This is a genomic window from Massilia aurea, from assembly GCF_040790145.1.
Lineage (GTDB): Bacteria > Pseudomonadota > Gammaproteobacteria > Burkholderiales > Burkholderiaceae_D > Telluria > Telluria aurea_C.
This window is the reverse complement of the sequence record NZ_JBFMMP010000006.1, coordinates 1-56431: the sequence shown is the minus strand read 5'-3', so window position 1 is coordinate 56431 and position 56431 is coordinate 1. Positions and strand designations below refer to the sequence as shown.

Below are 56431 nucleotides of genomic sequence, written 5' to 3'. Positions count from 1 at the left end.
GCTGGCGAGCGGTAACCTGCGCCTGATGGAATTTTCGGGCGACGCGCGCGCGGTGGAGGCGCGCCTGGCGCATGAACTCGAGCGCATCGCACCGGCCGAGATCCTGCGCGCCGATTGCGGCGACATGTTCGATGACGGCGCCGCCACCGTCCACACCCAGCGCGTACCCGAGTGGCACTTCGACGTCGTCAAGGGCCACGGCGCCCTGCTCGAACAATTGAAGGTCGCCACCCTCACCGGCTTTGGCGCCGATGGCCTGGGCGCCGCGTTCGGCGCGGCCGGCGCGCTGCTGCGCTATGCCCAGTCCACGCAGGGTCGCGGCTTGCAGCACGTGCGCGGCCTGGCGTGCGAAAACGAAAACGAATACATCGGCCTGGACGCCGCCACCCGCCGCAACCTGGAACTGACCGAGACCATTCGCGGGCAAGAGTCGCCGACGCTGTTCTCGCTGCTCGACGGCTGCCGCACGGCGATGGGTTCGCGCCTGCTGCGCCACTGGCTGCACCACGCGCGCCGCGACCAGTCGATCGCGCGCAGCCGGCACCAGTCGATCGCGGCGTTGCTGCAGGCCGATGCCATCGACAACCTGTCGCCAGCGCTGGCGCTGGTGCCGGACATCGAACGCATCACCACGCGCGTGGCCTTGCTCAGCGCGCGTCCGCGCGACCTGGCCAGCCTGCGTGACGGGCTCAAAGCGCTGCCGGTGCTGCGCGAGCTGGTGGCGCGCTGTTTCGTCCCCGGCGACACGTGCCTGCTGCGCGAGCTGCACGATGACCTGGGCACGCCCGTCGATTGCCTCGACCTCCTGGTGCGCGCCGTGCTGGAAGAGCCGAGCGCGATGATCCGCGATGGCGGCGTGTTCGCGCGCGGCTACGATGCCGAACTCGATGAACTGCAGGCGCTGTCCGAGAACGCCGGCCAGTTCCTGGTCGACCTCGAAACACGCGAGCGCGCCCGCACCGGCATTGCCAATCTGCGCGTCGAATACAACCGCGTGCACGGCTTCTATATCGAAGTGACCAACGGCCAGGCAACCAAGGTGCCGGACGACTACCGCCGCCGCCAGACACTGAAGAACTGCGAACGCTACATCACGCCAGAACTGAAGGCGTACGAAGACAAGGCGCTGTCGGCGCAAGACCGCGCGCTGGCGCGCGAGAAAATCCTGTACGAGGATTTGCTGGCCCAGCTCGCGCCGCACATCGGCATCCTGCAGACGATCGCGCGCGCCATCGCGCAGACCGACGTGCTGGTGGCGCTGGCCAGCCACGCGCTGCGGCACGGCTGGTGCGCACCGCGACTGGTCGATGCGCCGTGCCTGAACATCGTCGAAGGCCGCCATCCGGTGGTCGAGAACCAGATCGAGCGCTTCATCGCCAACGATTGCCGCTTCTCGAACGAGCGGCGCCTGCTGCTGATCACCGGCCCGAACATGGGCGGTAAATCCACTTTCATGCGCCAGGTGGCGCTCATCACGCTGCTGGCCTATGTCGGCAGCTATGTGCCGGCGACGCAAGCCACGCTTGGCCCGATCGACCGCATCTTCACCCGCATCGGCGCCAGCGACGACCTGGCCAACGGCCGCTCGACCTTCATGGTCGAGATGACCGAATCGGCGGCGATTCTCAACGGCGCGACCGAGCATTCGCTGGTCCTGATGGATGAAGTCGGGCGCGGCACGTCGACCTTCGACGGCCTGGCGCTGGCGTGGGCAATCGCGCGCCACCTGATCGACACGAGCCGCAGCTTCACGCTGTTCGCGACCCACTATTTCGAGCTGACCCAGTTGCCGGAGTCGTACCCGAGCGCGTACAACGTGCACCTGTCGGCGGTCGAGCACAAGGACAGCATCGTGTTTTTGCATGCGGTGCAGGATGGCCCGGCGTCGCAGAGCTACGGCTTGCAGGTGGCGCAGCTGGCCGGCGTGCCGCAGCCGGTGATCAAGGCCGCGCGCAAGCACCTGGCGCGCCTCGAGGCCCAGGCGCTGGACGCCACGCCGCAGCGCGACCTGTTCGCCGCGCCCGTGCTGGATGACGAGATCGGCGAGGCACCGGTGCCGGCTGCGCCACAGGTGGAAGATGACAAGGACGACGAATTGCGCGATGCGCTCGACGCCATCGATCCGGACGCGCTCACGCCACGCGAAGCACTCGAACGGCTCTACGAGCTGAAACGGCTGGCCGCCTGATGCCGATGGCGCGCCTGCCCGCTTCCTGCGCTGCGTTGTCAGCCACACTATTGGCCGCGCTGTTCCTTGGCGCGCCAGTTGCGGCGAAGGACAAGCAGCCGACGCACCGCTTTGCGGTGGTGGGCAATAACGCAGGCGCCGACGGTGATGCGCGCCTGAAGCAGGCGCTGGCCGATTCGTCCGAAAAATCGGTGGCGTTCGTGGTCCTCACCGGCATCAAGGGCGAGAACGAAAGCTGCGGCGACAAGCTGTATCAGCAGCGGCGCGACCTGTTCGAGCATGCGAAGCGGCCCGTGATCGTGTCATTGGCCGGCAGCGACTGGACCGGTTGCCGCAATTCGGCCAAGCGCACCAATGCGATCGAGCGCCTCAATCGCCTGCGCGAACTGCTCTACGGCGAACCGGACTCGCTGGGCGCGTCCAAGATCCACCTGACGCAACTGTCGGCCAGCCCGCGTTTTCGCAGCTATGCCGAGAACGCGCACTGGCGAGTCGGAAAGGTGCTGTACGCCACGATCAATCTGCCGGCCGGGAACAACCACTTCTTGCCGGCCGCGGGCCGCAACAGCGAATATGAAGACCGGGCCGTGGCCAATCGCTTCTGGCTCAATCGCCTGTTCGCGATCGCGCGCAGCGACAAGGCGCAGGCGCTGGTGCTGTTCTCGGAAGGCGCGGTGCGTCCGTTGTATCTGGATCAGCCGGCGGGACTGCGCGGACTGCTGCGACGCACGCCGGCCGAGCGCGATGGGTTCGAGGCGGCGCGGCGCCAGATCCAGGCGCAGGCAGTCAAGTTCGATGGCAAGGTGCTGCTGGTCGACAGTGGCGCACCGGGTGGGAGCAAACCGCAGATCGAATGGAAGGACAATCTGGGACAGCTGTCCGTGGGGACGAAAGCGGTCGAGGTGAATGTGACGCTGGGGAAGGATGCGGCGTTCACGGTGGTGGACGCGAAGCAGTGATGGGTGGTGCGAACGTACTTGGATTCCCGCCTGCGCGGGAATGACGGTCTTCAGGCTAGCAGCTACCTGATGCAGTTATACCTGTACACGTAAAGCCGTCGTACCCGCCACTGGCGGCCATGACTTCCCGCGAAGGCGGGAACCCAAGTGTCTCAGCACAGCCGAAAACTTACTGCAGCGGCTGGCTACGGAAGTGATCGCCTTCGTCGCTGTCATCGATCTCGTGATGATGACCGCCAGCGCCATGCACGTGGCCGTGCTGGATTTCTTCATCGGTTGCAGCGCGTACGTCGACCACGGACAGCTCGAAGCGCAGTGCCATGCCGGCCAGTGGATGGTTGCCATCCAGGACGACCTTGTCATCGGCGATCTCGGTGACGGTGAAAATCACCGGCTCGTCGTCGCCGTTTTCGGCCACGCCTTCGAACTGCATGCCGATTTCGATCGGTTCCGGCAGGCGCGAACGCTCTTCGACCTTCACCAGCTCTGGCTCGTAGTCGCCGAACGCGTCGTCCGGTTCCACCTGGATCGTCGAGGCGTAGCCGGCTTCCTTGCCGTCCAGCTCTTCTTCGATCTTCGGCAGGGTGTTCTCGTAGCCGCCGTGCAGGTACACCATCGGCTGGGAGCCCTCCTCGATCAGATTGTTCTGGGCATCCGACAGTTTGTAATTAACCGTCACGACCGTGTCTTTAGCAATCTTCATCGTCCATCCTTTCATTGTGAGCTGCGGATTATACTCTTGATGGGATCAGCCCCCGCTTCGGCTGGTTATAATGGCGCATGAAAAAATTACCGCTTTTGGGGAACATTACCCCCGCTGAATTCCTGCGCGATTACTGGCACAAGAAGCCCCTGCTCATCCGTGGCGCGATCCCCGGCTTCAAGCCGCTGCTCAAATTCGACAAGCTCGCCGAACTCGCCGCGCTGAACCACGTCGAATCACGCCTGGTGACCCAGAATGACGGCGAATGGGCCATGCAGCACGGCCCCCTCACTGAACTGCCATCGCGCAGCGAACCAAACTGGACGATGCTGGTCCAGGGCGTGAACCTGCATGACGAGCGCGCCGACGACCTGCTGCGCCAGTTCCGCTTCGTGCCGGACGCGCGCCTGGACGACCTGATGGTGAGTTTTGCCACTGATGGCGCCGGCGTCGGCCCGCACTATGATTCGTACGACGTGTTCCTGCTGCAGGCGCACGGCAAGCGCCGCTGGCGCATCGGCGCGCAGCAAGACCTGACGATCGTCGACGGCTTGCCGCTCAAGATCCTGGCCAACTTCGAGCCTGAAGAAGAATTTGTGCTCGAGCCGGGCGACATGCTGTACCTGCCGCCGCAGTACGCGCACGACGGGATCGCCGAAGGCGAATGCATGACATACTCGATTGGATTCCGTTCGCCCTCGTTCCAGGAACTGGGCGAAGCGTTCCTGCAATTCATGGCCGATTCGATCGACCTGCCGGGCCGCTACGCCGATCCGGAGTTGCAAGAGGCAAAGAACCCGGCCGAGATTCCGAAGCACATGCTGGCAACCGTCACCGAAGAGCTCAACAAGGTGCGCTGGGATGAAGAAGATGTCACGATCTTCCTCGGCGAGCACATGTCCGAGCCGAAGCACAATGTGTTCTTCACGCCACCGGCAAAGCCACTGACGTTCGGGCGCTTCATGGAAACGGCGGCCAAGCGCGGCATTAAACTGTCGAGCAAGACCCTCATGCTGTACCGTGGCAAGAACGTGTTCATCAACGGCGAATCGCTGGCCGCAGGCCGCGCTGACAAGGTGGTGCTCGACGTGCTGGCCAACGAGCGCCGCATCGATGGCGCCACGCTCGGCAAAGCCACCGACGACGTCACCGAATCCCTGTACGCCTGGTACCAGGACGGCTGGGTCGAACTGGGATAAGCATGGAACCGCGCGCCATCCCGTTCGATACCCGGCGCGACTGCGAGGCGCAGTTCCTCGCCGTGGTGGCGACGGCGCAGCACAGCCTGTGCCTGTTCGATCCGGATGGCGCCGTGTTCGCGCTTGGCGCCACGCACGTCGATGCGGCGTTGCGTGCATTCCTGCAGCGCGGCGGCACACTGCGCCTCGCGTTGCACTCCCCTGCGCACATCGAGCGTCATTTCCCGCGCTTCCTGCGCCTGCTGCGCGATTACGGACACGCTTTCGAATGCCGCCAGACGCCAAAGAATCTGCGCCAGCTGACCGATTCGTTCTGCATCGCCGACGAACGGCATGTCGTGCGCCGCTTCCACAGTGACCATATGCGAGGGGAAGCGAATATCGACGATCCGCGTGCCGTCGATGTCCCACGGCACCGCTTCGATGCCATCTGGGAAGAATCGCGAACGACGCTACATCCCACGACGACCGGCCTGTAACGCCTGCATGATGGCACTTGTGGTTGCCTGAGAGTTACTTAACGGGCGGATTCGGCGCTACGTAGCATCTTGTAACAAGATGAAGCTTATCAAGGCGTAAAATTCTTTCACTACAGCATGTGTTAGCTATTGCGAAACTATAAAATTGTCTATAATATCAATCAGGAAGGTTCCGTTGCGTCTATGGCAGTCTTGCTATTTGTGAAGGCACGAGAATTCCATCGAGAAATAATTACCGGTAATTATTATTCGCATCAAGTAGTTCTACTTTTGTAAATACTAAGGAAAAAACCATGAAAAAATCCCTGCTGATCGCTTCCCTGTTCGCTGTTACCCTGGCTGCTTGCGCTAAGAAAGAAGAAGCTCCAGTCGCTCCAGTGACCGAAACCCCAGCTGCTGTCGTCGCTCCTGCTGACGCAACCGTCCCAGCTGCTGACGCAACCGCTCCAGCTGCTGCTGCTGCTGACGCTGCTGCAACCGACGCTGCTGCTGCTGCAACCACCGCAACCGACGCTGCTGCCGCTGCTCAGACCTCGGCTACCCAAGCTGCTGACGCTGCTGCTACCACCAAGTAATTCGTTACTCGGTATGAAGAACCGGCCCTCGGGCCGGTTTTTTTACGTCTGGTGGTTTGTGCATTGGGCACGTCGTTCCCCGCGGAGGCGGGAACCCAAGTACGTTGAGTCATCGTGTATCCCGAACTTGATCGATCAGCGTGCAGACTTGGGTTCCAGCCTTCGCTGGAACGACGGTCTGCAGGTCAGCGATCCTCCATAAAAAAACCGGCCATCAGGCCGGTTTTTTGTTGCCGCAACGAGGATTACTTCAGCTCGTTGTTCAGCAGCGTCAGGATCTTGGTCGTCGTCGGCGACGTTTCCGCCTTGCCGTCGTTGGTCTGTACCGACACTTCGCTCACGCTCGCACCCTGCGCGGCCTTGACCAGCACGCGGTAGCGCTGCGCCTGGTTGGCTTCGTCGTCCGACTTGCCGAACGTGAACAGGCGCTTGAAGAAGCCATCCTTGGTGTCGCCCGCGTCCGGATCGACGTAGCGCACGAAGTAGATGCCCTGCACGCGGTCGCGGTCTTCGACGGTGAAGCCGACGCGATCGAGCGCCAGGCCGACACGGCGCCAGGCGCGGTCGAAGCCTTCATCGACTTCGACCTTGTCGCCCACCAGCTTGGCGTGCTCTGGCGTCACTGCGGCATTGGCCACCATCTGTTCTGCCGGCGCGACTTCTTTCGCACCGGTGAGCAGCGCGACGATGCGGCTCAGGTATTGCGATTCCAGGCCCGGGTCGTTAGGACGCACGGTCCAGGTGGTGGTTTCGCTTTGCGGGCCGGTCAGGACTTCTTCGGCGCCGCGGTGGCTGACCCAGATCTCGGTCGAGCCATCCGGCAGGCGCTCCAGGCGCGTGCGGTACTTGTCGCGCTCGCCGGTCGAGTAGGCGCTGTCGAACACACGGCCGATGGCGCGGCGCACGAAGTCTTGCGGGATCTTCGAGCGGTTCTCGACCCAGGCGGTTTCCATGGTGCCGGTGGTGGCCGACTCGGTCTCGAGCGCGAAGCCCTGCTCTTCCCAGAACGTGCGCAGTTGCGGCCACAGTTGTTCCGGCGTTTGCTTGACCACCAGCCAGCGCTGGTCGCCGTTGCGTTGCACGCTCACGGCGTCGGTCGAGATCGGGCCGATCGGCTGGCCGGACGCCGACATACCGGCAACCGCAGGCACGCCGCCGGCGGCCGCTGCCGCCTGGCCTTGCTGGAATTCGGACGCAGTGGCAACGCCACGGCCATCCGGGATCGCGTAGCGGTTGTCGCGCTGCAGCTTGGTCAGGTCGGGCGGCACATCCAGCGGGGCGGCCTTCTTGGCGCCCTTGTAGTCCACTGAGTTGCCACCGAAAATGGTGGTGCAGGCCGCCAGGCTGAACGCGATGACCGTGAGCGAGAGCACACGGGCGGCGGCAGGCGCGTTGATCAGGGTTGCGCCGTTAGAATTCTTAGTCTTGCGAATAGTCATGTCGTTCGATATCAGGTCAGTAATCCGAGCCCTTGCGGGTTCAGGATGGGGAATGAACGCCGGCGTCCACCAGGGCGGCACGTACGATCTCGTGGTATTGGGAGGACAGCGGCGCGAGCGGCAGGCGCAGGCCCGCCGGCATCTTGCCCATCTCGGCCAGTGCCCATTTCACGGGCACCGGATTCGGTTCGACGAACAGCTTGGCATGCAGGCCGAGCACGCGGTTGTTAATCTCGAGCGCGCGGGCGATATCGCCCTTCATCGCGGCCACGCACAGTTCGTGCATCGCGCGCGGGGCCACGTTGGCGGTGACCGAAATATTGCCGGCCGCGCCGCAGAACATCAGCGCCATCGCGGTCGGATCGTCGCCCGAGTACACGGCGAACGATTTGTCGACCATGCTCAGGAGTTCGATGCCGCGCCCGATATTGCCGGTGGCGTCCTTGATGCCGACGATGTTCTCGATCGGCGCCAGGCGCGCAACCGTCTCGTTGGCCATGTCGGCCACGGTACGGCCCGGCACGTTGTACAGGATGATCGGCAGGTCGACGGCTTCGGCGATCGTGCGGAAGTGGCGGTACATGCCCTCTTGCGTCGGCCGGTTGTAGTACGGCACGACCTGAAGCGACGCGTCGGCGCCGACGGCTTTCGCATGACGGGTGAGCGCGATCGCTTCCACGGTCGAATTGCCGCCGGTGCCGGCGATGACAGGGATGCGGCCGGCGACGTGGTCGACGGCCAGCTTGACGAGTTCGCAATGCTCTTCCGGCGACAGCGTGGCCGATTCGCCGGTCGTGCCCACGATGACGATCGCGTCGGTTCCTTCGGCGATATGCCAGTCGATCAGCGAACGCAGGCAGTCGCGGTCGACGGTGCCATCTTCGAACATCGGGGTGACGATTGCTACGATACTGCCCTTAATCATAATCTTTGGACCGTGCCATTCATTTAAAAATCTGATTGTAGCGGATACCCCGCCCCTATGGTTCATTCCTGACCACAATATGGTCGAGCCAGGCCTCGGTTTTACGGTATGCGGGACCGGCGGCGCACAGGCGCTGCACCTGTGCCGGATGGGGCCGCTCCACGTGACCGTCTTCGTAGGCCAGCACCTGCAGCCCGCCATCGCCAGCCAGCGCCAGCAATTCGCCGGGCGCCAGCAGGAAGGCCGGATTACTCGGCTTGCCAAACACCTCGTTACCCTGCGCGAAGGTTTCGTAGATCAGGATGCCGTCTGGCCGCAAGCTCGCGGCGATCTGCGCGAACAGCGGCCGATGCAGGTAATTGGTGACGACGATAGCGGCAAAGCGCCCCGCCTCGAATGGCCACGGCGCGCCATCGGCTTCGAGATCGTAGGCCATCGTGGTGACGTTATCGCCCGCGCTCGCCGCCAGCGCTGCCGGATTACGATCCAGTGCCAGTACCTGCAAACCCTGCGCCGCCAGCAGGCGTGTGTGGCGCCCGTTGCCGCAAGCCAGGTCGAGCGCCTCGCCCGGCCTTGCCAGGGGCGCGAAGCGCGCCACCCAGTTCGACGCCGGCTGCGCCGCCATGTTCACGACGGTGGCCATCGGCTCAGAGGAGGAAGAACGTGAACGGCGTCGCCGCCAGCTGCACCAGGTAGCCGCCCAGCGCCATCACCGGCGTGAGCCAGTAGCCGACCACCTTGAGCAGCACCAGCGCCAGCACGATGAAGAAGCCGTACGGCTCGATGCGCGCGAAGGCGTATGCAGCGCGGTGCGGCAGCATCGCAGTGACCACCCGGCCACCGTCGAGCGGCGGGATCGGCAGCAGGTTGAAGGCCATGATCAGCAGATTGGTGACGATACCGGCCTGCGCCACCTTGTGCGGGAATTCCTCGCCGACCTGGAAGAACACGAGGAACACGCCCAGGATCAGCCACAGCACGGCCATGATGAAGTTGGCCAACGGCCCCGCCAGCGACACCCACGCCATATCGCGCTTGGGATTGCGCAGGCGCCCGAATTCCACCGGCACCGGCTTGGCATAACCGAACACGAAACCGCTGAACAGGAACATCACGATCGGGATCACGATCGTGCCCCAGATATCGACGTGCACCAGCGGGTTGAGGCTCATGCGCCCCTGCGAGTAGGCGGTATTGTCGCCGAAATACTTGGCGGCGTAGGCGTGGGCGGCTTCGTGCAGGGTAATCGCAAAAAGGACCGGCAGCGCGTACACCGCGATGGTGCGAATCGTTTCTTCCATGGGGGCAGATTCTATCAGAGCCCGGCGCGCACTTGACCGGTGGAATTCTTAAGACGGTATTCCAGGCCGCATTCCTGCAGGTTACAAGCCGAAGGCGGCGGGGTCGCCCCTGCCCGCGCGGATCAGCACCGGCTCGGGACCGGTCAGGTCGATCACGGTGGTCGCTTCCAGCATGCCGGCGCCGCCGTCGATGATCAGCTCGATCTGCTTTTCGAGACGCTCGCGCACTTCATCGGGATCGGACAGCATGTGCTCGTCCCCGGGCAATTGCAGCGTGGTGCCGATCAGTGGCTCGCCCAACTCTTCGAGCAGCGCCAGCGTGATGGCGTTTTCGGGCACGCGCAGGCCGATCGTCTTGCGCGACGGGTGCGACAGGCGGCGCGGCAATTCGCGCGTGGCTTCCAGGATCACCGTGTAGGGGCCCGGCATCGTCGCCTTGAGCAGGCGGTATTGCGTATTGTCCACGCGCGCATATTGCGCGACCTCGGACAGGTCGCGCACCAGCAGCGTCAGGTGGTGCTTGTCGTCGACGCCACGGATGCGGCGCAGTTTCTCGACAGCGGCTTTATCGTCCAGGCGGCACACGAGCGCGTAGGCCGAATCGGTCGGCAGCGCGACGATGCCGCCGGCGCTGACGATCTGCGCGGCCTGCTTGATCAGGCGCGCCTGCGGGTTTTCAGGGTGAATCTGGAAAAACTGGCCCATGGATAGTGTCCCTTTATTGTTATTGACGCAGCGACTGGAGCGCGGCGATCCGCTGCTCCATCGGCGGGTGGGTCGAGAACAGCGCGCCCCAGCCGCCGCCGCTGCCGGAAATGCCCGATGCCGACATCGTCTTGGGCAACGCGCCCGGCGCGAAGCCGCCCAGGCGGGCCAGCGCATGCTGCATCGGCAGCGGGCTGCCCATCAAGCTGGCGGCGCCGGCGTCGGCGCGGAATTCGCGCTGGCGCGAGAACCAGGCCACGATGATCGAGGCCAGCAGGCCGAACAGGATTTCGCACACCATCACGGTGGCGTAGTAGCCGATGCCGGGCGCGTCGCCCTCTTTACGGAACAGCATCTTGTCGACGAAGAAGCCGACCACGCGCGCGAAGAACACGACGAAGGTATTGACCACGCCCTGGATCAGCGTGAGCGTGACCATGTCGCCGTTGGCGATGTGGGCGACTTCATGGCCGAGTACCGCCTCGACCTCTTCCTGGTTCATGCTTTGCAGCAGGCCAGTAGAGACGGCAACCAGCGCCGAATTTTTAAAGGCGCCGGTGGCGAACGCATTCGGCTCGCCATCGTAGACCGCGACCTCGGGCATGCCGATGCCGGCGCGCTCCGACAGACGGCGCACGGTGTCCACCAGCCACTGCTCAGTGGAATTGGATGGTTGCTCGATGACGCGCGCGCCGGTGGACCACTTGGCCATCGGCTTGCTGATCAGCAGCGAAATGAACGAGCCGGTGAAGCCGATCACGAGCGACATCACGGCCAGCGACGCGAAGTCGATGCCTTGCGCCGAGACAGCGCGGCCCAGCCCGAGCACATTCATGACCAGCGACAGCACCAGTACAACGGCAAGATTGGTGGCGAGGAAAAGAACAATGCGCTTCATGGCGGACAACTCCTGAGTTAATGACAGGATGCCAATATTGGGCTGGTTGTCGGGAAATTCAAGTGCGGCCGACAACTCATGCACGTCGTTCCCGCGGAGGCGGGAACCCAAGTCCGCAGCGGGCCGATAACATTATTGTGGCAATGCACGCTGAACTTGGGTTCCCGCCAAGGTGGCCGACGAGGCCGGGAACGACGATGCTAACGCTGCAGGTACTATTAACGTTCGAGGAAAAACCGCAGCATCTCCTTCGACGCGCACGGCCCCGCCGCATCCGTGTGCGACCCCGCGGTATTGCCACCGGCCCACGCATGCCCCGCCCCCTGCACCACCCAGTGCTCCGCCATCGCCCGGCCCGCGTCATCGCGCCAGACGCTGCGGCGGCAACGCCGGCCGCCATGCGCCGTGTCGTCGTGGCGCACCGTCAATGGCGTCGCGCGCATGCCAGCGTGAGCGCCCACATACTGCTGCAGCACCGCTTCACCGTTGGCCGGCGCCACTACGTGGTCCGTGCTGCCATGGAACACGATGACCGACACCGCCTCGCGCAAGGCGCGGCCCTTGGCTGGCTTCTTCATTGCCTGCAGCCCCGTGATCATGTCGCGCCCGCTGCCGGCCGGCAGACCGGAGTGCACGCCCACACCCGTGAACAGGTCAGGATACTCGGCGCCCAGCACGGCCGCCATCGCGCCGCCGGCCGACATGCCGGCCACGAACACCTGCCCCGGATCGGCGCCATGCTCCCCCACGATCTGGCGCGTCATGCCAGCGATGATGGCGGGCTCGCCGGCATCGCGCGCCTGATGGCCCGACTCGAACCAGTTCCAGCAGCGGTTGTGGTTCGAGGCGCTGTCCTGCTCGGGATACAGCACGAGGCAATTGGCTTCTTCGGCCAGGCGGTTCATGCCGGTGCCGACCGCGAAATCGTCGGGATTCTGGGTGCAACCGTGCAGCATGACGATCAGCGCGCGCGGCGTGGTCGACGGTTGCGACGGGATGTACAGCTTGTAGCGACGGCGGCCGGCGGCGTTTGAAAACACGCCTGACACGAAGGTGCCGGGGGCATCGTCTTCCATCACCGTCACATCGTCATCGGCAACTGAATCGAGGCTGAAACCGCCGGCGCGCATGGCCGCCTGCCCCTTGCGCAGGTGCGCTCGCCAATCGGGCGCCGGGTTGATGTCGACAAAGGCCGCAGCATCGTCCTTCGTGAAACGGGCGACGTGGCCGGGTTGCCCGGGCTGCCCTGGCACCAGGCCGGCCTGCGCCAATGCGTTCTGGATCATGGCCGTGGCCGACGACACATCCTTGTTTTGCACGAGGCGAGCCGACTCCACCATCTTGTTGATAAATTGATCGAGCGATTTCATGGCATATCCAGTCTAGGTAAGTGTGCGATCTGCCAGCGCGGCGCGCACGGCAGGCGATGCAACAAATGCGCCCAGGACCTGGATCGAAGCGATCGCATTCCGGGCGAGTTCAGGCAATACGTCGTCTTCGATGACAGCCAGGCCAAGTACATGGATTTCAAGTTGCTGCCCCTGCGCCACCACTTGCTCGAGCTCTTGCACCGAGTAGCGGTACAAACCCATCACATAGCGCTTGCGCACGACGGTCTGGCGAATCACGTCCGCATGCTGCGTCAGCAGGTTGCGGATCGCCGTACGCACGAGGTCAGTTCGATTGGAATAGAACCCTTCCTCAACCAGCAAGTCGACCTGGGCCAGGTCGACCAGGCCCACATTGACCGTGACCTTGTCGCTGTCGGGAAGTTTCTGCTGCGGCAAAACGGCTTTCATGATCACCTCCATACGCTTTATATACTCCAATTGGAGTATAAATCACGTATTACAAGGGTCAGCGATGAAATTTTCTGTAAATACAGTAATGCAACCGACGTAGCGCGGCCAGCCGCCAAGGCGGCGGCCAGCACATCAGCTGAAAAGGGAACTTAGAACCAGTCGTGCCAGATTGGCGTCACGCCGGACGGTAATGGCGGCAGCTCGGCGAACTCCACCCGCGATTCGCCCGGCGCATGGAAGTCCGTCCCGCGCGATGCGAGAAAGCCATAGCGCCGCGCCACTTCGGCATAGGTGCCGTACTGGTCCGGCGTATGGCTGCCGGTGACCACTTCGATGGCGGTACCGCCCAGTTGGCGGAACTCGTCAAACAGCGCGCCCTGCGCGGTATCGCTGAATTTGTAGCGCCCCGGATGCGCGATGACGGCGGTGCCGCCCGCCCCCTGGATCCAGCCCATCGCTTCGCCCAGCGTGGCCCAGCGGTGCGGCACGTAGCCCGGCTTGCCTTCGGTCAGGAAGCGGCGGAACACTTCGGACGTGGTGGCGCACACGCCGATCTCGCACAAGTAGCGCGCGAAGTGGGTGCGCGACATCAGGTCGGGATTGGCGACATAGCGCAGTGCGCCTTCATACGGCTCGGGAATACCCGCCTGCTCGAGCTGCGCCGCCATTTCGCGCGCCCGTTTCTCGCGTCCGTTGCGGGTGGCCGCCAGGCCGGCGATCAGCGCCGGATTGTTTTCGTCGATCTGCAGGCCGACCACGTGCACCGTCTCGTTGGCCCACGTGACCGAAATCTCGACACCGGCCACGAAGCGCATGCCCAGCGCCGTGGCGGCCTGGCGCGCCGTCTTCACACCGCTGACTTCATCGTGATCGGTCAACGCCCACACGTTCACGCCGCTCTTGCCGGCGTAAGCGGCCACGTCCGATGGCGCGAGAACGCCGTCGGAGACATTGGAATGGCAGTGCAGATCGACTTTCAGCATGGGATATTCAATAGCGCGGTGGACGTCCCATTGTACGCGCAATCAAACCGCTGGCGCAGCGAGGAAGTCTTCGATCATCCGCGCCAGCATTTCCGGCTGGTCGTGATGCAACATGTGCCCCGCCTGCGGCACCATGCGCGCGGTGACCTGTTTCAGATACCCCATGCGGCGGTCGACCTCGGCGCGCGCCTGCTCCTTGGCGCCCATCCAGCGCCACATATCGGTGTCCTCGGCCTCGACCCACAGCACCGGCGCCGTGATCGCCGACCACGCCGCCATGATCTCGTCGACGTGGTACAGCAGCGGACCCGTCATCTTGTGCGCCGGGTCGCCCAGGATGCGCCACTGGCCGTCCCGGTCCTGTTCGGCCCAGTGCGCCGCCAGGAAGGTCGAACGCTCGTAGGCCAGGCGCGGATTGGTCTTGCGCAGGCGCGCCGCCACGGCGTCCAGATTGGCGTAGCCGCGCATTTCGGGCGGCGCGCGCAGTTCGTCGAGCCAGTTGGCCATCCGCTTCGGATACTGGGCCGCATGCGTAGCGGGCAGGCCAAAGCCTTCCAGGTTGATCAGCTTGCCCACGCGGTGTGGCCGCACGCCGGCGTACAGGCTGGCAATATTGCCGCCCATGCTATGGCCAAGCAGGTTCACGGGCTCGCCCGGGGAGAAATGGTCGAGCAAAGCGTCGAGGTCGGCCACGTAATCCGGGAACCAATAGGTATCCGCGCCAGAGCGGTCGCTGTGCCCGAAGCCGCGCCAGTCCGGCGCAATCACGTGCCACTCGCCGGCCAGGGCATCGACGACGAACTGGAACGAGGCCGCCACATCCATCCAGCCATGCAGCATGAACAGCTTGGGCGCGCCCTCGTCGCCCCAATGGCGCACATGCAGCCGCAGGCCGCGCACGGTGACAAATTCGGAACGTGAAAGTTTCATGAGACCTCGAAAAAAGAACGATCGTTCAGACGATTATATCTTCGCCCCGTTGAATTCGCGCACCACGGCCCCATCTGCCGGACTTCGGGCGCTGGCGAAGCCGGCACTGCGCAAGGCGTAGGGCGGTAAAATAGCGCCATTCCAACCTTCTGCGAGCGCATCCATGGCGATATACCAGCTGGGCGAGCATGCTCCCGAGATCGATCCGTCGGCATTTGTCGCCGATTCGGCCACGGTCATCGGCAAGGTCACGCTCGCCGCGAATACCTCGGTGTGGTTCGGCGTGACGCTGCGGGGCGACAACGAACGCATCACCGTCGGCGCCAACAGCAATGTGCAGGAAGGCACCGTGATGCACACCGACATGGGCTATCCGCTCGACATCGGCCAGGGTGTGACGATCGGCCACCAGGCCATGCTGCACGGCTGCACGATCGGCGACGACACCTTGATCGGCATCGGCGCGGTGATCCTCAACGGCGCCCGCATCGGCAAGGGTTGCCTGGTCGGCGCCGGCGCGCTGGTCACCGAGAACAAGACATTTCCCGATCACTCACTGATCCTGGGTTCGCCCGCGAAGGTGGTGCGGACACTGACACAAGAAGACCTGCTGCGCCTGCAGGGTAATGCCGCGAGCTATGTCGCGCGGGGCCAGCTATTCAATACACAGCTTAAGAGAATCGGATAAAGAATGACGACGCCAGACATCACACGCAATACCTCGCTTACGACGCAGGACACGCTGCAAAAGTTCATCTTCGACAACGCCGCCGTGCGCGGCGAGCTGGTCGAGATTTCCGACACCTGGCGCGAGATCCAGGCGCGCCACGGCTACCCGAAAGCGGTGCGCTCGGTGCTGGGCGAGATGGTCGCGGCCTGCGCCCTGCTCTCGGCCAACCTCAAGTTCAACGGTTCGATCGTGATGCAGATCCACGGCGACGGGCCGGTGCGCCTGCTGGTCGTGGAATGCGACGCCGACCTGCGCATGCGCGCGACGGCCAAGCTGGCACCGGACGTCGAGGTCGCCGACGAAGCGACGCTGCGTGAACTGGTCAATGTGCAGGGCACGGGCCGCTTCGTGATCACGCTCGACCCGCTCGAGAAGATGCCGGGCCAGCAACCCTACCAGGGTATCGTGCCGCTCGATGGCGACGACGTGGCCACCGTCATCGAAAACTACATGCTGCGCTCGGAGCAGCTCGACACGCGCCTGTGGGTCGCGGCCGACGACAAGGTCGCACGCGGCCTGCTGCTGCAAAAACTGCCGCGTCACAGCGGCGGCGAAGATCAGACCAAGCAGGCATCCGAAGCGGAAGACCTGGAAACCTGGAACCGCGCTGCGGCGCTGGGCGGCACCCTGAAGCACGAAGAGCTGCTCTCGACCGACATTTCGACGCTGCTGCACCGCCTGTTCTGGGAAGAGACCATCCGCGTGTTCGACCCGCTGCACCCGCAGTTCCACTGCAGCTGCAACCGCGAAAAAGTCGGCAATATGCTCAAGATGCTGGGCCAGCCGGAAGTCGAAACTGCGCTGGCCGAGCTCGGTGAGTTGGGTATCAACTGCGATTTCTGCGGCAAGCACTACTCGTTCGACAAGGTCGATTGCGCGCAGCTGTTCGCCGTCGACACCGCTGCCGAAGCGCTGATCCCGCCGAGCGGCAGCACGCATTAAGACAAGCATGCGCCGGGCCTGTGCCCGTGCCGCTTGACCGGATCAGGGCGCTGCGGCGCCCTGTGTCGTTTGCGGCGTCTCTGTTGGCGCGGCGTCTGGTTCAGGTGCGAATTCGTAGACGATCAGGCTCTCGTTATCCCACTCCTTGGCGCGCACCGGTACGATATAACTGTGGCGATCTGCGCTCAGGGTCAGGAATCTGCTGCGCTCACCAGATGTCAGCCGCACTGCGGCAAGCTGCCCTGGTGCGCGATAATACAGCGCACTCATCGGCGCATGGCACATGCCGCCCACTGCCGCCATGGCAGTACGCATCACGAACCCGATCTCGTCCCGCATCACGGCCCAGGCCACTTCGCATTCGAGCCGCAAGTCGCCCAGCCGGCGAGTGCTCTCCGGTACGCCTGGACTGCGGACATACGGGCGCCAGCGAATTACATCATTTTTACGGTTCACAACCAGGTCAGCATTGTCGTCGAACGCCTCCTGGCTGCGTGGCAGCACGAACGTGGCATTGCCATCCACTGGCAATGCGAGGTCGACCTTATCCCCTGACAGGCGCAGGCTCACACCAGCCGCCGGCAGCTGCGTGCCGTCTTTGTTCTTGAGCTCGAAACGCAAACTGGCGCCTGGCGCGAGCGCATGGTGTTTTTCGAAAGCATCGAGACCGCGCGACATGATGCGGTAGGGGCGCAGCGCTGGATCCTTCACGCCGCTGACTTCGACCTTGGTCTCGTGAACGACGGCCGGCGTTGCCTCTTGTGCCCAAGAGGGGCTGGCACACGCCAGGACCAGGACCAGTGTTGCGCGCTGCAGCGTCATGCGAATCCCTTCGTGATCGGAATCGAACCAGTCTACAGGACCGGTACGACGTCAATCCTCACACATCGTCACGCCGGCAACCATGCCCGCCCTATCGTCCTGCGGCGTTTCGGGCGAGATGGTAAGCTGATGTTTGTTTGATACTGTTGTATTTTCAGACAGTGGCACCATCTGGAATTCACTGACTAATGGAGAAACACCCATGAATATCGATATTGGCATCAACACCGAAGACCGCGCAAAAATCGTCGAATCGCTCTCGACCGTCCTGGCCGACAGCTACATGCTGTACCTGAAGACCCACAACTTCCACTGGAACGTGACGGGGCCGATGTTCCAGACCCTGCACGTGATGTTCCAGGAGCAGTACACCGAACTGTGGACGGCGCTGGACGATATCGCCGAGCGCATCCGCGCACTGGGCCACTTCGCACCGGGCACCTACAAGCGTTATGTCGAACTGTCGACGATCACCGAAGAAACCGACGTGCCGTCGGCGAAAGAGATGATCCGTCAACTGGTCGAAGGCCAGGAAGCCGTGATCCGCACCGCGCGCGCCGCCGTGCGCATCGCTGACGAAATCGACGATTTCCCGACCGCCGACATGCTGTCGACCCGCATGGAAGTGCACGAGAAAAATGCGTGGATGCTGCGCGCGTTCCTGGAACAGGGCGCCGGCCATGAGCAGGGCGACGCGTCGTCGAAGTCGAGCGATTAAGACCTGATGCGGCCTTTGGGGCCGCTGCATGGCTGGATCAGTTAGCCTTGAAACGTCGTTCCCGCCTCCGCGGGAACGACGTTTTTACGTAGGTGGCGACAGGACGCCGGGCGAGGCGTCAGCAGCTTACTTCCCGCCACCCATATGCAAGTCCACCACCTTCATGATCTCGAGCGTGAGATCCATATCGAACTCCCCCGCCGTCATCGCCGCCTGCAATTGTTCGCGCGGCATGCCCACGCTCGCCGCCAGCGCGCCCAGGCCAGGCGCTTGCGCCACTGCCTGCAGGGCGGCGGCAATGACGGCGCCATCGCCATCTTCGAATGCTTCGGCCAGGCAGTCTGCGATCGCATCGAGCGAGTCCAGGCTGGCGGGGTCGATCGGGGTATGTTCTTGGGTCATGAGGCTCCAGGTTGTCAGTGCATGGCCGCAGGCGGCATGGCAGCCGCTTTCGCGCCTGGTTTCGGCGGCGGCGGAGGTGGCGGCACGGTCATCGATTCGACCGGCATTTCATTCTTGCGCAGCACCTGCACGAAGATCTCGTTCTGCTTGATCATGCCCATGTCGTAGCGCGCACGCTCTTCGACCGCGCCCGTGCCTTCGGTGAGGTCATCGACTTCCGAATCGAGCTTGCTGTTGCGCGCCGTGAGCTGCTCGGTCTTGATGCGCGTGGTTTCGACCTGGTTCTGCATGTCCGCGACAGACAGCCAGCCGCCTTTGCCGAGCCAGAGTGGATACTGGATCAGCACCAGCAGAACGGCCAGGGCAATCGTGATCAGGCGCATGGAGAGAAACCGGGAAAGTGAAAAAGCCGGCGCGCGGGTGGGTTCGCCCCATCCCGCGCGCCGGCCAACAGAATTACTTCAGGTTGTAGAACGCGTCACGGCCAGGGTAGCTGGCGATGTCGCCCAGGTCTTCCTCGATGCGCAGCAACTGGTTGTACTTGGCCATACGGTCCGAACGCGACAGCGAACCGGTCTTGATCTGCAGCGCGTTCAGGCCCACGGCGATGTCGGCGATGGTCGAGTCTTCGGTTTCGCCCGAACGGTGCGAGATCACGGCGGTGTAACCGGCGCGCTTGGCCATCTCGATGGCGGCGAAGGTCTCGGTCAGGGTGCCGATCTGGTTGATCTTGATGAGGATCGAGTTGGCGATGCCCTTCTGGATGCCCTCTTTCAGGATCTTGGTGTTGGTGACGAACAGGTCGTCGCCCACCAGTTGCACCTTCTTGCCCAGTGCCGCCGTCAGGGTGGCCCAGCCTTCCCAGTCGCCTTCGTGCATCGCGTCCTCGATCGAGATGATCGGGTATTTGTCGCACCAGGTCGCAAGCATATTGGTGAAGTCGGCAGCCGACAGCGACAGGCCGCCTTCGCCTTCGAGCACGTAGCGGCCATCCTTGTAGAATTCGCTGGCGGCGCAATCGAGGCCCAGCGCGATGTCCTGGCCGGCGACGTAGCCGGCCTGCTCGATCGCTTCCATGATCAGCTTGATGGCTTCTTCGTGGTTGGCCACCGATGGCGCGAAACCGCCTTCATCGCCGACCGCCGTGTTCAGGCCGCGCGCGTGCAGGATTTTCTTCAGGGTGTGGAACACCTCGGCGCCGTAGCGGATGGCTTCCTTGAACGACGGGGCGCCCACCGGGATGATCATGAATTCCTGGATGTCCAGGTTGTTGTCGGCGTGCGCGCCACCGTTGATGACGTTCATCATCGGCACCGGCATCTGCATCGCGCCCGAACCGCCGAAGTAGCGGTACAGCGGCAGGCCCGCTTCTTCGGCGGCGGCCTTGGCCACAGCCATCGACACGGCCAGCATGGCGTTGGCGCCCAGGCGGCTCTTGTTTTCGGTGCCATCGAGATCGATCAGGGTGCGGTCGAGGAACGCTTGTTCGTTCGCGTCCAGGCCCATGATCGCTTCGGAGATCTCGGTGTTGATATTCTCGCAGGCTTGCAGCACGCCCTTGCCGAAGTAACGCTTCGGATCGCCATCACGCAGTTCGATCGCTTCGCGCGAACCGGTCGACGCGCCCGACGGCACCGCCGCGCGGCCCATCACGCCCGACTCGAGCAGCACGTCGCATTCGACGGTTGGATTACCGCGCGAATCCAGGATTTCGCGGCCGATGATATCAACGATAGCACTCATGTTTCTCAGTCTCCAGAAGGTAGGTAATCTTGATGGGGCGCCCGGCTCCAGGGCAGCCACCAGGGACACCCGAACCGACGCGCCCACACTGAAACTTTACTTGAAGTCGAACTCCAGGAACGGCGACTTCTTGACGACACGGTCGATCTCGACGAGCGTGGTCAAGAGCTCTTTCATGCGCGCCAGCGGCACCGCATTCGGGCCGTCCGACATTGCATTGGCCGGATCAGGGTGCGTTTCCATGAACAGGCCGGCGATGCCCGACGCCACGGCGGCGCGCGACAGCACCGGGATGTGCTCGCGCTGGCCGCCCGACGACGTGCCCTGCCCGCCCGGCAGCTGCACCGAGTGGGTCGCATCGAACACCACCGGGCAGTTCGATTCGCGCATGATGGCCAGGCCACGCATGTCCGACACCAGGTTGTTGTAGCCGAACGAGGCGCCGCGCTCGCACGCCATGAAGTTGTCTTCTTCGAGGCCGGCCTCGCGCGCAGCGGCGCGTGCCTTGTCGATCACGTTCTTCATGTCGCCCGGGGCCAGGAACTGGCCCTTCTTGATGTTGACCGGTTTGCCCGAACGCGCGCAGGCGTTGATGAAATCGGTCTGGCGGCACAGGAAGGCCGGCGTCTGCAGCACGTCGACGATGCTCGCGACATGCGGGATCATCTCGGCGTCATGCACGTCGGTCAGCACCGGCACGCCGATTTCGCGGCGCACGTCGGCCAGGATCTCGAGGCCCTTGTCGATGCCAGGACCGCGGAACGATGTGCCCGACGAGCGGTTGGCCTTGTCGAACGACGATTTATAGATGAACGGGATGCCCAGCGCCGCGGTGATTTCTTTCAGCGTGCCGGCGGTGTCCATCGCCATCTGGCGCGATTCGATCACGCAGGTGCCTGCAATCAGGAAGATCGGGTGCTCGAGGCCGACGTCGAATCCGGCGAGTTTCATGCTGCGTCTCCTTGGAGTGCTGGTGCAGCCTGTTCAACGCTGGCTGCGGTATTGGTGTTCGATGCCTGGTGCGCCAGGGCGGCCTTGATGAACGACGTGAACAGCGGATGGCCGTTGCGCGGCGTCGACTTGAACTCGGGGTGGAACTGCACGCCCATATACCAGGGGTGTGCGTTCGCGCCGGTGCGTGGCAGCTCCATGATTTCGCACAGGTCTTCGTTCGGCGTACGCGCCGACACGGTCAGGCCGGCAGCCTCGACCTTTGGCAGGTAGTGGTTGTTGCCTTCGTAGCGGTGGCGGTGACGCTCGGTCACGACGTTGCCGTAGATTTCAGCGGCCAGCGTGCCCGGGTTGACGGCGCAGGTCTGCGCGCCCAGGCGCATGGTGCCGCCCAGGTTCGAGTTGGTGTCGCGCTTTTCGACCTTGCCGTCGTGGTTTTGCCATTCGGTGATCAGGGCGACGACCGGCTGGTCGGTTTCGGGATCGAACTCGGTCGAATTGGCGTTGGCCAAGCCCGCCATATTGCGCGCGTATTCGATCAGCGCGACCTGCATGCCCAGGCAGATGCCCAGGTACGGGATCTTGTTTTCGCGGGCGTAGCGGGCGGCGGCAATCTTGCCTTCCACGCCGCGCTTGCCGAAGCCGCCCGGCACCAGGATGGCGTCGTACTTGGCCAGGTGCTCGCAGCCACGGGTTTCGATTTCTTCCGAATCGAGATATTCGATATTGACGCGGCTTTCGGTGTGGATGCCGGCGTGGCGCAGCGCTTCGGTCAGCGACTTGTACGACTCGATCAGGTCGACGTACTTGCCAACCATGCCGATCGTGACTTCGTGCTTTGGATTCTCGAGGGTGTGGATCAGCTTGGTCCACATCGACAGGTCGGCTTTTGGCGCTTCAAGACCCAGCGCTTCGAGGATGATGTCGTCCAGGCCCTGGTCGCACAAGACTTGCGGGACCTTGTAGATGGTGTCGACGTCCCACACCGAAATGACGGCCTGCTCTTCGACGTTGGCGAACAGCGAAATCTTGGCGCGTTCGTCGTCGGGGATCGGGCGGTCGGCGCGGCACAGCAAGGCGTTCGGCGAGATGCCGATTTCACGCAGCTTCTGCACGCTGTGCTGGGTCGGCTTGGTCTTGAGCTCGCCGGCCGACGCGATGAACGGCACCAGCGTCAGGTGCACGAACGCGGCGCCCTTGCGGCCCGAACGCAGCGACAGCTGGCGCGCCGCTTCGAGGAACGGCAGCGACTCGATGTCGCCCACGGTGCCGCCGATTTCGACCAACGCCACGTCGACGCCTTCGGCGCCGCGGCGGATGTAATCCTGGATCTCGTTGGTGATGTGCGGGATCACCTGCACGGTCTTGCCAAGGTATTCGCCACGGCGCTCCTTGCGGATCACCGATTCATAGATCTGACCCGTGGTGAAGTTGTTCACCTTCTTCATGCGGGTGCTGATGAAGCGCTCGTAGTGGCCCAGATCCAGGTCGGTCTCGGCGCCGTCGTCGGTGACGAACACTTCGCCGTGCTGGGTTGGACTCATGGTGCCCGGATCGACGTTGATGTACGGATCGAGCTTGAGCATGGTGACTTTGAGGCCGCGGCTCTCGAGGATCGCGGCGAGGGAGGCGGCCGCAATCCCCTTGCCCAGGGAAGAGACGACGCCGCCAGTGACGAATACGAATTTGGTCATTTGCTGATGGTGCCGAACGGCACACGCGGGAAATAGAAATTATACCTTAAAGCGGCAAATACTGCCTCATATCAAGGCGGCAATGTCTTGAACCAAGTTGTCGTCAGGCGAACACAAAAGCGCGAATCTTCACGCTTTCTGGGTGCAATTTGGTTTCGATTGGGCAATAATTACCACTGGTAACTTTAGACTTTAAGCGTTTAACAACATCGGCCGAGACACTGTCCGGATCGCGCCTTCATGCTGCCGGACAGGCCGCTTATCTGCAGCATTCACCCTACTCCAACAGATCAAACATGGGCAACTTCATCAAACTCAATATCGGCACGCGATTGGCCGCAGGGTTCGCACTGACCCTCCTGATGACGGTCATCATCGCTACCGTCGGCGTCTGGCGTCTGAACCAGGTCGCGCAAGAAACGCAGGTCATCCTGGCCGAGCCGCTGGCGAAAGAACGCATGATCGCCGAATGGTACACGCAGATTTTCGCCGCCGTGCGCCGCACCGCCGCGATCGTCAAGAGCAGCGACCCTTCGCTGACCGCCTACTTCAAGGAAGACGCGGCCGCCACCGGCAAGCTGTCTGCCGACCTGGTCAAGAAGATCGAACCGCTCATCAGCGGCGACGATGAAACTGCCCTGTTCAAATCGGTGATGGAACACCGCACGGCCTATAGCAAGGCGCGCGATGGCGCCGTCAAGGCCAAGGCCGACGGCAATGCCGAACTGGCCGAACAGATCCTGAACCAGCAATTCACCCCGGCCGCCAAGGCGTACGAAGAGCGCGTGCACGAACTGGTCGACCTGCAGCAACAGCGCATCAGCGCCAGCGCTGCCACCATCGCCAGCGCCGCCGCGCGTGGCAATCTCGTCATCGGTTCGCTGGCCGCAGGCGCCCTGCTGCTGGGCGGCGTATTCGCCTGGCTGCTGACCCGTTCGATCACCCGGCCACTGCGCCAGGCCGTGCACGCCGCCGAACAGGTCGCCGCCGGCGATCTGACCGTGCGCACCGACAGCACTGCCACGGACGAAACCGGCGCCCTGCTGCGCGCGCTGGGCAATATGACGGACAGCCTGGCGAAAATCGTCGACGAAGTGCGCACCGGCACCCAGACCATCAGCGGCGCCTCGGGCGAGATCGCCGCCGGCAGTTTCGACCTGTCGAGCCGCACCGAACAGCAGGCGGCCGCGCTGGAAGAAACCGCCGCCTCGATGGAAGAACTCACCGGCACCGTGCGCCAGAACGCCGACAATGCACGCCAGGCCAACCAGCTGGCGATCGCCGCCTCGAGCGTCGCGACCCACGCCGGCGAATCGGTCGACCAGGTCGTGGCAACGATGGGCTCGATCAACGACTCGTCGCGCAAGATCGTCGACATCATCAGCGTCATCGATGGCATCGCGTTCCAGACCAATATCCTGGCCCTGAACGCGGCCGTGGAAGCGGCGCGCGCCGGCGAGCAGGGTCGTGGCTTCGCGGTCGTGGCGTCCGAAGTGCGCACGCTGGCACAGCGCTCGGCAGCGGCCGCCAAGGAAATCAAGGCCCTCATCAGCGACTCGGTCGACAAGGTCGATACCGGCACCAAGCTGGTGGACCAGACCGGCGCGACAATGCGCGAAGTGGTCGACTCGATCCGCCGCGTGACTGACATCATGGGCGAGATCTCGTCGGCCAGCCAGGAGCAGATCACGGGGATCGACCAGGTCAACCAGGCCATGGGCCAGATGGACAACGCCACCCAGCAGAACGCCGCGCTGGTGGAAGAAGCTACCGCCGCCACCGCTTCGCTGCAAGACCAGGCCAAGCGCCTGGCGCAGGTGGTCGACGTGTTCAAGCTCGATGCGCAGCACACAACGCCCGTGGCGCCAAGCGCGCCGGTGAAGCGGCCGCCTGCGCGGCCGGCGCTGAGCAAGCCGGCGCCGCGTGCCGCTGCCAAGCCTGCGACCGCGCCGGTAAGCAAGCCAGTGAGCAAGCAAGTGAGCAAGCCGGTGAGCAAGCCAGCCAGCAAGCCGGTCGCCGCGACCAAGGTAAACGAAGCGGAGTGGGAAGAGTTCTGACCTGCTGAGCCGCCTCACTGAAAACCGCCGTCCCCATCATTGGGCACGGCGGTTTTTTACTTCTTGGTCACATCTTTCAACAACGTCGCATATCACCATCAAATTCACTAACAAGTTAACACATTTGTACAAATGTGATACCATTTAGAAAGATCAACTCCGGTCATACGCAACGGCGCGGTCACGCGTCATTGCTTGCCGTTCCCACGGCATGTCACAGGCATCCTTGCCCGTAGGTTCCTCCCCCGGAACTGCCCCATTGCGCGACCACTGCGCGCTCAATTCGCCCCCTTTCGGGTCGCTCACCGCGTTCTACGGACGCCACGATATTTGCAGGTGATAATTTGTCTCTAAAAACAACGAGTATGCCAACGGCATCGCCACATCCTTCCTCTCCCAACTCGAGCATGCTCGACAAGCTCTGCGAAAGACTCGGCATCCCGCGCCCCCTGTTCTGGGGCTTCATGGGCCTGCTGGTGTTCATGATCGGCGATGGCGTCGAACTCGGTTACCTGGCGCCCTATCTGGCCCAGAAGAACATGCTCGAGGCCGATATCGCGGTCCTGTTTACCGTGTATGGCGTGACCGTGGCGATCGGCTCCTGGTGCGCCGGTGCGCTGTCGAATATCTGGGGCCCGAAGAAGGTCATGCTGATTGGCGCCGCCATCTGGGTCGTGTTTCAGGTCTTGTTCCTGACGTTCGGCGTCGGGCAGATGAGTTACCCGATGATGCTGGCCGGCTACGCCCTGCGCGGCTTCGGCTACCCGCTGTTCGCCTACGGCTTCCTGGTCTGGATCGTGGCCGCCACGCCCGCCAAGAAGCTGGGCCTGGCGATGGGCTGGTTCTGGGTGGCCTACGCGGCCGGCCTGCCGACCCTCGGCGCGCTGGTGGCAAGTTTCTCCGTACCGCTGATCGGCGCCCTCGCCACGTTCTGGCTGTCGCTGATCCTGGTCATCGCAGGCGCCGCGCTGGCCCTGGTGTGCGTCAAGGATGCCGCCGGCACCAGGCGTCTCGCGCCGGTCGGTGAAAAGCCGCTGAAGTCGCTGATGGGCAGCGTCTCGATCATGTGGGAAGAACCGAAGACCTCGCTCAGTGGCGTGGTACGCACGATCAACACGGCCTCGATGTTCGGCTTCTTCATCGTGCTGCCGGGCTTCTTCATGGACGTGATCGGCTTCACGCTCGAACAATGGCTGCGCCTGGTGACGGTCATCTTCGTCGCCAATATCGCCGGCAACATCATCTCGAGCCGCCTGGCGACGCGATTTGGCCTGCGCAATACCGTGATCTGGATGGGCGCCGTCGGCAGCGCCATCACGACGCCGCTGTTCTTCTACATGCCGCAGCTGTTCATCGGCAATTTCTACATCGCGGCACTGTTCGGCGCGATGTACGGCATGACGCTGGGCGGTTTCGTGCCACTGTCGGCGCTGATGCCACTGCTGGTGCCGAAGAACCGCGCCGCCGCGCTGTCGGTGCTGAGCCTGGGCGCCGGTGCATCGACCTGGGTTGGTCCGGCGATCGTGGCGATCTTCAGCGCGTCGCTGGGCGTGGTGGGGATTATCTGGATCTTTGCCGGCCTGTATGCGCTCAGCGCGTTCCTGATGATTCCGCTGCGCGATCCGGAAGAATTGCGTGACGAGAAGGTGGCAAAGCGTGCTTCGGCGCCGGTCGCGGCTACCCCCGCCGCCGCGCACTGACGGGATCAGAATCCCATCTGCATATTGCCCTTGATGCCGTCCTGAATGACGCGGCCAAGCTTGTTGGCCGCGTTGCCATGACGCGAGAATTCGGCATTGACCGACGTCGATTTGTCGAGCTTGAGTTTTGCTCCAGCGCCCGTGTAAAGCCCCGTATCGGACGCGGCATTGATGCTGCGCTTGACCTCGCTGTAGGCGATGCCTGCCTTGGCATAGGCCGACAGGCGCGCATCTTCGGGCGTCGTTACCTTGACGGCCAGGTGGTTGCTCGCCCCTTTCTCGCCGAGCCCCTGCGATGCATCCTCGGCCCTGCCCTGCTCTTCCCGGTACAGGCCGCGGTCCGGCAGATTGACGTAACCGGCCTCGAGCGCGACATTCGGTGCGACCTTGACCCCGACAATCAGGCGCGGATCGCGCCGGAAGCCCTTGAACACATGGTCGTTGGGTTGTGCGGCAACGTTCGCGCCATACAGGCGCGAACCCGCCGGGCGCGCCTCGGCAAACGGGTCCGGTTCATGCAGCTGATCGGGCTTGATTACCGCCGGTCCGGCCGGCGTCTGGATTGGCAACAGTTCCTGTGCCTGTGCCTGCCCAGCACACACGGCGAGCACGCCAACGGCCAGCGCAATGATTCGAATTTTCATCAGAGTCCTTTCCAGTGAGGCTGCGTGCGGGGCAATCCCGCACGCACGCGACGTTGTCCGAGTCGATCCATGTCTTCGCTCGGGTAAGGCTCGCCCAGGCCTTCTTCGCTCGGGCGATGCTGGGTTCCGTACACCTGCTTCCTGCCCTCGTACACCAGTACCCGGTCGATCGATGTCGCCAGGTTATACGGCGCGATCTCGTGCCTGGTGGCGGCGTCCTGCATCAGCCCGAGCCACGGCTTCAAGCGTGCCAGCGGTGCGTGCTGCGCGATGAGCCAGGCTGCATTGGCCGCTTCCCATCCGACCATCGACAACGTTGGCCAGCCATGGGCGGCGACGATCGCTGCCAGGCGCTGTTGACGCGCCTCGTCGCCAATGCGCAAGCGCTCGAGGGCAGCCGGTTCGTTCGGGCGCGCATGCTCGCCCCGCAATGCCTGATCCGCCCTGCCCAGTTCGAGAAGTTCGCGCGCAAGCACCGGCGCCGGCACCTGCCTCGGATACACCAGCAGCGCCAGCGCGACGCTCGTTGCGACATCTTCGACGACGAGCGGAAGCGCCTCCCAATCACGCTCGCCGACGAATACCGTGCAGCGCGTGCCGGTCGGCAGCGCGATGCGATAGCGCTGGTGCTCGACCTTGCCAAACAGGCGCGGGCGATCGACGCAATCGGCAAACACCGCAAGTTTGTCGGGGAATGTGGCAGCTGAGCTATGGAGCTGGCCGACGAACACGATCGGATCGGTCGTTTCAGCCGCGCGCAGCCCGGCCGGGAACGCGAGCATTGCCAGCACCCCTGCCATCCCTGATGTAACAGCCCGATGCCGCCACAGGTTCCTCATGCCCGGCCGTCCCCAAGTCGAAAACGCCCAGAATACAGAAATACCGCAAACACATAGTCACGCAATGTCACGCCGGTACATCGATCGCGCAAGCTCATAGTGTTTGACAGGCCATCAGGTCAGCGCCATACTTGGCCGATGTTAGCGTTATCACTCAATGCGCGCATCACGATAAAAATATCCGGAGACAAGTAATGTTCAAGCGCGGGCCCGAGACACCTGTGGCGAGCGGCGCAGCCCTGCGCTGGCGCGAAAAGATCAGCTATGGCGTGGCCGACATGGGCTTCAATTTCTATTGGGCCAATATCGCGACGTTCCTGCTGATCTTCTACACCGACACCTTCGGCATCTCGGCCGCGCAAGCGGCCACCCTGCTTGCTTCCATCAAGCTGGTCAATGCCTTCACCGACCCGGTGATCGGCGCCTTCGCCGACCGCACGAACACCCGCTTCGGCAAGTTCCGTCCCTACCTGATCTGGATGTCGATCCCGCTCGGCGCCGCGGCGGTGCTTACCTACACCACGCCCGACCTCGACGCCGACGGCAAGCTGCTGTGGGCCTACGGCAGCTACCTCGCGATGATGGTCTGCTATACCTGCGTGAATATCCCCTACAACGCGCTGTCGGGCGTGATCTCGAACGACCCGCAAGAGCGCTCGACGATCAACGGCCTGCGCTTCATCTTCGCCTTCGCCGGCAGCACGCTGGTCACCGCCGCCACGCCGGCCATGGTGGCGTGGCTCGGCGCCGGCGACGATGTACGCGGCTGGCAACTGACCATGCTCGCCTGGAGCGTGGCCGCGTCCGTCATGTTCCTCATCACCTTCATCAACACGCGCGAACGCGTGCTGCCCCCGCCCGGGCAGAAGAACGATGTCTGGCGCGACATCCGCGACCTGGCCGCCAACCGGCCCTGGGTCGTGCTGTTCGTGCTGGCCCTGGTGATCATGGTGACCATCACGCTGCGCACCACCACCTCGGCCTACTACTTCAAGTACGTCGTCGGGCGTCCCGAGCTGATGGCCACCTTCGTGCCGACCTATATGGTGTTTGCCGCCATCGGCGCGGCCTGCACGCCGCTGCTCACGCGCTTCGTCGACAAGAAGCGCCTGATGATCGGCTTGATGAGCTGCACCGCCGTGCTGTCGTCGCTGTTCTTCCTGATCCCGGCCGACCGCATCGACCTGATGTTCGTGCTGCAGGCCGGCCTGGGCCTGGTGCTGGGGCCCAAATCGCCGCTGGCGTTCTCGATGTACGCCGACACCGCCGACTACAACGAATGGCGCACCGGCCGGCGCGCCACCGCGATGACCTTCGCCGCCGCCACCTTCTCGCAAAAGCTCGGCACCGCGGTGGCCGTGAGCGTCATCGGCGCCGTCTTCACCTGGCTTGGCTACGTGCCCAACGCGGCCCAGACGGTCGGCTCGCAGGCCGGCATCGTCTGGCTGATGTCGTTCGTGCCGGCCGCCTTTGCGCTGGTGGCCGTGCTGGTGATGTGCTTGTATAACCTCGACGCCAGGGCATTGGCGCGCATGGGCGCCGAACTGGCCGCGCGCAAGGCCGCGCCATGATTCCAATGGAGATCCCTTCGATGCTGTATCCGCAAGACCAACGCTATGTGCTCACCAGCCCGACCGCGATGCCGCAGGCCGGCGGCTTCCTGTGGAACCGCAGGATGATGATCCAGACCACCTGCCGCGGCTACGCCACCGCGCAGTTCATGCAGCCGGAACCCGGCAAGTATTCGCACGCGCCGAACCTGGAGGCGAAGTCCTTCATGCAGCCGGAACAGAATTACTATGCCCACCACCCGGGCCGCTTCGTGTACGTGAAAGACGAAGACACCGGCGAGATTTTCTCGGCGCCGTACGAACCGGTGCGCGGTGGCCTCGATCGCTTCGAATTCTCGGTCGGACGCGTCGACCTGCACTGGACGATCGAAAAACTCGGGATCCGCATCGACCTCACGCTCGCGCTGCCGGTGGACGACGTGGCCGAACTGTGGACGGTGAACGTCACGAATCTGTCGGACCGCCCGCGCCGCATCAGCATCTACCCGTACTTCACGGTCGGCTACATGTCGTGGATGAACCAGTCGGCCGAATACCGGCACGATCTGGGCGCCATCGTCGCTTTCGGCATCACGCCCTACCAGAAGCTGGACGACTTCTTCAAGAACCGCCTGCTGAAAGACCGCACCGTGCTGCTGTGCGAGCACGCCCCCGACGCCTGGGAAGCCGCGCAGGGCGCGTTCGAAGGTGAAGGCGGCCTGCATGCGCCGTCGGCGCTGACGCCAGAGCGTCTGGCCTGTGGCGACGCGCGCTACGAGACGCCGGCCGCCGTCGTGCAGTATCGCCTGGCACTCGCGCCGGGAGACGCTATCACGCGCCGCTTCCTGTTCGGGCCCGCGTTCGACGATGCCGAGATTGCATCGCTGCGCCAGCGCTACCTGAGCGAAGAAAGCTTTGCCGCCGCCGCGCGCGACTACGCGGCCTATATCGCCGAGGGCGATGGCGTGCTGCAGATCGCCACGCCCGACCGCGAACTCGACAACTTCGTCAACACCTGGCTGGCGCGCCAGGTCTACTACCACGGCGACGTCAATCGCCTGAGCACCGACCCGCAGACCCGCAACTACCTGCAAGACAATATGGGCATGGTGTTCGTCAAGCCGGCAGTGGCACGCGCGGCTTTTTTACATGCGCTCAGCCAGCAGGAAGCCAATGGCGCCATGCCCGACGGGATCCTGCTGTTCGAAGGCGCCGAACTCAAATACATCAACCAGATCCCGCACACCGACCACTGCGTCTGGCTGCCCGTGTGCCTGCAAGCCTACCTCGACGAAACGGGCGACGCCGCCATCCTCGACGTACCGGTGACCACGCACGACGGCGCCGTCAAATCCGCGTTCGAGCGCATCTGCCTGGCGATGGACTGGCTGTTGCAGCGGCGCGACGCGCGGGGCCTGAGTTACATCGAACAGGGCGACTGGTGCGACCCGATGAATATGGTCGGCTACAAGGGGCGCGGCGTCTCCGGCTGGCTGACGGTGGCTGCGGCCTATGCGCTCAAGCTGTGGACCGACGTCTGCGCGGCGCGCGGCGACGTGGCGATGCAGGCGCGCTACCAGGACGGCGCAGCGGCCATGAACGCCGCCGCCAACACGCACCTGTGGGATGGCGACTGGTTCGCGCGCGGCATCACCGACGACGACGTCAAGTTCGGCGTGGCCGCCGACACCGAAGGGCGCATCTATCTCAACCCGCAAAGCTGGTCGTTCCTCTCGGGCGCTGCCGACGATGCGCAACGCGCGCGGATGCTGCCTGAAATCGATGCGCAACTCAAAACGCCCTACGGTGTGCAGATGTTCGCCCCGCCCTACAGCGCCATGCGCGAGGATATCGGGCGCGTCACGCAAAAGCATCCCGGCTCGGCCGAGAACGGCGCGGTCTACAACCACGCGGCCGTGTTCTACATTTTCAGCCTGTACACGATCGGCGAAGCGGACCGCGCGTTCGACGCGCTGCGCAAGATGATTCCCGGCCCGGACCTGGCGGACTACCTGCAGCGCGGCCAGCTGCCGGTGTTCATCCCCAACTACTATCGCGGCGCCTTCAAGGAATATCCGCGCACGGCCGGACGCTCGAGCCAGTTGTTCAACACGGGCACGGTGGCCTGGGTATATCGCTGCCTGATCGAAGGCCTGTGCGGCTTGAAGGGTGACGCGAACGGCTTGACGATTGCCCCGCAATTGCCGTCGAATTGGCCTGGCATGACGGTCATGCGGCGCTTCCGCGGCGCGACGTTCGAGGTGGACATCACGCGCGGGACGGGTGATCGGGTGACGGTCACGTGCGATGGCGTCGAACTGGCAGCGGCCCGCATCGACAATATCGAGGCGGGCCGCACTTACCATGTGCGGGTAGGGTTGGCGGCTACGCCGCCGACGCGTTCAAGCGCCGCATAATATCGCCGCCAACCATCACCGCGTCGGCAGCAAAGCTGCCAGCCCTACTGCATCGTGTAGGTCTGCTGCGCCGTATCGACCGCAAAATTCTGCGCCGCATTCCAGTACGTAAAGCTGTAGCGCACCACGTTGCCGATCGCCAGGCCACCGGCCGTGAACGTGTTCACGCCATTGGCCAGCTGCATGCGTACGTTCTGCTGCGGCCCGTTGTTGACGGTGTAGTGCACGTCGGCCCAGCCGCCGGTCGTGGTGCGGAACTGCAGCATCGTCGACGAGGTCTGGGTCACCGACGTCGGCCCGGTCTGCGGTGGCGGCGTCGTGCCGCCGCCGCCCGACTCCCACACGATATCGTCGATGGCGAACTGGAAGCTCGACGCTGGCAGGCTGCCGTCGATACTCGAGATCATGAAGATATCGTGCAGCGACTGCGCCGCCACCGATGGCCCGAGCAGGGTCGAGACGGGAATCGAGGCTTGCGCCCACCCGCCGTTGCGCACGAGGCCATAGGCCGTGGTGTTGGCCGGGAAGTTCACCCAGTTCTGATTGGTGTAGGTATCGCCCACGCCGATCCTAAAACCCACGTTGGCCGGAATCCTGATGCGGAACTTGACCGTGCCGTTGGTGCGGTAGTTGGACAGGTCGCGCACCTGGCGCGCCTGGATGCCGCCGCCGAACCACTGGCCGGGCGTCGTGTAGTTCCACGCGATGACGTTGCTGCCCTCGTATGGCGCCGTGTTGCCGGCGCCGGTCGACGCGGCATTCCACAAGAAGATGTCGGAGCTGGTGCCCGCCACCAGCTTGGCGTTGACGGCCGTGTTGTCGGTGAAGATGCCGAACTTGCCGGCTACCTCGGGCACGCTCTGGTTGCCCAGCTTGACCTGGCCTTTGCCATCGAGCTGGTACACACGCACGTAGTCGACGTACATCGTGCCCGGCAGCGGCGCCGTGACCTGGCCCGGGTTGGCGGCATCGGTGAAGTTGCCGCCCACGGCCATGTTCAGCAGCAGGTAGAACGGCGCCTGCAGCGCGCTCGAATTGACCGGCAGCGGCGCGTTGTACAGATTGTGCTCGACACCGTTGTCGACGACCGAGAAGCGCATCTCGCTCTCGGTCCAGTAGAAGCGGTAGGTCACGAAGCGATTCGCCAGCGAGGTGGCCGGCACGTGCCAGTTATCGGTCAGCCACGCGGTGGAGGCGGCGCAGCTCTCGTTGCCCGGCACGCAGGCGGCCTGCTGCCAGGTGATCACGTTGGCGCCGACGAAGTGGTTCGACGACGGCGCCCCGCCCTCGGCCCGGATCGCCGCCTTGTGCCCCATCTCCATCATGTCGATCTCGCCGTTGCGCGGCCACGCCTGCGGACTGACGCCCAACAGCCAGGCCGCCGGCCACAAGCCGGTGCCCAGGTTCGGCGTGGCCATGCGCACCTCGATCATCCCGTACTGCACCTGCACCTTGTTGCGGGTGTCGAGCCGCGCCGACGTGAATGCATTGCTGCCCACGGTCTGGCTGCGCGCCTGGATCGCCAGCGCGCGCGTGCCCGATTCGAACGGCACGTTGGCGATGCTGGCGTTGTTCGGGCTGTAGGTCTGCAGCTCGGCATTGCCATACCCGCACAGGCCGATCTGGCAGCCGTTACCGTCCTGCAGGTTCCAGACCCCGGTATTGACGCTGCTGCCATTGAATTCCTCGGACCACAGCAACTGGCCGATGACGGGATTGGTGACGCTGGCCGTGGCCTGCGCACCGCAAGCCAGCGCGAGGCCGGCGACGAGCATCTGGAAAGGCTTCCATTTCGAGCGATATTGCTGATGTAGGTGACTCACATTGACTCCTCTTTTCTCACAACAAGAAAATGTGGCCGTGCCGGCTGGCCGTGCCACGCCCCGCCGGCTGTGCGCCGGTCTCGAATGAATTTGATGCGAAAAACGTAGTTGGAAACCTTTCCAATTCCTGATGAAAAATATAGTCTGATTTTCATTGGGCGTCAAACAGATCCGCATGCCGCGCGATGATTATCCCGCGCGCATGAGGGCTGTCCTAGAGGTCAGCTGTTCTGCCCCCCATCCACATTGATGGCGGCGCCCGTGATGTACGCAGCGTCGGGACCAGCCAGGAAAGCGACCGCGCCGGCGACCTCCTCGGGCTGGCCATACCGGCCCAGCGCCGTCATCTGGCTCACCATTGCGGCAACGGCGCTCGTTTCGGGATTCATCTCGGTATTGATGGGGCCCGGCTGCACGGTGTTGACCGTGATGCCGCGCGGGCCAAGGTCACGCGCCCAGGCTCGCGTGTAAGCGGCCACCGCAGCCTTGGTGGCTGCATAGTCGCCAATACCCGGAAACGGCGCGCGACTGGCGAACATCGTCCCGATCGATACGATCCGGCCGCCATCCGACAGCAGCGGCACGGCAGTGCGCACTGCCGCCACGACGCCATCGAGGTTGATCGCCTGCTGGCGCGCCAGCGCCGCGAGATCTGCCTGTGGGTCGCCAATCGCGCCGGTGACAAACACCCCTGCGCTGTTGACGAGGATATCGAGCCGGCCAAAACGGGCGTGCACGGCCTTGACCAGATCGGCGACCGCGCCGGCATCGGCCTGGTCTGCCGCGATGGCCAGCGCCGCGCCACCGAGCGCCTCGACATCGCGCACGACTTGTGCGGCGCGCTCGGATGAACTGGCGTAGCTGAAGGCGACCTGCGCGCCTTGCGCCGCCAGCCGGCGGACGATGGCGGCGCCGATACCACGTGATCCGCCGGTGACGAGTGCGACTTTGCCTGCGAGAGTGTGCGTCATATTGTGTCCTTGATGAGTTGATGCCTGGCGCGGGATGCGCCAAGTGAGATCATCTTATTCATACTGTTATCGGGGATAAACGGCGCATTTAATAATTCAATATCCCTTAAATAGTTATAATCAAGGACGTCGACAGATCGCTGGAACATCAATGGACCATTTCCTTGCAGTGCAAGCCTTCAACCGCGTGGCCGAGACGGGCAGCTTCGTCAAGGCAGCGGCGCAGATGAACCTGCACCCGAACGTGATGACCAAGCTGATACAGGCGCTGGAAGCGCACCTGCGCGTGAAATTGCTGAACCGGACCACGCGGCGTGTGACGCTCACGAGCGAAGGCGCGGTGTACCACGAGCGCATGCGCCGGGTCGTGGATCAATGGCTGGAAGTCGAATCCGAAATCGGCCTGGCTCAGGCCGATCCGCGCGGGCGCATCCGGGTCGATATGGGCACGACGATTGCCGCACTGCTGGTGATCCCGGCGCTGCCGGCGTTCCACGCCCGCTACCCGCACGTGCAGATCGATATCGGCGCCAGCGACCGCACTGCCGATCTTGCCAGTGAGGCGATCGACTGCGTCATCCGCGGTGGCGACCTGCCCGATTCCACGCTGATCGCGCGCCAGCTAGGCTACCTGCCGTTCGTCACCTGCGCTACCCCGGCCTATCTGGCCGCACGCGCGCCGCTGGCCCACCCTTCGCAGCTGGACGCGGAGCATACGCTGGTGCGCTATTTTTTCCCGGGTTCAGGGCGGCATGCCCGACTGGCGTTTACGCGCGGAGACGAGCAGGTTACGGTGGAAGGAAATTACGTGGTGGCGGCCAACGACAGCAACGCGCTGCTCGCCGCCGGTGCCGCCGGGCTGGGCGTGCTGCACACGCCACGCTTCATGGCGCAGCATCTGATCGACGCCGGCACGCTCGTCCCGGTGCTGCACGACTGGACGGTCGCACCCAATCGGCTGTCGGTTGTGTACATGCCCAACCGCCACCTGAGCGTGCGCGTGCGCGCATTCGTCGAGTGGCTGGTCGAACTGTTCGGCGCCCATCCGCACGTGCTTCACTGACCTGTGCGCAGGGCGCCGCACACCGCACGCCCTGGCGCGCCTAGCGTGCGGCCAGCGGCGCCAGCGCGGTGCGCGCGTCCAGCGCCGTCCATGCCACCAGCGCGGCAGCCAGCGACAGCGCGGCCGCGCCGGCAAAGGCCGTGGGAAGGCCCGACATGGGTTGCCCCGGCACGGCCGCAAACGCATTCAAGGACGCAATCACCGCAATGCCCAGCGCCCCGCCGATCTGCTGGTCCATCTGCAGCAACCCGGACGCCGCGCCGGCATGCGCTTCCGGCACGCCGTCCATGATTGCCACGGTTCCTGGTGCGAACACGAGCGCGATGCCCACGGCATGGACCAGCAGTGGCGCCAGCACTGCCGCCAGGTAGCCGTCATGCTCGTCCAGGAACGCGAAGCCGAGCAGGCTGACAGCCACCAGGACGCTGCCTGTTGTCAGCAAGGCGCGCGCACCGAAGCGGCCCAGCAGGCGTGGCACCACCCGGCTGATCGCGAAGACCGTGGCGGTCAGCGGGATATAGGCCAGGCCGGCGCGCAGCGGCGAATAACCCAGGGTGCGCTCGAAGTACTGCACCAGCATGAACAGCAGCGCGAAGTGCATCCCGACGATGACAGCCATCACCGCGAGCGCACCGAGACGCGCCCGGTTGCGCAGCAGATGCAGGTCGAGCAAGGGTTCGCTGTGGCGCCGTTCGGTGCGCACGAACAGGAGGAACAACGGCGCCGCCAGCGCGAACGACAACCTGGTGCCGCCTGCGGTCCAGCCATGTTCGGCCGCACTGATAAAGCCATACACCAGCGCCACCGATCCCAGCGTGGCAGTGATCGCGCCGACGACGTCGAGCCGCGCCGGCTTCGGCGTGGTCTCGGCAACCACGCGGCCGATCGCGGCCAGCACCAGCACGCCCACCGGGACATTCACCAGCAGCGACCAGCGCCACGACAGGAACTCGGTCAGCACGCCGCCGAGCATCAGGCCCGCCGAAGCGCCGACGGACGAGACGGCGATAAACAGCGACATGCCGCGCGCCTGCTCGGCCGGATTGCGCGCCATCGCCACCACGAGCGCCAGCACGCTTGGCCCGGCCAGCGCCGCGCCGGCTCCTTGAAGGATCCTGGCGGCGATCAGCATGCCGGGCGTCGTGGCCAGCCCACCCAGCAGCGAGGCCACGACGAACAAGGCGATCCCACCGCGGAAGGCCCTTACCTGGCCCAGCATGTCGCCCAGGCGTCCGCCCAGCAGCAGCAAACCGCCGAACGCCAGGCCAAACGCGTTGAGCACCCACGTCAGGCCGGCCGGGCTGAAACCCAGGTCATGTGCGATGCGTGGCAGGGCAACCACCACGATCAGCAAGTCCATCGCGAACATGCATTGCGCCGCCAGGACGGTCAGCAAGGCCAGGGTGCGGCGCCGGGAAGTGTGAGTGAGGCTGGTCATGGTGGTATCCCGCGAAGGCTTAGTAGCCCACGCCGCGCACGCCGCCAGCCGCGCGCAGCGATTCACCGGTGACCCAGTGCGCGTCGCCGGATGCCAGGAACACCGCCACCGGCGCGATGTCTTCCGGCTCGCCGAAGCGGCCCAGCGGCGTGCCCGCGATCAGCGACTTGCCGAAGTCGCCATCGAAATTGCCGGCGGTGGCCGGCGTGTTCGTGTGGCCCGGCAGGATCGCATTGACGCGGATGCCGCGCGGACCCAGTTCACGCGCCAGTGCGAACGTCAGGGTGTCAACCGCGCCCTTGGTGGCAGCGTACACGCTCGACGCCAGGTACGGATCGGTGCTCAGGATCGAGCTGATGTTGATGATGCTGCCGCCATCCTTGAACACCTTGAGCGCCTCGCGGATCGCCAGCAAGTAACCGAGCACGTTGATGTTGAATTGCTTGTGGAACGCGTCCTCGGTCAGGTCGGCCACCATCTCGAAGACGGCCACGCCGGCGTTGTTGACGAGAATGTCGAGTGTGCCGTAGTCGGCTTTTACACGCTCGAACAAGCGGATCACGTCGGATGATTTGCTCATGTCGGCCTGCAGGGCGACTGCCTTGCCGCCGGCTGCCTCGATCGATGCGACCACCGCATCGGCGCCCGCCTTGCTGCTGGCGTAGTTCACGATCACGGTGGCGCCCTGGGCGCCGAATGCGCGGGCAATGCCGGCGCCGATGCCGCTCGATGCGCCTGTGACGACGGCGATTTTATTGGTCAGTTTCATGGTGTGTCCTGTAGTCGATGTGCCCCGAAGCCCCATGGCTTCGGCGACAACGACGATGTTACGGAGCGCCTGCACGCGCCACGTGCCGGTTCTTCGCGCATGCTTGCCTATTCTTCTCAATGCGCGTTACAGCGCCTTGGCCGGTGCTATATTCGGGCATGACTGATGTGAACGAAGCGTTGAACGCGTTGCGTGCCATTGCAATGAGCGCGGGCGACACCTGGACCGATACCGGCCTGCCGCGTGTGGCGATGGTGCGCGCCGAAGCGTGTTCGAACCAGGTGTACGGACCGATGCTGCACCTGGTGCTTCAGGGTTCGAAAAGCTTGTCGATCGGCGGGCAGGTCGTGCAGTTCGAGGCGCCCGGCTACTTTGTCGTGCCGGTGGCGCTGCCGGCGCTTGGCCAGGTGGCCGCGCAATCGCGCAGCGCGCCGTATCTTGCCGTAAGCCTGGCGCTGGACCCGGCCATCATCGCCGCCATGCTGGCCGAGCTGTCCGATACAAGGCCGGTACGCCACGCCGCCGGCTTCGCGGTGGCACAGGCGGGCCCGGAACTCGTCGACGCCTGGCTGCGCATGCTGCGGCTGATCGCCAGGCCGCACGAGGTGGCGATGATGGCCCCGCTGATCGAGCGCGAAATCCTGTTTCGCGTGCTGCAGGGGCCGCACGGCGACCTGCTGCGCCAGATCGCGCACGCCGACAGTCGCATCTCGCAGGTACGGCGCGCGATCGACTGGATCCGCGCGCACATGACGCAGCCGCTGCGCGTCGGTCCTCTTGCGGCAATGGCCGGCATGAGTGTCGCGGCGTTCTACCGGCACTTCAAGGCGGTCACCGCGATGACGCCGATTCAGTACCAGAAAAGCCTGCGCCTGCTGAAGGCGCGCCGCCTGCTGCTGTTCGAGCCGTTCGATGCCGCCTCGGTGGCATACACCGTCGGCTACGAAAGCGCATCGCAGTTCAGCCGCGAGTACGCCCGCATGTTCGGCCTGCCGCCGATGCGCGACGTGGCTCGCTTCAAGACACCCGACGCCGCCAGCCTTGGCGTGCGTACCCGTTCGCGCGCAGGCAGCGAACGGGCGTGATGACGTTTGCCACGGCGGCAAGAAAGCAGGAACAGGCAGGAGCTTGACAGGAAGAGGCATGCCGGCCGCGCCGTGCGCGCGTACAGTCGATCGCTCCCACCGGCGCGGCCGGTGACCACAGACTGCGAGACGATCGATGAACACACTGATGATATATGGCGCGACCGGCTACACCGGCCGCATGGCTGCGTTTCACGCCAAACAAGCCGGACTGGCGTTGATCGTCGCCGGCCGGGACGGCGACGTGCTGGCGGCACTGGCAGGGGAGCTCGGGGTCGAGGCCCGCGTGTTCGCGGCAGACGACGCCGCCGGCAAAGCGCTCGACGGCGTAACCGCTCTGCTCAACTGCGCCGGGCCGTTCCACCGCACCGCCGGGCCGCTCATGCGCGCCTGCGTGGCGAACGGTGTGCACTACCTCGACATTGCCGCTGAACTGGACAGCTACCAGTTGGCCGGGCAGCTCGATGCCCAGGCCCGCGCCGCTGGCACGATGCTGCTGCCAGGCAGCGGCGGCAGCGTGGCCATGCTCGGTGGCCTGGTCCGGCACGTGATCAAGCGCGTCGCGCAACCGCAATCGATTGCGATCGCGCTGCATGTCTCGGGCCCGATGTCGCGCGGCTCGGTACAAAGCGCGTCCGAGAACATGACGGCCACGCTGACGCGGGCGAAGGGAGAACTCGTGGCAAGCGACCCGCACGCGCTGCGCGACTTCGATTTCGGGCGCGGCCCGGTGTCATGCTTTCCGGTGACGCTGCCCGATCTGATCACGCTCTGGCGTGATACGCAGGTCGCCGACATCGCGACCTTCGTTCATGTATCGGGCGGCGCGTTCCCGCAAGGCGATCCCGCCGCGCTACCCACCGGGCCGAGCGACCTGCAGCGCGCGCAGCACCGTTACCAGGTGGCCGTCGAGATGGTGGGCATCGACGGCACCGTGCACCGGGCGGTGCTCGACACGGTCAATGGCTACAGCTTCACGCCGATGGCGGCGGTGGAGGCGGCGCGGCGCGTGCTGGCGGGCGAAACGCGTGCGGGCTTCCAGACGCCGGCAGGCCTGTTCGGCGAAGGCTTCGTCGTGAGCATCGCCGACAGCGTCATCACCGATGGGCAGGCCACTCTGGCCTAGCCTGCCGACGCCACGATCTGCGTCACCAGTTGCGCCGGCGTGTCGCGAATATCGAGCGTGATGCCCGCTTCGTCAGGCTGCAGCGGTTCGAGCGTGCGCAGCTGGCTGTCGAGCAGCGACGCCGGCATGTAGTGGCCGGGGCGGTTGCTCACGCGCTCGGCCAGCAGGCTGCGCTCGCCGGCCAGGTGCACGAAGCGCACGTCGCCGCCGGCGCCGCGCAGCAGGTCGCGGTAGCTGCGCTTGAGTGACGAGCAAGACAGCACCGCCCCGCCCTCGCGCCGCGCCAGCATGTCACGCAGGGTCACGAGCCAGTCGTGGCGGTCGTCGTCGGTCAGCGGGGTGCCGGCCGACATGCGCGCAATATTGACCTCGGAGTGATACGCATCGCCCTCGATGAATTCCACGTTCAGCGCATTGGCCAGGCGCGCGCCTACATGGCTCTTGCCGCAGCCGCTCACGCCCATGATCACCCAGGCCGTACCTTTATTGTCGTTCATTGATTCTGTCGTCATTGCCTTATGTTAACGCTAACACCTATATGCCCGATTGTGCGCGTGCGCCGGCGAAATGTAAAGCCACCGCACTAACAACGGGCATGCGCGCGCGTGAAATGCGCAGCGTACTTGTTCAGCACAAGTCGATTTTTCCAGAAAACCGGATTTCACCCCTGGAATGAACGACTTGCCGACATTGCCCGGTTGATGGCACGCGTTTTGCTCAAGTGTATGCGTCAGGTATGAGCACACCCGGCGTCACGTGGCATCTTTTTGCGTCATCACCAACCAGGGATCTGCGCCAATGAACGATGAAAATCTGTACCGCCCGTATTCGACCGATTCATCCCTTGGCGGCTGCGGCTGCGGCCAGCACCGCTCGCAAGCCGAGCACGATCAACAGGCGCACATGCTGCGCGCAGGCGACCCGGAAGCCTTGTCGGGCGACTTCATCGAAGCGGCCGCGGTGCGCGCGCTGTTTCCCCATGACGCCACGCGGCGCAACCTGATTCGCGCGGTGGGCGCGCCGACGCTGATGGCCGCGATCGGCGCGGTGCTGCCGCTGGCCAGCATGCAGGCCATGGCGATGCAAAAGCCGGGCGCGCTCGAAAAGAAGGACCTCAAGATCGGCTTCATTCCGATCAACTGCGCCACGCCGCTGATCATGGCCGACCCGATGGGCATGTACAGGGACCAGGGCCTGAATGTCACGCTGAGCAAGACCGCTGGCTGGGCGCTGGTGCGCGACCAGATGATCAACCGCGAGCTGGACGCCTCGCACTTCCTCGCGCCGATGCCGCTGGCCATGTCGGCCGGCGCGGGTGGCGGGGGTACGGGACCAGCGCAGCAAATGCGCGTCGCCACCATCCAGAACATCAACGGCCAAGCCATCACGCTCGCGCTCAAGCACAAGGACAACCGCGATCCGCGCAAGTGGAAAGGCTTCAAGTTCGCCGTGCCGTTCGACTATTCGGTCCATAACTTCCTGCTGCGCTACTACCTGGCCGAGCACGGGCTCGATCCGGACCGCGACGTGCAGATCCGCGTCACGCCCCCGCCCGAAATGGTGGCCAATCTGCGCGCCGGGAACATCGACGGCTTCCTCGGCCCCGATCCGTTCAACCAGCGCGCCGTCTACGACCAGATCGGCTTCATCCACCTGCTCACCAAGGACCTCTGGAACGGCCACCCGTGCTGCGCCTTCGGCGCCTCGCAAGCGTTCATCGACCAGAACCCGAACACGTTCGCGGCGCTCTACCGCGCCATCCTGAACGCCACCGCCATGGCGCACAAGCAGGAAAACCGGGCCGCGATCGCCAAGGCGATCTGCACGCCGAACTACCTGAACCAGCCCGAAACCGTGATCTTCCAGGCCCTGAGCGGACGCTTTGCCGATGGCCTGGGCAAGGTGCGCAATGAGCCGGACCGCGCCGACTTCGACGCGCTGCCGTGGTACTCGATGGCTACCTGGATGCTGACCCAGATGAAGCGCTGGGGCTATATCAAGGGCGACGTCAACTACAAGGCGCTGGCCGAACAGGTGTTCTTGCTTACCGACGCGCGCAAGCAGATGGCGGGGCTGAACATGCCGGTGCCGGCGGCAGCGGCGAGCGGCTACAAGTTGTTTTCCATCATGGGCAAGACGTTCGACCCGGCCAGGCCGCAAGACTACCTCAACAGTTTCGCGATCAAGCGCACCTGACGCGGCAAGGGAAACGCATGCACATGCAACTCAGACTCAAGGCGGCGCTGCTGTCGCTGTTGATGCTGCTCGTGCTGGTGGGGATCTGGCAGATCGCCACCGCGCAGCGCGCCGCCGCACCGGTGGCGACGATGAGCGCCGAAGAAGCCGAATACGCGGCCTTGATGGGCCAGGCGCCGCCAGCCACCACAGCGCCAGCGCCCGACAAGATCGACGGCTTTCCATCGCCCATCCAGTTTGCCCGCATCGCGGCCGGCCACCTGGCCAACCCGTTCTACGATCGCGGCCCGAACGACAAGGGCGTGGGCATCCAGCTCGCGCACTCGCTGCTGCGCGTGAGCATGGGCTTCTTGCTGGCGATGCTGGTGGCGATCCCGCTCGGTTGCGTCATCGGCATGTCGCCGCTGCTGTACCGCGCGATCGACCCGTTCATCCAGGTGCTCAAGCCGATTTCGCCACTGGCCTGGATGCCGATCGCGCTGTATACGATCAAGGATTCGTCGGTCTCGGGCATCTTCGTGATCTTCATCTGCTCGATCTGGCCGATGCTGATCAACACCGCGTTCGGCGTGGCCGGCGTGCGCCGCGACTGGCTCAATGTGGCGCGCACGCTCGAAGTCTCGCGAGTGCGCCTGGCGCTGCTCGTGATCCTGCCGGCAGCGGCGCCGACGATCATCACCGGCATGCGCATCTCGATGGGCATCGCCTGGCTCGTGATCGTCGCCGCCGAAATGCTCATCGGCGGCAACGGCATCGGCTACTTTCTCTGGAACGAGTGGAACAACCTGTCGCTGGCCAACGTGCTCTTCGCCGTGCTGATGATCGGCCTGGTGGGCATGGCGCTCGACCTGATGTTCGCCGCTCTGCAACGAAAGGTGACGTATGTCGAATGACATCAGTACGAGCCGCCCGTTCGTCCAGGTCGACGGCCTGGCGAAAACCTACCGCGCCGGTCAGCCGCCCGTGTTCGAGAAGGTCGACTTCACGATCGCGCGCGGCGAATTCATCTGCATCATCGGCCACTCGGGCTGCGGCAAGAGCACGATCCTGAACGTGCTGGCGGGCCTCGAGCGCGCCAGCGCCGGCACCGTGATCATGGACGGGCGCGAAGTGGCCGGCCCGGGCCTGGACCGCGGGGTCGTGTTCCAGAGCCATGCCCTGCTGCCGTGGCTGACCGTGGAAGGCAATATCGCCTTCGCCGTGAAGTCGCGCCACCCGGACTGGCCGAAGGAACAGGTGCGCGCGCATGGCGCGCGCTTCATCGACATGGTGGGCTTGACGAGCGCCGCGCGCAAGAAGCCGGCCGAACTCTCCGGCGGCATGAAGCAGCGCGTGGGCATCGCACGTGCGTTCGCGGTCGAACCCAAGATGCTGCTGCTGGACGAACCGTTCGGCGCGCTCGACGCACTCACGCGCGGCGTGATCCAGGACGAGCTGCTGGCCATCTGCGCGGCCACACGGCAGACCGTTTTCATGATCACGCACGACGTCGACGAAGCGATCCTGCTGGCCGACCGCATTTTCTTGATGAGCAACGGCCCGCAGGCGCGCATTGCCGAAATCGTGATGAACACGCTGCCCAAGTCGCGCACGCGCGCGACGATCCACCACGATCCCCAGTTCTACCCGCTGCGCAACCACCTGGTCGACTTTTTACTGCGCCGTTCGAAGAACGTGCAGCAGGCCGGTATCGATGTCACAGACCTTCCTTTGTTCACCACTGATTTGGAGCCAACATGATTTCATGCCGTGAAGACGTCACCAAAATGATCGTATCCGCCAAGGTCCGCAAGGGCATCAAGTGGCGCGACGTGACCGAGGCCACCGGCCTGTCGAAGGAATGGACCACCGCCGCCTGCCTGGGCCAGATGACCTTGACGAAACCGCAGGCCGAGGCGGTCGGCAAACTCTTCGAGCTGTCCGACGAAGCCATCGCCTGGCTGCAGATCGTGCCGTACAAAGGCTCGCTGCCGACGGCCGTGCCGACCGACCCGCTGATCTATCGCTGGTATGAACTGGTGAATGTGTACGGCACCACGATCAAGGAACTGATCCACGAAGAATTCGGCGACGGCATCATGAGCGCCATCGACTTTTCGATGGACATCCAGCGCACCCAAGACCCGAAGGGCGACCGTGTGAATGTGGTCTTGTCGGGTAAATTCCTGCCGTACAAAAGCTACTGAAGATTGACTGAGCGCGCTACGCGCTCTCACGGTCACGCAGCGTGAAACCAAGGTCGATGCGCCGCTGTGCGGGTTCTTCGCCCCTGATCACCTGCAGCAGCAGGCCGGCGGCTTCAAAGCCGATCTGGTAGCGCGGCGTATCGACGGTGCTCAGGGACGGCACCATCCAGGCCGACGCCGGCAAGTCGTTGAAGCCGCACACCGCGATGTCCTGCGGGATGCGGATGCCTTGCCGCTGGCAATGGAACACGGCGCCGTGGGCCAGGTCGTCGTTGCAGCAAAAGACGGCGTCGCAGTCGGGCCGCAGCGCCATCATCTGCGCCATCAGGCCGGCGCCCAGCGCGATCGTCGAGCGCTCGGGCACCATCAGTTCGAGGCCCGGATCGGCCAGGCCGGCCGCCGCCATTGCGGCGCGGTAGCCGTCGGCGCGGCGCAGCGTGCGCTCGTCGAGCTGGGCGCCGATGAAGCCGATGCGCGTGTAACCCTTGGCGATCAGGTGGCGTGTCATCGCCATGCCGGCTTCGTACTGCGAGAAGCCGACCGACAGCACGGCCGGGTCGTCCGACAGGTCCATCATCGCCACGGCCGGCACCTGCGCCGCGGCCAGCATCTTGGCCACGGCGGGGCTGCGCACCTGGCTCGAGAACAGGATGCCGTCCGGGCTCGATTGCAGATAGGTGCGCAGCAGCTTTTCTTCTTCGAGCTGCGAATAGTAGGTGTTACCAATCAGGAGCTGGTACTGGCCGGGGGCGACGGCGTCGTGGATGCCCTCAAGGACGGCCGTGAACACCGCGTTCGACAGCGACGGCACCAGCACCACGATCACGTGCGACTGCGACGAGGCCAGCGCCCGCGCCGCGCGATTGGGCACGTAACCCAGTTCGGCCACGGCCTGCTCGACCTTGATGCGCGTGGCTTCGGAGACCAGTTTCGGCTGGCTCAGTGCGCGCGACGCCGTCATGATCGACACGCCGGCCATGCCCGCAACCTGCTCGAGCGTCGCGCGCCCCGTTCCCCTGCCCCTGCCCCGACTGCGGCCTGTCTTGTCCATGCTGTTCCTGTGATATTGACGCACTGTCCATTCTAACAATGCGGCGGCCTGCAAGATATCACGCCATCCGTTGTATTTTCACCGAAACCTGCACTGCGATGGCAGACGGCGCTGGCGCCCCTCGCTATACTTGTCGCGGAACCCTCAACCCCGGTTCGCTCCCCTGCCTCCAGCTTTTTTAACAAGCTGCGAGCGCGCTAGTTCTCTCCCTGGTCCGTTGCCCCGCCCGTTGCCTTGCTCCTCAAGACACGAAAGGAACGCGTATGCGTCTCAACACCCCTGTCAACAATACCGAATACCAGCTCGCCGATGGCAAGACCATCGTCTCCACCACCGATTTGCACGGCAATATCCGCTATGCGAACCCGTACTTCGTGCAGGTCAGCGGCTTCACCGAAGAAGAACTGATCGGCGCGCCGCAGAACATCCTGCGCCATCCCGACATGCCGGTCGAAGCCTTCGCCGACATGTGGCAAGCGATCCGCGCCGGCCGGCCCTGGGGCGGCATGGTCAAGAACCGCTGCAAGAACGGCGACTATTACTGGGTGCATGCGAACGTGACGCCGGTGCTCGAAAACGGCGAACCGGTCGGCTATATGTCGGTGCGCACCAAGCCTGGCGCGGAACAGGTACGCGAGGCGGCCAAGCTGTATGCGGAACTCAAGGGCGGCAATCCGCGCGGCCTCGTGCTGCGCAACGGCCGCGTCGAACACAGCGGCCTGCGCGGCCGCGTGGCGGCAATCGGGCGCCTGCCGCTGCGGGTGCAGATCAATGGCGGCATGGGGCTGCTCTCCGTGCTGCTGGCGGCAATCACGTTCCAATGCTGGCGCGACGGCGTGCCGGCATGGGCGGTATGCTCGCTGCTGCTGTCGCTGGCGATGGTGCTGGGCCTCTGGTCCAGCCTGCGCCGCAACGTGCTCGCGCCGCTGGCCGACGCATCGAACTTCGCGCGCCGCCTGGCCGGGGGCGACCTCACGTGCCGCCTCGCGCCGCACCGCGACGACGAGATGGGCCAGCTGGTCGGCGCCCTGCGTCAGTCAGCGGTGAACCTGTTCAGCGTGATCGGCGACGTGCGCGCCAACTTCGACGAGATGCGCCAGGCCACCGGCGAAATCGCCAGCGGCAATATGGATCTGTCGGGCCGCACCGAGACCCAGTCGTCGAACCTGCAGCAAACGGCGGCGAGCATGGAGCAGCTCACGCACAACGTGGCGCAAAGCGCCGACAGCGTCAGCCAGGCCAACACGCTGGCCCAGCGCGCCGCGGTCACGGCCGGCAACGGCCAGCGCACCGTCAGCGAAGTGGTGAGCACGATGGAAGCGATCAGCGCCTCGTCGCGCAAGGTGCTCGACATCGTCGGCATCATCGACGGCATCGCCTTCCAGACCAATATCCTGGCCCTGAACGCCGCCGTGGAAGCGGCGCGCGCCGGCGAACAGGGCCGCGGCTTCGCCGTGGTGGCGGGCGAAGTGCGCACGCTGGCCCAGCGCAGCGCGGTCGCGGCAAAAGAAATCAAGACGCTGATCGACGCGTCGATCGTCAACGTCAACAGCGGCAGCCGCCTGAGCGTGGCGGCCGGCGAAGCGATCCAGGAAGTGGTGGGCGCGGTGGACCATGTCACCCGCGTGATGGATGAAATCGCGACCGCCACGCGCGAGCAGTCGACCGGCATCGGCCAGGTGAACCAGGCCGTGACGGAGCTGGACGCGATCACGCAGCAGAACGCGGCGCTGGTTGAGGAAGCGGCTGCGGCGGCAACGACGCTGGCGCGGCAGACCGATGAAGTGTCACAGGCGTTGCAGGTGTTTCAGTTGCAGGCGCAGGCGGTGGGGCGTGGGGCGCGGGCGGCGGGTGCGGGCAAGCGGCCGGGGTTATTGGTGGCTTGAGGCGGTGGGTAGCGGTCGGGGCGAACGATGATGTTCGCCATGAGTACACCTAAAGGACCTATCTCACCGGCACCGTGCCGGTTATCGACCGGCCGCAGCCGCCCCGATTTTCCCGCACTCGCTTCCCAGCCATTTACCCGTGCCGTTCGATTTCTGGCGGATTTCCTTGCCGTCCGGCCCCGGGACGGTCGCGACCGACTCGAACCGATACGAGGTATCATTCTCGGCCTTCATGACGGCGTCGACCTTCATCCGGGGCTGGGTACAGACCATGTTCACATTCATCCCGCCGGCGATTGGCGTCGTTTTCGTGGTGCAGGAATCGCCGCCCTTTTTGCCAAACACGTTGAACTTGCTGATGTCGGCCTGTGTAATGCACTGTTTCGTGCGTAAACCGTCGCCTTTCAGTTCGGTGCCGCTGGCGGCCAGCATTTTCTCGATCTGCGCGCGCTGCTCGGGCGTCATCGAGGCCATCCCGCTCTTCATCAGTTCGACATAGCCGCCTACCGGATTGTCTGCCGCATTGCCCGTGAGCGTTACGTCGATCTGCCACAACCCGGGCTTGATGGTCGGCTGCTGCGCGAATACCTGCGTTGCACAGACGCTGGCAAGGGCGAAGATAATCTGTGTAACGCGTTTCGTTTTCATGCTGGCTCCTGATAGGTAGGTAGGTAAGTGCAGGCGATTCGACGGTGACGCAAGTGCGGGATGCCTGTTCAAAGAAGTTGGCACGTCGGCGATCAGATTGATGCCGCACCGCCAGCAAGTTTGGCCAGAATGAGCACATCGCTCGATTCGATGCACTCCGGTACCTGCTCCGACAGCATCTGCAAATGCGGCGCTGCCAGATGCCGGTCAAGATCGGCCTGGCTACGCCACTCCTCGGTGAACACGAAGCGACGTGGATTGGCCATGTCGCGATTGATTTGGTAGCTGATGCACCCTTCCTCGCGTAGCGTCGTCTCGACAACGCCCCTGAACAGCGTTTCCAGTTTCTCTTCAAAACCGGGCTTGGCAACGAAAATAGCGACAACGGGCAAGGTCATGATGGTGCCTGAAAGTGAGAGTTCAGCAAGATTATCACAAGGGGCTGCACCGGCTGGCGGGCCGCGAAATGCCGGGCCCGCCAGCACGTTTCCCGGCTTGCTTCTATACTGACCAGCCGCCGCGGCGCAGACCGCGGCCTGACCCTCACATCAAGAAAACGAACAATCCATGTCAGCCTTGTTTACACCGTTCACACTCAAAGACGTCACCCTGCGCAACCGCATCGCGGTGCCGCCGATGTGCCAGTACACCGCCAATGATGGCTTCGTCAATGAATGGCACCAGACGCATTACGCCAGCATTGCCCGCGGCGGCGCCGGCCTGGTGATCGTGGAAGCCACTGCGGTTTCGCCGGAAGGCCGTATCACCCCGGGCTGCACCGGCCTGTGGAATGATGCGCAGGTCGAGGGCATGGCCCACATTGCCGCCCGTATCAAGGCCGCAGGCGCGGTCGCCGGTATCCAGATCGGCCACGCCGGCCGCAAGGCCAGCGCCAACCGTCCGTGGGAAGGCGATGACCACATTCCGTCTGAAGATGCCTATGGGTGGGATACCATCGCACCGTCGGCGATCGCCTTTGGCAACAACCTGCCGAAAGTGCCGAAAGAGATGACGCTGGATGACATCGCGCGCGTCAAGGCCAATTTCGTCGACGCTGCCCGTCGTGCGCTCGCTGCCGGCTTTGAATGGTTAGAGCTGCACTTTGCTCATGGTTACCTCGGCCAAAGCTTCTTTTCGCCGCATTCCAACCAGCGCACCGATGGGTATGGCGGTGATTTCACCGGCCGCAGCCGATTTTTGCTCGAGACGCTGGAGGCCGTGCGTGAAGTCTGGCCAGCCAACCTGCCGCTCACCGCGCGCCTCGGCGTCATCGAATACGATGGCAACGACGAAGCAACCGTGAACGAGTCGATCGAACTGGTTCGCATGATGCGCCAGCGCGGCCTGGACATGCTGAGCGTCAGCGTCAACTTCACGATTCCGGATGTGAATATCCCTTGGGGCCCGGCCTTCCTGGGCCCGGTGGCCAAGCGCGTGCGCGAAGAAGCCGGCATTCCGGTTGCTTCGGCGTGGGGCTTCGACGGCCCGAACCTGGCCGAACGCGCCGTGGCCGACGAACAGCTCGACCTGGTCATGGTAGGCCGCGCCCACCTGGCCAATCCGCACTACCCGCTGCAGGCAGCCAAGGAGTTGGGCGTGGAGCGTCCGACCTGGGTATTGCCGGCATCGTATGCGCACTGGCTCGAGCGTTACAGCATGCAGAAGTAAACGCACCACCAGCAACACCAGCCGGTGTCACAGCCGGTGTCAGGTCTGACATTCGGACACGAGCTCAACAATAGTCTGTTCATGAAGGCCCTGTCGAAGCGAGTAAGGAAGAGTCCGTGTCCGAATGTCAGACCTGACACTCGCTTTTGTTTGATGCATGGGTCAGCAAAAATCCCTGCTGCGCGCATCGAGCCCGCCCAGCAGGTGCGACAGATCCACCAGCCGCTTGGCCACCAGGTGGCGCACCTCGCCTTCCCTCTGCCACACCCCGTAGACCCCCAGCAGCGGCGCGTTGAGCACCTCGCGCCGCTGCTGCTCCACCAGCGACGGCCACACGATCACGTTGACGTTGCCCGTTTCATCTTCCAGCGTCAGGAACAGCACGCCCTTGGCCGTGCCGGGCCGCTGGCGCACCGTCACCAGGCCGCAGCCGCGCGCCAGTTGCCCGTTCTGGAAATCCATCAGCGCCGACGCCGGCATGAAGCGCTGCGCCAGCAAGCGCTCGCGCAACAGCGCCAGCGGATGGCGGCCCAGCGTCAGGCCCTGGGCGCGGTAGTCGCCCACGATTTCTTCGCCTTCGCTCGGCGCGGCCAATGTCGGCGTTTCTTCGCGCGGCACCGTCGGGCGCAGCAAGTCCTTGTCGGGCGCCGCGCCGGATGCTTCCCATAACGCTTCGCGCCGATGCCCGGCCAGCGATTGCAGCGCGCCCGCCGCCGCCAGCACCTGCAGGTCGCTCCGGTCCAGGCCAGCGCGGCGCGCCAGGTCGGCCACGCTGTCAAACGGCCGCACCGCGCGCGCCTGCTCGATGCGCTCGGCCGCATCGAGCTTCATCCCGCGCTGCAGGGACAGGCCCAGGCGCACCGCCGGCTGGCGTGTGCGTTCGTGCGGGTCGTATTCTTCGAGCGCCGAATCCCAGCCGCTGACGGCGACATCGACCGGCCGCACCTCGATGCCATGGCGGCGCGCGTCCTGCACCAGTTGCGATGGACTGTAAAACCCCATCGGCTGGCTATTGAGCAGCGCGCATAGAAACGCGGCCGGCTCGTGGCACTTGAGCCACGAACTGGCATATGCCAGCAACGCGAAGCTGGCCGCGTGCGATTCGGGAAAGCCATATTCGCCGAAGCCCTGGATCTGGCTGAAGATCGCCTCGGCGAATTCGAGCGTGTAGCCGCGTTCGAGCATGCCGGTCGTGATGCGCTCGTAATAGTGTTCGAGCCCGCCCTTGCGCTTCCAGGCCGCCATCGCACGGCGCAGCTGGTCGGCCTCGCCCGGCGTGAAGCCGGCGCCCAGGATCGCCACCTGCATCACCTGCTCCTGGAAGATCGGCACGCCCAGCGTGCGCTCGAGCGCCTCTTTCATCTGGGGGCTCGGATACACCACCAGCTCCTTGCCCTGGCGCCGCCGCAGATACGGATGGACCATGCCGCCCTGGATCGGCCCCGGGCGCACCACCGCCACCTCGATCACCAGGTCGTAGAACACGCGCGGGCGCATGCGCGGCAGCATGCTCATTTGCGCGCGCGACTCGATCTGGAATACCCCGACCGTGTCGGCCCGGCAGATCATGTCGTAGGTGGCGACATCGTCCGCCGGGATGTCCTGCATCTCGAACACGTTGCCGTAGCGCTGGCCCACCAGCTCCAGGCCGCGCCGCATCATCGACAGCATGCCCAGCGCCAGCACGTCGACCTTCATCAGTCCCAGTTCTTCGAGGTCATTCTTGTCCCACTGGATGACGCTGCGGTCGGCCATGGCCGCATTCTCGATCGGCACCAGGCGCGAGAGCTTGCCGCGCGCGATGACGAAGCCGCCCGGGTGCTGCGACAGGTGGCGCGGAAAGTTCAGCAGCGATTGCGCGAGCGTGGCCCACTGGCGCGACAGCGGCGCCTCGGGATCCAGGCCGCTCTCGGCCAGGCGGCCCAGCAGGTCGGCGCGGCTGTCGAACCAGTGGTGGGTCTTGGCCACCTTCTCGACGATGCCAAGGTCGATGCCCAGCGCGCGGCCGCTGTCGCGCAGCGCGCTCTTGGGACGGTAGCTGATCACCACCGCGGCCAGCGCCGCCCGATCGCGGCCGTATTTGTTGTAGATGTACTGGATGACTTCTTCGCGCCGCTGGTGCTCGAAGTCGACGTCGATGTCGGGCGGCTCGTTGCGTTCGCGCGAGATAAAACGCTCGAACAAGAGGCTGGCGCGGGCCGGATCGACCTCGGTGATGCCCAGGCAGTAGCACACCGCCGAATTGGCTGCGGAGCCGCGGCCCTGGCACAGGATGTGCTGCGAGCGCGCGAAGCGCACGATGTCGTACACCGTCAAAAAGTAATGCTCGTAGCGCATCTCGGAGATCAGCGCCAGCTCGTGCTCGATCTGGGCCTGCACCTTGGCGGGAATGCCTTCGCGAAAACGCCGGTGCGCGCCGATCCAGGTTTCGGTGCGCAGGAAACTTGCCGCCGTGTGGCCGGGCGGGACCACTTCGTCCGGGTATTCGTAGCGCAGCTCGTCGAGCGAGAAGGTGCACAGGCGCGCCACGCGCACCGTCTCCGCCAGCACCTGCGGCGTGTACAGGTTGGCCAGGCGCAGGCGCGAGCGCAGGTGCTGCTCGGCGTTCTGCGCCAGCCCGTAGCCGCAATCGGCCACCGCCTTGTTCATGCGCGTGGCGGTGAGCGTGTCCTGCAAAGGTTTCCTCGAGCGCACGTGCATGCACACGTGGCCGAGCGCCACGATCGGCAAGCCGTGCTGCCAGCCGACTTCTTCGACCGTGGCGCGGTGCGCATCGTCGAACGCGCGGTGCAGCGACGTCAGGCCCAGCCAGGCGCGCCCCGGGAACGTGGTGGCCATCCACGCGGCCTGGGCGTGCAGGCGGTCGACGTCCTGCGACTCGTGCCCCGGATACGGCGGCAGCAGGATCGCCAGGCAGTCGGGCATATGGCGCAGGTGCTGATGCTCTGGCCCCGGATCGGCCAGGTCGTCGGGAGTCAACAGGTAGGCGCCCTTCTCGGCGCGGGTGCGCCCCAGCGTGATGAATTCGGACAGGTTGCCGTAGCCCTCGCGGTTCTGCGCCAGCAGGATCAGCGACGGGGCCGGACTGCCGTCGGGGTTCTGCAGGTGGAAGTGGGCGCCGATGATGAGCGGCAGGCCGGCCTCCTTGGCCTCGGCATGCGCGCGCACGACGCCGGCCAGCGAGCATTCGTCGGTGATCGCCAGCGCGAAGTACCCGAGCTGCACGGCGCGCAAGACCAGCTCCTCGGCATGCGACGCCCCTTGCAGGAACGAGAAGTTCGACAGGCAGAACAACTCGGCATAGGGCGGCAGGGTCGGGGATGCGGGGGGCTGGTTGGTCGGTGGCTGAGTCACGCCGGTGCTTGTCAAATGACGAATACTGTATAAAAACACAGTATAGCCGAGGTTTCTGACATGGCGTGCTGTCTTGATAGCAAGTAATTAAACCAATAATACAAAGTTATACAATTAGAACGTTGTGTTAATACGACATGGCCATGGTTATCGAAGGGTCAATTGATTAGTATCCGAATATCCTTCGGAGAAACCTGTGTTCAAACTCAAAATCATGTCCCGCTCTGTGCTGTCCAGCCTGTATGGCAGCACCATCCTCGCATCCCTCGCCCTGGCCCCTGTCGCCGTCCACGCGCAAACTGCGCCAGAGATCACCACGGACGCCGTCGTGCCAAGCGTGAGCGTCGTCGGCTCGCGCCGCGTCGGCGCCGCCTCCAGCACCGACACCCCGGTGGCCATCGACTTCATCCCGATGACGAAAGCGGCCGAACAAAGCGGCCAGTTCGATCTCGCCCAGGTGCTGAGCAACCTGTCGCCGTCGTTCAACTCCACCCGCCAGACCGGCGCCGACGGCGCCGACCTGATCGACTCGGCCGCCCTGCGCGGCCTGGGTTCGGACCAGACCCTGGTGCTCGTCAACGGCAAGCGCCGTCACACGGTCGCGCTGGTGAACCTGTTCGGCGCGCGCAACCGCGGCAACACCGGCACCGACATGAACGGCATCCCCGTGATGGCGATCCGCGAAGTGCAGGTGCTGCGCGATGGCGCCGCTGCCCAATACGGCTCGGACGCGATTGCCGGCGTGATCAACATCGACCTGAAGAAAAGCCTGGGTTGCGAATCGGTGGCCGGCTACAGCCAGTACACCGAAGGCGACGGCGAGAACTGGCAAGCGTCGGCCTACTGCGGCGTGGCCCTCGGTGGCGGCGTGCTCGGCATCACCGGCGAATACTCGGATCGCGGCCGCTCGAACCGTTCCGAGCCGGGCAACCCGCGCATCATCGGTGACACCAAATCCGAAAACCAGACCATCTACCTGAACGGCGAATTCCCGGCCGGCGCGGGCGGCAAGTTCTACTTCACCGCCGGCGTGCAGCAGCGCGATGCCTCGTCGGCCGCCTTTGGCCGTGAAGGCCTGGGCTCGGAAGACATCCCGTCGCGTAACTCGGCCGCGATGTACCCGGACGGCTTCGTCCCGTTCATCAACGGCGACGTCGATGACCGCTGGGGCACCGTCGGTTACCGCTGGAGCGCAGGCGAATGGAACGCCGACCTGTCGCAAACCTACGGCTACAACCGCCTGAAGTACAACATCGCCAACACGCTCAACGCCTCGATCGCCAACCTCGACCTGATCAACGGCGGCCAGGGCCGCAGCGCCGACCGCTTCTACGCGGGCGCGTTCTCGTTCCAGCAATCGACCACCAACGTCGATGTCAGCCGCTTCTATGGCGATGTGTTCAAGGGCATGAACGTCGCCTTCGGCCTCGAACACCGCCGCGAGAACTACAAGATCTTCGCCGGCGAAGCCGGTTCGTACATCGACGCCGACGGCGTGGGCGAAGGCGGCAACGCCGGCAGCCAGGGCTTCCCGGGCTTCCAGCCGGGCGACGAGACCGACACCGACCGTCACAGCAATGCGGCCTACCTCGACATCGAAACGGACGTCACCGACCGCTTCAAGATCCAGACCGCGCTGCGCCACGAGCGCTATTCGGACTTCGGTTCGACCACCACCGGCAAGCTGGCCGCCGCCTATCGCCTGGCGCCGAACGTACTGCTGCGCGGCTCGGCCAGCACGGGCTTCCGCGCGCCGTCGCTGCAGCAGGCCTACTTCTCGTCGACCTTCACCGACTTCGTCAGCGGCCAGCCGCTCGACGTCGTGCTGGCGCCAAATGGCGGCCCGGTGGCGGCTGCCGCGGGCATCCCGCAACTGAAGGATGAAGAATCGAAGAGCTACACGCTGGGCCTGACCTGGTCGCCAACGCAGGCGACGTCGGTCACGGCCGACCTGTACCGCATCGACATCGATGACCGCATCGTGCTGTCGGGCCGCTTCGACGCCGACAACTACCCGGCGCTGGGCGCGACGCTGCAGCAACTGGGCGTGGGCCAGGCGCAGTTCTTCGTCAACTCGGTCGACACCAAGACGCAGGGCCTGGACCTGACGATCTCGAACCGCGCCAACCTGGGCGCGGGCCGCCTGACGACGTTCCTGGCTGCCAACTTCAGCAAGACCGAAGTGCAGCGCGTGAAAGCGCCGGCCGCACTGGCAGGCTTCGAAGACGTGCTGCTGTCCGAGCGCGAGCGCCTGTTCATCGAAGAAGGCGCGCCGCGCCGCAAGGCCACGCTGGGCTTCGACTACGCACAGGGCAAGCTGGAAACCGCGCTGCGCGTGATCCACTTCGGTCCGCAAACGCTGGGCACGTTCTCGGGTCCACCAGTGCCAAACCAGAAGTACGAAGCCAAGACCTCGGCCGACCTGGCCTTTACCTGGGCCTTCACCGAGAAGACCCGCCTGACGGTGGGTGGCACGAACATCTTCGACGTCAAGCCAACCGTGCAGGATGCGAACGAGACCGACAACGGCTTCAAGTACGAGAGCGTGCAGTTCGGCCTGAACGGCGCGGCGCTGTTCGCGCGCCTGGCACACCGCTTCTGATCGCGCATCACGTCCTGAAGTAACCGACGGCCTGCAAGCGATTGCAGGCCGTTTTTATTGGCGAGCCAACGACTTTGTATGCGTACACCATCAGCGTACGCACGTCGTTCCCGCGCAGGCGGGAACCCAAGTCCGCGCTGTCGCAGTAACGCACGCAGTACCGATACGCATGCAAGCCTGGGTTCCCGCCTCCGCGCACTGCTGTCCGGAATAATCTTGTTGACTGTCGCATCAGAATAGACATCCCTGATTTTTGATCTCGGCCTGTCT

At 64.5% G+C, this 56431-nt stretch carries 50 protein-coding genes (1 of these 50 cut by a window edge); 22 read left to right on the top strand and 28 right to left on the bottom strand.

The genetic code is table 11. From position 1 onward, the window contains the following. Both mutS and AB2N08_RS11125 read left to right on the top strand, forming a co-directional pair. Positions 1-2188: the 3' portion of a DNA mismatch repair protein MutS gene (gene mutS / locus AB2N08_RS11130; protein WP_367610714.1), read on the top strand. It extends 491 nt beyond the left edge of the window; only the last 2188 of its 2679 coding nucleotides appear in the window; the start codon falls outside the window, past its left edge; its stop codon occupies positions 2186-2188. Further along, positions 2188-3147: a hypothetical protein gene (locus tag AB2N08_RS11125; protein WP_367610713.1), complete on the top strand. Its 960-nt coding sequence runs from the start codon at positions 2188-2190 to the stop codon at positions 3145-3147. The genes mutS and AB2N08_RS11125 overlap by 1 nt, the downstream gene beginning before the upstream one ends. A gap of 169 nt (positions 3148-3316) precedes the next feature. Here the strand turns inward: AB2N08_RS11125 and AB2N08_RS11120 are convergent, their stop codons facing one another. Continuing rightward, positions 3317-3850: an FKBP-type peptidyl-prolyl cis-trans isomerase gene (locus tag AB2N08_RS11120; RefSeq protein ID WP_367610712.1), complete on the bottom strand. Its 534-nt coding sequence runs from the start codon at positions 3848-3850 to the stop codon at positions 3317-3319. A gap of 77 nt (positions 3851-3927) precedes the next feature. On the opposite strand from AB2N08_RS11120, the gene AB2N08_RS11115 reads away from it, so the two are divergent. The 3 genes from AB2N08_RS11115 to AB2N08_RS11105 all read left to right on the top strand — a co-directional run bounded on the left by AB2N08_RS11115 (position 3928) and on the right by AB2N08_RS11105 (position 6103). Further along, entirely contained in the window at positions 3928-5049 is a 1122-nt protein-coding gene (locus AB2N08_RS11115; protein WP_367610711.1) for a JmjC domain-containing protein, read from the top strand. A 2-nt stretch (positions 5050-5051) separates the two neighbouring features. Continuing rightward, positions 5052-5528 carry a DUF7931 domain-containing protein gene (locus tag AB2N08_RS11110; RefSeq protein ID WP_367610710.1) on the top strand — a complete coding sequence of 159 codons (477 nt, stop codon included), beginning with the start codon at positions 5052-5054 and terminating at the stop codon, positions 5526-5528. Positions 5529-5821: 293 nt separating this feature from the next. Continuing rightward, positions 5822-6103, top strand: a complete 282-nt coding sequence (locus AB2N08_RS11105; protein WP_367610709.1) for a hypothetical protein — start codon at positions 5822-5824, stop codon at positions 6101-6103. 245 nt (positions 6104-6348) lie between these two features. On the opposite strand, the gene bamC is transcribed toward AB2N08_RS11105, so the two are convergent. From bamC to AB2N08_RS11055, 10 genes are all read right to left on the bottom strand, one after another. After that, positions 6349-7542, bottom strand: coding sequence for an outer membrane protein assembly factor BamC (bamC, locus tag AB2N08_RS11100; RefSeq protein ID WP_367610708.1), 1194 nt, complete (start codon positions 7540-7542; stop codon positions 6349-6351). Between the two features lie 40 nt (positions 7543-7582). Then, on the bottom strand, positions 7583-8467 hold the full coding sequence (dapA, locus tag AB2N08_RS11095; protein ID WP_367610707.1) for a 4-hydroxy-tetrahydrodipicolinate synthase: 885 nt from the start codon (positions 8465-8467) through the stop codon (positions 7583-7585). 55 nt (positions 8468-8522) lie between these two features. Further along, positions 8523-9110 carry a class I SAM-dependent methyltransferase gene (locus AB2N08_RS11090; RefSeq protein ID WP_367610706.1) on the bottom strand — a complete coding sequence of 196 codons (588 nt, stop codon included), beginning with the start codon at positions 9108-9110 and terminating at the stop codon, positions 8523-8525. 4 nt (positions 9111-9114) lie between these two features. Continuing rightward, positions 9115-9768 carry a site-2 protease family protein gene (locus AB2N08_RS11085; protein WP_367610705.1) on the bottom strand — a complete coding sequence of 218 codons (654 nt, stop codon included), beginning with the start codon at positions 9766-9768 and terminating at the stop codon, positions 9115-9117. Positions 9769-9849: 81 nt separating this feature from the next. Continuing rightward, positions 9850-10473: an L-threonylcarbamoyladenylate synthase gene (locus AB2N08_RS11080; protein WP_367610704.1), complete on the bottom strand. Its 624-nt coding sequence runs from the start codon at positions 10471-10473 to the stop codon at positions 9850-9852. Between the two features lie 19 nt (positions 10474-10492). Then, on the bottom strand, positions 10493-11371 hold the full coding sequence (htpX, locus tag AB2N08_RS11075) for a protease HtpX (protein ID WP_367610703.1): 879 nt from the start codon (positions 11369-11371) through the stop codon (positions 10493-10495). A gap of 218 nt (positions 11372-11589) precedes the next feature. Then, positions 11590-12741 (bottom strand): extracellular catalytic domain type 1 short-chain-length polyhydroxyalkanoate depolymerase, encoded by a 1152-nt coding sequence (locus tag AB2N08_RS11070; protein ID WP_367610702.1) that lies wholly within the window; start codon positions 12739-12741, stop codon positions 11590-11592. A 12-nt stretch (positions 12742-12753) separates the two neighbouring features. Then, the gene (locus AB2N08_RS11065) at positions 12754-13170 is read right to left on the bottom strand and encodes a CopG family transcriptional regulator (protein ID WP_367610701.1); all 417 of its coding nucleotides are present in this window, start codon (positions 13168-13170) and stop codon (positions 12754-12756) included. 152 nt (positions 13171-13322) lie between these two features. Beyond that, entirely contained in the window at positions 13323-14156 is an 834-nt protein-coding gene (locus tag AB2N08_RS11060) for a 3',5'-nucleoside bisphosphate phosphatase (RefSeq protein WP_367610700.1), read from the bottom strand. Positions 14157-14198: 42 nt separating this feature from the next. Beyond that, positions 14199-15086, bottom strand: coding sequence for an alpha/beta fold hydrolase (locus AB2N08_RS11055; RefSeq protein ID WP_367610699.1), 888 nt, complete (start codon positions 15084-15086; stop codon positions 14199-14201). 163 nt (positions 15087-15249) lie between these two features. On the opposite strand from AB2N08_RS11055, the gene AB2N08_RS11050 reads away from it, so the two are divergent. Then, entirely contained in the window at positions 15250-15774 is a 525-nt protein-coding gene (locus tag AB2N08_RS11050) for a gamma carbonic anhydrase family protein (RefSeq protein WP_367610698.1), read from the top strand. A gap of 3 nt (positions 15775-15777) precedes the next feature. Further along, a complete protein-coding gene (gene hslO, locus AB2N08_RS11045; protein WP_367610697.1) occupies positions 15778-16758 on the top strand; it encodes an Hsp33 family molecular chaperone HslO in 981 nt (326 codons plus the stop codon). A 42-nt stretch (positions 16759-16800) separates the two neighbouring features. On the opposite strand, the gene AB2N08_RS11040 is transcribed toward hslO, so the two are convergent. Continuing rightward, a complete protein-coding gene (locus AB2N08_RS11040; RefSeq protein ID WP_367610696.1) occupies positions 16801-17580 on the bottom strand; it encodes a hypothetical protein in 780 nt (259 codons plus the stop codon). Positions 17581-17782: 202 nt separating this feature from the next. Here AB2N08_RS11040 and AB2N08_RS11035 point away from each other — a divergent pair, with 202 nt between their 5' ends. Next, a complete protein-coding gene (locus tag AB2N08_RS11035; protein ID WP_367610695.1) occupies positions 17783-18298 on the top strand; it encodes a Dps family protein in 516 nt (171 codons plus the stop codon). Positions 18299-18424: 126 nt separating this feature from the next. On the opposite strand, the gene AB2N08_RS11030 is transcribed toward AB2N08_RS11035, so the two are convergent. The 5 genes from AB2N08_RS11030 to AB2N08_RS11010 form a co-directional block, all read right to left on the bottom strand. After that, positions 18425-18700: a hypothetical protein gene (locus AB2N08_RS11030; RefSeq protein ID WP_367610694.1), complete on the bottom strand. Its 276-nt coding sequence runs from the start codon at positions 18698-18700 to the stop codon at positions 18425-18427. A 14-nt stretch (positions 18701-18714) separates the two neighbouring features. Next, positions 18715-19083, bottom strand: coding sequence for a cell division protein FtsB (gene ftsB, locus AB2N08_RS11025; RefSeq protein WP_367610693.1), 369 nt, complete (start codon positions 19081-19083; stop codon positions 18715-18717). 73 nt (positions 19084-19156) lie between these two features. Further along, positions 19157-20443 (bottom strand): phosphopyruvate hydratase, encoded by a 1287-nt coding sequence (gene eno, locus AB2N08_RS11020; RefSeq protein ID WP_367610692.1) that lies wholly within the window; start codon positions 20441-20443, stop codon positions 19157-19159. 96 nt (positions 20444-20539) lie between these two features. Then, positions 20540-21394: a 3-deoxy-8-phosphooctulonate synthase gene (kdsA, locus tag AB2N08_RS11015; protein WP_367610691.1), complete on the bottom strand. Its 855-nt coding sequence runs from the start codon at positions 21392-21394 to the stop codon at positions 20540-20542. Further along, positions 21391-23088 carry a CTP synthase gene (locus AB2N08_RS11010; protein ID WP_367610690.1) on the bottom strand — a complete coding sequence of 566 codons (1698 nt, stop codon included), beginning with the start codon at positions 23086-23088 and terminating at the stop codon, positions 21391-21393. The genes kdsA and AB2N08_RS11010 overlap by 4 nt, the downstream gene beginning before the upstream one ends. 296 nt (positions 23089-23384) lie before the next feature. On the opposite strand from AB2N08_RS11010, the gene AB2N08_RS11005 reads away from it, so the two are divergent. Beyond that, positions 23385-25145 (top strand): methyl-accepting chemotaxis protein, encoded by a 1761-nt coding sequence (locus AB2N08_RS11005; RefSeq protein WP_367610689.1) that lies wholly within the window; start codon positions 23385-23387, stop codon positions 25143-25145. Positions 25146-25552: 407 nt separating this feature from the next. Then, positions 25553-26845, top strand: a complete 1293-nt coding sequence (locus AB2N08_RS11000) for an MFS transporter (RefSeq protein WP_367610688.1) — start codon at positions 25553-25555, stop codon at positions 26843-26845. Positions 26846-26850: 5 nt separating this feature from the next. On the opposite strand, the gene AB2N08_RS10995 is transcribed toward AB2N08_RS11000, so the two are convergent. Beyond that, positions 26851-27489 (bottom strand): outer membrane beta-barrel protein, encoded by a 639-nt coding sequence (locus AB2N08_RS10995; RefSeq protein WP_367610687.1) that lies wholly within the window; start codon positions 27487-27489, stop codon positions 26851-26853. Next, positions 27489-28271, bottom strand: a complete 783-nt coding sequence (locus AB2N08_RS10990) for a DUF6624 domain-containing protein (protein WP_367610686.1) — start codon at positions 28269-28271, stop codon at positions 27489-27491. The genes AB2N08_RS10995 and AB2N08_RS10990 overlap by 1 nt, the downstream gene beginning before the upstream one ends. A gap of 251 nt (positions 28272-28522) precedes the next feature. On the opposite strand from AB2N08_RS10990, the gene AB2N08_RS10985 reads away from it, so the two are divergent. Together AB2N08_RS10985 and AB2N08_RS10980 are read left to right on the top strand one after the other, a co-directional pair. Continuing rightward, positions 28523-29899: an MFS transporter gene (locus AB2N08_RS10985; protein WP_367610685.1), complete on the top strand. Its 1377-nt coding sequence runs from the start codon at positions 28523-28525 to the stop codon at positions 29897-29899. Positions 29900-29904: 5 nt separating this feature from the next. Further along, positions 29905-32295: a GH36-type glycosyl hydrolase domain-containing protein gene (locus AB2N08_RS10980; RefSeq protein WP_367610684.1), complete on the top strand. Its 2391-nt coding sequence runs from the start codon at positions 29905-29907 to the stop codon at positions 32293-32295. Between the two features lie 44 nt (positions 32296-32339). Here the strand turns inward: AB2N08_RS10980 and AB2N08_RS10975 are convergent, their stop codons facing one another. Continuing rightward, positions 32340-34118, bottom strand: coding sequence for a glycoside hydrolase family 16 protein (locus AB2N08_RS10975; RefSeq protein ID WP_367610683.1), 1779 nt, complete (start codon positions 34116-34118; stop codon positions 32340-32342). A 221-nt stretch (positions 34119-34339) separates the two neighbouring features. Beyond that, a complete protein-coding gene (locus AB2N08_RS10970) occupies positions 34340-35089 on the bottom strand; it encodes an SDR family oxidoreductase (protein WP_367610682.1) in 750 nt (249 codons plus the stop codon). Between the two features lie 151 nt (positions 35090-35240). Between AB2N08_RS10970 and AB2N08_RS10965 the strand changes: the two genes are divergently transcribed. Then, complete coding sequence (locus tag AB2N08_RS10965; RefSeq protein WP_367610681.1) at positions 35241-36152, top strand: LysR substrate-binding domain-containing protein; 912 nt, start codon at positions 35241-35243, stop codon at positions 36150-36152. A gap of 40 nt (positions 36153-36192) precedes the next feature. Here AB2N08_RS10965 and AB2N08_RS10960 read toward each other — a convergent pair whose 3' ends face one another. After that, positions 36193-37590, bottom strand: coding sequence for an MFS transporter (locus AB2N08_RS10960; RefSeq protein ID WP_367610680.1), 1398 nt, complete (start codon positions 37588-37590; stop codon positions 36193-36195). A gap of 19 nt (positions 37591-37609) precedes the next feature. Then, positions 37610-38359: an SDR family NAD(P)-dependent oxidoreductase gene (locus AB2N08_RS10955; RefSeq protein ID WP_367610679.1), complete on the bottom strand. Its 750-nt coding sequence runs from the start codon at positions 38357-38359 to the stop codon at positions 37610-37612. Positions 38360-38517: 158 nt separating this feature from the next. Here AB2N08_RS10955 and AB2N08_RS10950 point away from each other — a divergent pair, with 158 nt between their 5' ends. Together AB2N08_RS10950 and AB2N08_RS10945 are read left to right on the top strand one after the other, a co-directional pair. After that, positions 38518-39444: an AraC family transcriptional regulator gene (locus AB2N08_RS10950; protein WP_367610678.1), complete on the top strand. Its 927-nt coding sequence runs from the start codon at positions 38518-38520 to the stop codon at positions 39442-39444. Between the two features lie 136 nt (positions 39445-39580). After that, positions 39581-40570, top strand: a complete 990-nt coding sequence (locus AB2N08_RS10945) for a saccharopine dehydrogenase NADP-binding domain-containing protein (RefSeq protein WP_367610677.1) — start codon at positions 39581-39583, stop codon at positions 40568-40570. Here the strand turns inward: AB2N08_RS10945 and AB2N08_RS10940 are convergent. Further along, the gene (locus AB2N08_RS10940) at positions 40567-41067 is read right to left on the bottom strand and encodes a gluconokinase (RefSeq protein ID WP_367610676.1); all 501 of its coding nucleotides are present in this window, start codon (positions 41065-41067) and stop codon (positions 40567-40569) included. The two genes, AB2N08_RS10945 and AB2N08_RS10940, sit on opposite strands and share 4 nt — an antisense overlap. A gap of 301 nt (positions 41068-41368) precedes the next feature. Here AB2N08_RS10940 and AB2N08_RS10935 point away from each other — a divergent pair, with 301 nt between their 5' ends. From AB2N08_RS10935 to cynS, 4 genes are read left to right on the top strand one after another with little or no spacing between them, the layout of a single operon-like run. Continuing rightward, positions 41369-42766, top strand: coding sequence for a CmpA/NrtA family ABC transporter substrate-binding protein (locus AB2N08_RS10935; RefSeq protein WP_367610675.1), 1398 nt, complete (start codon positions 41369-41371; stop codon positions 42764-42766). A 17-nt stretch (positions 42767-42783) separates the two neighbouring features. Beyond that, on the top strand, positions 42784-43659 hold the full coding sequence (ntrB, locus tag AB2N08_RS10930) for a nitrate ABC transporter permease (protein WP_367610674.1): 876 nt from the start codon (positions 42784-42786) through the stop codon (positions 43657-43659). Then, positions 43649-44506 (top strand): ABC transporter ATP-binding protein, encoded by an 858-nt coding sequence (locus AB2N08_RS10925; protein WP_367610673.1) that lies wholly within the window; start codon positions 43649-43651, stop codon positions 44504-44506. Before ntrB ends, AB2N08_RS10925 begins: the two co-directional genes overlap by 11 nt. Next, complete coding sequence (gene cynS / locus AB2N08_RS10920) at positions 44503-44952, top strand: cyanase (protein ID WP_367610672.1); 450 nt, start codon at positions 44503-44505, stop codon at positions 44950-44952. Before AB2N08_RS10925 ends, cynS begins: the two co-directional genes overlap by 4 nt. Before the next feature lie 16 nt (positions 44953-44968). Here the strand turns inward: cynS and AB2N08_RS10915 are convergent, their stop codons facing one another. Continuing rightward, the gene (locus tag AB2N08_RS10915) at positions 44969-46003 is read right to left on the bottom strand and encodes a LacI family DNA-binding transcriptional regulator (RefSeq protein ID WP_367610671.1); all 1035 of its coding nucleotides are present in this window, start codon (positions 46001-46003) and stop codon (positions 44969-44971) included. A 263-nt stretch (positions 46004-46266) separates the two neighbouring features. Here AB2N08_RS10915 and AB2N08_RS10910 point away from each other — a divergent pair, with 263 nt between their 5' ends. Beyond that, the gene (locus tag AB2N08_RS10910; RefSeq protein ID WP_367610670.1) at positions 46267-47889 is read left to right on the top strand and encodes a methyl-accepting chemotaxis protein; all 1623 of its coding nucleotides are present in this window, start codon (positions 46267-46269) and stop codon (positions 47887-47889) included. 81 nt (positions 47890-47970) lie between these two features. Here the strand turns inward: AB2N08_RS10910 and AB2N08_RS10905 are convergent, their stop codons facing one another. Together AB2N08_RS10905 and AB2N08_RS10900 are read right to left on the bottom strand one after the other, a co-directional pair. Beyond that, a complete protein-coding gene (locus AB2N08_RS10905) occupies positions 47971-48537 on the bottom strand; it encodes a DUF3617 domain-containing protein (protein WP_367610669.1) in 567 nt (188 codons plus the stop codon). A 92-nt stretch (positions 48538-48629) separates the two neighbouring features. Beyond that, positions 48630-48935, bottom strand: coding sequence for a putative quinol monooxygenase (locus AB2N08_RS10900; protein WP_367610668.1), 306 nt, complete (start codon positions 48933-48935; stop codon positions 48630-48632). Between the two features lie 169 nt (positions 48936-49104). Between AB2N08_RS10900 and AB2N08_RS10895 the strand changes: the two genes are divergently transcribed. Next, on the top strand, positions 49105-50205 hold the full coding sequence (locus AB2N08_RS10895) for an NADH:flavin oxidoreductase/NADH oxidase (protein WP_367610667.1): 1101 nt from the start codon (positions 49105-49107) through the stop codon (positions 50203-50205). 162 nt (positions 50206-50367) lie between these two features. Here the strand turns inward: AB2N08_RS10895 and AB2N08_RS10890 are convergent, their stop codons facing one another. Beyond that, positions 50368-53559, bottom strand: a complete 3192-nt coding sequence (locus AB2N08_RS10890; RefSeq protein ID WP_367610666.1) for an error-prone DNA polymerase — start codon at positions 53557-53559, stop codon at positions 50368-50370. A 214-nt stretch (positions 53560-53773) separates the two neighbouring features. Here AB2N08_RS10890 and AB2N08_RS10885 point away from each other — a divergent pair, with 214 nt between their 5' ends. Next, the gene (locus tag AB2N08_RS10885; protein WP_367610665.1) at positions 53774-56161 is read left to right on the top strand and encodes a TonB-dependent receptor plug domain-containing protein; all 2388 of its coding nucleotides are present in this window, start codon (positions 53774-53776) and stop codon (positions 56159-56161) included. The last annotated feature ends 270 nt before the right edge of the window (positions 56162-56431 follow it).

Excerpts from the sequence above, each read along its gene's own strand:
- AB2N08_RS11125 (WP_367610713.1), top strand. The coding sequence starts at position 2,188 with ATGCCGATGGCGCGCCTGCCCGCTTCCTGCGCTGCGTTGTCAGCCACA.
- AB2N08_RS11120 (WP_367610712.1), bottom strand. The coding sequence starts at position 3,850 with ATGAAGATTGCTAAAGACACGGTCGTGACGGTTAATTACAAACTGTCG.
- AB2N08_RS11115 (WP_367610711.1), top strand. The coding sequence starts at position 3,928 with ATGAAAAAATTACCGCTTTTGGGGAACATTACCCCCGCTGAATTCCTG.
- AB2N08_RS11110 (WP_367610710.1), top strand. The coding sequence starts at position 5,052 with ATGGAACCGCGCGCCATCCCGTTCGATACCCGGCGCGACTGCGAGGCG.
- AB2N08_RS11105 (WP_367610709.1), top strand. The coding sequence starts at position 5,822 with ATGAAAAAATCCCTGCTGATCGCTTCCCTGTTCGCTGTTACCCTGGCT.
- bamC (WP_367610708.1), bottom strand. The coding sequence starts at position 7,542 with ATGACTATTCGCAAGACTAAGAATTCTAACGGCGCAACCCTGATCAAC.
- dapA (WP_367610707.1), bottom strand. The coding sequence starts at position 8,467 with ATGATTAAGGGCAGTATCGTAGCAATCGTCACCCCGATGTTCGAAGAT.
- AB2N08_RS11090 (WP_367610706.1), bottom strand. The coding sequence starts at position 9,110 with ATGGCCACCGTCGTGAACATGGCGGCGCAGCCGGCGTCGAACTGGGTG.
- AB2N08_RS11085 (WP_367610705.1), bottom strand. The coding sequence starts at position 9,768 with ATGGAAGAAACGATTCGCACCATCGCGGTGTACGCGCTGCCGGTCCTT.
- AB2N08_RS11080 (WP_367610704.1), bottom strand. The coding sequence starts at position 10,473 with ATGGGCCAGTTTTTCCAGATTCACCCTGAAAACCCGCAGGCGCGCCTG.
- htpX (WP_367610703.1), bottom strand. The coding sequence starts at position 11,371 with ATGAAGCGCATTGTTCTTTTCCTCGCCACCAATCTTGCCGTTGTACTG.
- AB2N08_RS11070 (WP_367610702.1), bottom strand. The coding sequence starts at position 12,741 with ATGAAATCGCTCGATCAATTTATCAACAAGATGGTGGAGTCGGCTCGC.
- AB2N08_RS11065 (WP_367610701.1), bottom strand. The coding sequence starts at position 13,170 with ATGAAAGCCGTTTTGCCGCAGCAGAAACTTCCCGACAGCGACAAGGTC.
- AB2N08_RS11060 (WP_367610700.1), bottom strand. The coding sequence starts at position 14,156 with ATGCTGAAAGTCGATCTGCACTGCCATTCCAATGTCTCCGACGGCGTT.
- AB2N08_RS11055 (WP_367610699.1), bottom strand. The coding sequence starts at position 15,086 with ATGAAACTTTCACGTTCCGAATTTGTCACCGTGCGCGGCCTGCGGCTG.
- AB2N08_RS11050 (WP_367610698.1), top strand. The coding sequence starts at position 15,250 with ATGGCGATATACCAGCTGGGCGAGCATGCTCCCGAGATCGATCCGTCG.
- hslO (WP_367610697.1), top strand. The coding sequence starts at position 15,778 with ATGACGACGCCAGACATCACACGCAATACCTCGCTTACGACGCAGGAC.
- AB2N08_RS11040 (WP_367610696.1), bottom strand. The coding sequence starts at position 17,580 with ATGACGCTGCAGCGCGCAACACTGGTCCTGGTCCTGGCGTGTGCCAGC.
- AB2N08_RS11035 (WP_367610695.1), top strand. The coding sequence starts at position 17,783 with ATGAATATCGATATTGGCATCAACACCGAAGACCGCGCAAAAATCGTC.
- AB2N08_RS11030 (WP_367610694.1), bottom strand. The coding sequence starts at position 18,700 with ATGACCCAAGAACATACCCCGATCGACCCCGCCAGCCTGGACTCGCTC.
- ftsB (WP_367610693.1), bottom strand. The coding sequence starts at position 19,083 with ATGCGCCTGATCACGATTGCCCTGGCCGTTCTGCTGGTGCTGATCCAG.
- eno (WP_367610692.1), bottom strand. The coding sequence starts at position 20,443 with ATGAGTGCTATCGTTGATATCATCGGCCGCGAAATCCTGGATTCGCGC.
- kdsA (WP_367610691.1), bottom strand. The coding sequence starts at position 21,394 with ATGAAACTCGCCGGATTCGACGTCGGCCTCGAGCACCCGATCTTCCTG.
- AB2N08_RS11010 (WP_367610690.1), bottom strand. The coding sequence starts at position 23,088 with ATGACCAAATTCGTATTCGTCACTGGCGGCGTCGTCTCTTCCCTGGGC.
- AB2N08_RS11005 (WP_367610689.1), top strand. The coding sequence starts at position 23,385 with ATGGGCAACTTCATCAAACTCAATATCGGCACGCGATTGGCCGCAGGG.
- AB2N08_RS11000 (WP_367610688.1), top strand. The coding sequence starts at position 25,553 with ATGCTCGACAAGCTCTGCGAAAGACTCGGCATCCCGCGCCCCCTGTTC.
- AB2N08_RS10995 (WP_367610687.1), bottom strand. The coding sequence starts at position 27,489 with ATGAAAATTCGAATCATTGCGCTGGCCGTTGGCGTGCTCGCCGTGTGT.
- AB2N08_RS10990 (WP_367610686.1), bottom strand. The coding sequence starts at position 28,271 with ATGCTCGCGTTCCCGGCCGGGCTGCGCGCGGCTGAAACGACCGATCCG.
- AB2N08_RS10985 (WP_367610685.1), top strand. The coding sequence starts at position 28,523 with ATGTTCAAGCGCGGGCCCGAGACACCTGTGGCGAGCGGCGCAGCCCTG.
- AB2N08_RS10980 (WP_367610684.1), top strand. The coding sequence starts at position 29,905 with ATGGAGATCCCTTCGATGCTGTATCCGCAAGACCAACGCTATGTGCTC.
- AB2N08_RS10970 (WP_367610682.1), bottom strand. The coding sequence starts at position 35,089 with ATGACGCACACTCTCGCAGGCAAAGTCGCACTCGTCACCGGCGGATCA.
- AB2N08_RS10965 (WP_367610681.1), top strand. The coding sequence starts at position 35,241 with ATGGACCATTTCCTTGCAGTGCAAGCCTTCAACCGCGTGGCCGAGACG.
- AB2N08_RS10960 (WP_367610680.1), bottom strand. The coding sequence starts at position 37,590 with ATGACCAGCCTCACTCACACTTCCCGGCGCCGCACCCTGGCCTTGCTG.
- AB2N08_RS10955 (WP_367610679.1), bottom strand. The coding sequence starts at position 38,359 with ATGAAACTGACCAATAAAATCGCCGTCGTCACAGGCGCATCGAGCGGC.
- AB2N08_RS10950 (WP_367610678.1), top strand. The coding sequence starts at position 38,518 with ATGACTGATGTGAACGAAGCGTTGAACGCGTTGCGTGCCATTGCAATG.
- AB2N08_RS10945 (WP_367610677.1), top strand. The coding sequence starts at position 39,581 with ATGAACACACTGATGATATATGGCGCGACCGGCTACACCGGCCGCATG.
- AB2N08_RS10940 (WP_367610676.1), bottom strand. The coding sequence starts at position 41,067 with ATGAACGACAATAAAGGTACGGCCTGGGTGATCATGGGCGTGAGCGGC.
- AB2N08_RS10935 (WP_367610675.1), top strand. The coding sequence starts at position 41,369 with ATGAACGATGAAAATCTGTACCGCCCGTATTCGACCGATTCATCCCTT.
- ntrB (WP_367610674.1), top strand. The coding sequence starts at position 42,784 with ATGCACATGCAACTCAGACTCAAGGCGGCGCTGCTGTCGCTGTTGATG.
- AB2N08_RS10925 (WP_367610673.1), top strand. The coding sequence starts at position 43,649 with ATGTCGAATGACATCAGTACGAGCCGCCCGTTCGTCCAGGTCGACGGC.
- cynS (WP_367610672.1), top strand. The coding sequence starts at position 44,503 with ATGATTTCATGCCGTGAAGACGTCACCAAAATGATCGTATCCGCCAAG.
- AB2N08_RS10915 (WP_367610671.1), bottom strand. The coding sequence starts at position 46,003 with ATGGACAAGACAGGCCGCAGTCGGGGCAGGGGCAGGGGAACGGGGCGC.
- AB2N08_RS10910 (WP_367610670.1), top strand. The coding sequence starts at position 46,267 with ATGCGTCTCAACACCCCTGTCAACAATACCGAATACCAGCTCGCCGAT.
- AB2N08_RS10905 (WP_367610669.1), bottom strand. The coding sequence starts at position 48,537 with ATGAAAACGAAACGCGTTACACAGATTATCTTCGCCCTTGCCAGCGTC.
- AB2N08_RS10900 (WP_367610668.1), bottom strand. The coding sequence starts at position 48,935 with ATGACCTTGCCCGTTGTCGCTATTTTCGTTGCCAAGCCCGGTTTTGAA.
- AB2N08_RS10895 (WP_367610667.1), top strand. The coding sequence starts at position 49,105 with ATGTCAGCCTTGTTTACACCGTTCACACTCAAAGACGTCACCCTGCGC.
- AB2N08_RS10885 (WP_367610665.1), top strand. The coding sequence starts at position 53,774 with ATGTCCCGCTCTGTGCTGTCCAGCCTGTATGGCAGCACCATCCTCGCA.